Source organism: Bifidobacterium sp. A11, from assembly GCF_000499185.1.
Taxonomy (GTDB): domain Bacteria; phylum Actinomycetota; class Actinomycetes; order Actinomycetales; family Bifidobacteriaceae; genus Bombiscardovia; species Bombiscardovia mizhiensis.
The window spans coordinates 57,672-115,342 of record NZ_AWUO01000006.1; the positions used below are offsets into that span (position 1 = coordinate 57,672).

The window sequence follows — 57,671 nt, forward strand, 5'->3', positions numbered from 1 at the left end:
CGCCGTGCACAACGAGGACGAGATCAGCCAGAACCGGATCGATGCGGCAGCCATAGACACCAGAACGGCCGCCGGACTGGGCACCGTAGGCTCCACGCCTCGGCCGGAGGATTCCAAGGATTCCAAGGCTGCTTCTGTCTCTGCTTCCGCTTCTGCCGACGGCGTGGCCAAGGATTCGGATTCGAGCGCCGCCGGTTCTGCAGCCACCGGACCGTCTGCAACCAGCCAAGGCCGCGGCTCTGAGGCTGGGCGGCCTGCCTCCTCTGACAAGTCCGCGTCCCCGGAGCCGCAGGCAACGGGCGGCATCACGGTCCGGCAGGCGCACGAACGCCTGGACCTGATCGAGCGACGCAAACCCCTCTATTCGCCCCTCTTCTCGGGCTTCGCCTCGGCCGTGGCCTGCGCAGCCTTCGTCTTCCTGCTGGGCGGCGGCCCCTACGACATGGCCGGAGCCTTCGTCGGCGCTGGCATAGGCCAGTGGGTGCGCCGTCAGATGCTGGGCAGGCGGATCAACCAGTTCTTCGCCACCGGGGTGGCGGTCATCATCGCCGCCCTGGCCTGCGTCGGTACGCTGAGGCTGGTGGGCATCTTCGACCCGGTGGCCCTCAAGCACGACACGGCTTACATCGGCGCCATCCTCTTCGTCATTCCCGGCTTCCCCCTGGTCACCGGCGGCCTGGACATCGCCAAGCTGGACTTCCCGTCTGGGGTGCAGCGCATCACCTATGCCTTCTCGATCATCCTGGTGGCCACGCTGGGTGGCTGGGCCGTGGCGCGGATGGTCATGCTCAACCCCCAGGGCTTTGAACCCATGAACCTGAGTCCCTTGCTGATGGCCGGCCTGCGCTTGATTGCGGCCTTCTGCGGGGTCTGGGGCTTCTCAGTCCTCTTCAACTCACCCCAGCGCATGGCCCTGGTGGCCGCCGTCATCGGCGCTCTGACCGACACCATGCGTCTGGAGATGCAGGACCTGCTTCATGTCCCTCCGGAGATGGCCGCCTTTCTGGGCGCTTTCCTGGCCGGCATGCTGGCCACGGTCTGGCGCTCCTCGGTCCGTCACGGCCTGCTGCCGCCCCACCTGGGCTACCCACGAATCAGCCTGACCGTGCCCTCCATCGTCATCATGGTGCCCGGCCTGTATATGTACCGGGCCATGTTCTACCTGGGGCAGTTCAATACGCTCAACGCCCTGGACTGGGCCTTCCGGGCCTTCATGGTCATCATCTGCCTGCCCATCGGCCTGGTCACGGCCCGGGTGCTGACCGACCGCTCCTGGCGGTACGACGTCTAGTAGCGCATGCCCATGGCCGAGCGGACCTGATCAAGGGTCTCCTCGGCTATCTGGTTGGCGCGCTTGTTGCCCTCGACCAGGATGTCGCGCACGGCGTCCATGTCCTTGGCCAGCTCGGCCCGACGCTCGCGGTGGGGCGCCAGGAATTCGTTGACCGACTTGGTCACGTAGGCCTTGAGGGCGCCCGATCCGGCATCGCCGATCTCCTCAGCGATGTCCTCGGGCTTCCGGTCGGTCACCAGGCCGGCCGTGGTCAGCAGGGCGGAGACCTGGGGGCGGTTGACGGGGTCGAAGGTGATCCTGCGCTCGGAGTCGGTGGGCGACTTGCGGATCAGCTTGGCCGTCTCCTCGGCGGTGGCTCCCAGCATGATGGAGTTGCCGTAGGACTTGCTCATCTTGCGTCCGTCCAGACCCGGAATCTCAGGGGTGTCGGACAGGATGGCATCAGGCTCGGGGAAGACCGGGGCCTGGCCGGGGTAACGCTCGTCGAAGCGGCGGGCGATGGTCCGGGTCAGCTCCACGTGCGGCAGGTTGTCCTTGCCGATGGGCACGACGTTGGCCTTGCAGAAGAGTATGTCGCAGGCCTGGTGGACCGGGTAGGTCAGCAGCAGGCCGGTCAGGGCGTGGCCGCTGGCCTCCATCTCGGCTTTGACGGTGGGGTTGCGGTGAAGCTCGGCCTCGGTCACCAGGGAGAGGAAGGGCAGCAGCAGCTGGTTCTCCGCCGGGGTGGACGAATGGGTGAAGATCATGGTCTTCCTGGGGTCGATGCCCGCAGCCAGATAGTCCAGGACCAGGTTGAGCACGTTGTCGCGGATGTGCTCGGTGGTGTCCCGGTCGGTGATGACCTGGTAGTCGGCGATGACGATGTTGGTGTGCACGCCGCGATTCTGCATCTGGACGCGCTCGCGGATGGACCCGAAGTAATGGCCCAGGTGGAGCCTGCCGGTCGGGCGGTCGCCGGTCAGCATGGTGTAGCGGCTCGGATTCTTGTCCAGCTCGGCCAGCACCTGGTCGGACCGATGCTTGGCGGCTCTGAAGCTGTCGCTGATCTCGTTGCCTGCCGCTGTGACTTCTCCCTGCATGGTCCCACCCTTGCCGTCGTGCCGAATGTCGTTCTGGGAATTGCTTTTATGGTAAAAGTCCGAGCCGACAAGATGCTCAGGTGGTACTCTCATAAATGATGCAAATTCACATTCAAGTTGCCTAAGTGCACGTTACCTGGCGAAGGGGGTCGGATGGGCCGCGGACGTCAGAAGGCTAAGCAGACGAAAATAGCCCGGAAGCTCAAATATCTGACAACGGACACGGATTACGACGAGCTGGCCAAAGAGCTCAGCAGCAAGGAACCCGGAACCAGGGGCAAGGATCCCTTCAAAATGGTTGAAGAGGAGTACTCCAAGCCGGATTCGCGCAAATCGGGGGGCCAGGACCCCGAGGATTCCACGGACGATGATCTGGACGATTACGCCCGGTGGGCCGCTGAGGCTGCTGCCAAGGCCACCTCTGGGGAGATGCCAGCCACGCCCAAGCCCCACAAGCGCATACCCATTCCCGTGCCTAGCGCGCTCAAACACCACAAGGACAAGAAGACCGCAGCCAAGGGGTCCGCGAGCAAGTAGCCGGCCTCATACCAGCGGCAGCAGCTCGTGCAGATCGTCTCGCTCGCCCACGGCGCTGATATGCCCGGCTGCGGCTTCTTCGCTCCAGCTGGTGACGCCGGCGGCCAGCCGCAGCCAGACATCCGGGTCCAGTTCGATGACGTCGGGCGGGGTCAGGTTATGCGGGTCGGATGCCGGCCCGTCCAGAATCTTGACGGCCCCCCAAGGCGCCACTCTGACCTCTACGCCGGGGCCGGGGGCCTTGATCTCCAGCATGTGCAGGGAATAGCGGACAGCCATGGCCTTGCTGCGCCTGTCGGTTTGCGGGGCCACTGTCAGCCGGTCGCCCTCAGGGCCCAGATTGTTCGCGGCCTCCTTGGCTGCATCGCGCCAGCCCAGAAAATCCCGGCGGCCTTCTTCCATGTCTGCTTCCCGTATGGCACTCATGGCTCCATTGTGACGCGCCGCCCCAACAGGCGTGTCCCAGCAGGCTGCAGCCGGGCCGAATTCAGGCATGAAAAAAGGAACCCGTTGCCCTCACGTCTTTGACGCTGGGTCGGATTCCTTCCCGACCGGAACGGTCAGGCCTGTGCGCCCGCTTGCAGAGGGGTCTCGGGGTCCTCGGATCCCTTGTCCTCCTCATCCTTGGCCAGGCCCAGGTCGACTGGCGATGAGCTGTTCTCCCAGGGCTCCTCCCAGGGATCGTAATCCGGGTTCTGCTGCTTGTATACGAACAGAGCGACAACGCCGGCCAGCAGCGTGCCGAAGAGCAGTGCAAAGAACTTCCAGCCGTTTGAAGATGAATTCTCCATGTTTGGCTCCTTTCGACGACTTTCGTCGGTCCTGCCCACTTCGACCGACCTAGTCATCATCCTAGTAGAAAGCGGCGAACTGTGGGGCGCATCGGTGCCATTGCGGCACGGAAACCGCACACCCCGGGCCGGATGGTCAGGTAAGGTAAGGTTCATGGTTAATGGCATGGGCACCGGTTTCGCAGGCGGAGGGAACGGTCGGGGGCCGCTGGGCTGGATCCGGCGGCACTGGGGTGACCATGCTCCGGTGGTGACCATAGCCATCACCCTGATATGCATAGTGGCCTGGGTCATCCAGATGGCCCTGTACCTGCTGGCTCCGCTTCGCTACCAGCGGCTTTTGCTGGGCTACTGGGCCTTCGTGCCGATTACGGCCATTCATGAGCCCTGGATGTTCGTGACCAACATATTTCTGCACGCCACCAATGTCTCGCACATCCTCTTCAACATGATCACTCTCTGGGTTGTGGGGCCGGTGCTGGAAAATCTGATAGGGCATGGGCGTTTTCTGGCCCTCTATCTGATCAGCGGGCTGGGCGGAGACCTGGGGCTGATGGTCTATGCGGTCCTGGCGCCCAATGGATGGGGCACGTCGGCCATCGGAGCCTCGGGCGCGCTCTTCGGGCTCTTCGCCGCCATCCTGGTGGTCTACCGCCGTCTGGGGATCGACATCGTTTCCATGGTGGTCTGGATGGCCATCAACTTCTGCATGCCCCTGTTTGTGCCCGGCATCGCCTGGCAGGACCATGTGGGCGGATTCATAGTCGGCGGCCTCTTCATGCTGGCCCTGCTGCACATGGACCGGCCTGGCTCGCGGGTGCATGGCCTGCTCTCCTGGCTGCTGCCCACGCTGATCTTCCTGGCGGCCCTGGTCCTGTTGGCTCTGGGCTGCAACATGGCCAACCCCATGCGCTGAAAATCAGCATCTGGCTGCCGACTATCTCGTCTCCGCTTTGTGTCTCGTTATCGGTAAATGACATGGATGTCATCTATCCACATTTGTTGACAATCGTGTGGATAACCTGGGAATAAGTATCCAGAACTGGTGCATATATACCGGCAAAAAGTGGATAAGTGAAGGCAGAACCCAATCAGCAGTAGGGTTGTGGACGAGTGCATGAGACCGTCCACGATGAATTCGGGCGATTGTGGATAACTGTGGCTTGAGTCTGACAACAGTGGATGAAATAGGTGGAGCTGGAGGCTTGAATCCACACACGCATAACGTTCAGGTGTGGACGGTTATAGGCAGTATACAAAGAACCCCACAGCCGTGTCTGGACGGTTGCGGGGTTCCTGAAGAACACTGTGGCTGGATCAGTGCCACCACATGGTCATGAGGAAGCCGACCAGCAGAATGCCGAAGCCCACGGCCAGGTTCCAGTTGCCGATGCCGGGGATGGGGAAGACATTGCCCCGGGTGGAGGCGATGTAGTAGACCACGATCCAGATCAGGCCCACCACCATCAGCGTGACGAAGAGAGGCACGAACCAACGTGGATTGGCCTTGGTGCTCTTGATAGTGTCCTCCACGCGGCGGGTGTTCTCCTCCTGACGCTGCACGATGCGGCGCATCTGCGGGGTCATGTGCTTTTTGTCAACGTTCTGGTTGAGCACAGCCTCCACCTTGTCCATGGACAGGCCGTACTCCTCGTCCTCGGCGTCCTCGCCAGTGTCAGCGGTCTTGGCCTCGTCCACCGCCTGGTCCTCGTCATCATGGAGTTGATGCTCTGCCATGAGGTTATTCTCCTTCAGTAGATCTACTAAGCCATAGTAGCGGTTAGACTCGAACGTAATACTATCGCAGACGAGGATGAGGGTATGCCTATGACCAGACGGACGGGACGGCACGGTGCGCACAGGTCCCTGGTCGGCACAGTGTCCGTGGCTGTGGTGCTGGCCCTGGTCGGGTACATGCTGACCACCAACATCCGTGTCAACAGGACGGTCACGGTCACCTCGGACACGGCCGGGCTGGTGGAGGAGCGCCAGAACAAGGCTGCTGAGCTGCGCAAGGACATCAATGACATGAGCTCCCAGATCAACGCGCTGAAGACCCTTACCGACGACAAGGGCAGCTCGGACCAGTCCCGCGAGGACCCTGGCTCGGGCACGGTGCTCAAGGCCGTCCAGGGGCCGGGGCTGACGGTGACCCTCAACGATTCCCCGCTCTGGCAGCAGAAGGTGGGGTCCGACGGGTCGACGGCCAACATCAATGATTACGTCATCCACCAGCAGGATGTGGAGAGCGTGGTCAATGCGCTCTGGGCCGGGGGAGCTGAGTCCATGCGGATCCAGGATCAGCGGGTGCTGCCCACCACGGCCGTGCGATGCGTGGGCAATGTGCTGCTGCTGCACGGCCGAAAGTACTCGCCGCCATATAAGATTTCAGCCATAGGACCAGTCGACCGGATGACCAAGTCCCTGAATGCTTCGCCATCCATCCGCATTTACAAGGAGTACGTGAATACGGTAGGTCTGGGATGGAATGTCGAATCTTCGGACAATCTGAAATTCCCTGAGACGACGGCTGTCCTGCAGCCACTCCAGTACGCATCGCTAGATGAGAAGGCACGGTAAATGACGACAGAGGACGCGGAGAACGACAAGACGTCGGCCGATAAGCCGGCGGCCGATAAGCCGGCGGATAAGCGACGAGCCTGGCTGGTGGGCATTGCAGAAATCGTAGGGGAATTGCTGATTACCCTGGCCGTCATCTGCGCCCTCTACGTGGTCTGGCAGCTCTGGTGGACCGGCGTGCAGTCCGAGCATCAGCAGTTGCAGGCCCGGGCCTCGACCTCCTGGAGCAACCCGGGATCGGGCGACACCCGCAAGGTGGCCAAGCCTCAGAAGGGGGCGCCGCCGGTGCAGCCCAAGCAGGCCTCCGAGGGTGAACTGATGGCTCAGGCCTATATTCCTCGTTTCGGACAGCATTGGGAGCGCAATGTGGTTCAGGGCACGTCGCCCCGGGAGCTGGCCTACGCGGGACTGGGGCACTACCCCAATACGCAGATGCCGGGCGAGATGGGCAACGTGGCCATTGCCGGACACCGCGCTGGCTATGGTGAGCCGCTGGGCCATGTGGACGAGTTGCGGGTGGGCGACGCCATCGTCCTGCGCACCAAGGATTACTGGTACGTCTACCACTACACCCGCTACAAGATCGTCTCGCCCGAAGAGGTGAGCGTCATCGCCCCCAACCCTGATTCGCCCAGCGACGCTCCTGATCGGCGCATGATCACACTGACCACCTGCGAGCCCAAGTACACCACGGCCACCCATCGGTGGATCAGCTGGGGCGAATTCGGCTACTGGGCCAAGGTATCCGACGGCGTGCCCAAGGAACTGTTGGGCGACCGCGGCAGCAATGTGGCCTTTGCCGACGACAAGGGCTCGATCATGGCCAGGCTGGGCTCTCTGCAGCCGGTCTTCCTGGTTTTGGCAGCAGCCTATCTGATCATCTACCTGGCGGCACTGGCTGCCTGGCGTTACCCCCTGCTGCGGCAGATTCGCAAGGGCGAAAAGCCTCGGCCCATGATCAGCCTCTACGGCTGGCTGCTGCGGCACCAGTCCGGCATAGCCCCGATTCGATGGCTTCTGCTGATTCTGCTTCTGCTGGCGCTGGTCTGTGCCCTGATGGAATGGGGCTTCCCATGGCTGGCCAGCAACGTGCCCATGCTCAGACAGATGTCCAACTACTCCACCTTCTGACCTGGGCGTCATAGGAAGAGCGGCGGGGCCGCAGGATCCAAGGTGATCCTGCGGCCCCGCCGCTTATTGATGTCATATCTTGCCGACTGCCGGAAGTGATTGCCCTAGTTTATCTAAGACACCACGGTGGCCATGGTCTGAAAGGCGCCGCTACTTCACCCGTACTCATGCTGCCTGGCCTTGTATGACCCAACATATGGCCCCGGCGGCAGGACTGTGCCCGCCGGGGCCATATCAGGTCAGTTGGTGGAGCTGATGGTGGTCACCGTGATGGGTGTGTTGTCGTCCACCCTGCTTCCCGCCGATGGGTTTACAGCGGTCACCTTGTCCGTGTCCTTGCCGATGGAGGTGATCCTGTCGGCGCTGACACCGCTGTTGGTCAGCTTCTGCCGGTAGCTGCCCAAGGTCTCGCCCTGGGAGAAGGGCGGGATGCGGATGGCTGTGGTCAGGGTGATGGTGTCCTTGGACTTGTCGAAGGAGGCGCCTGCGGCAGGATCCTGGCCGGTGACCTCGGCGTTGTCGTTGCCAGGGCCGTTGACCGTGATCTTGACCCCCTGGCCCAGGGTGCGCTTGGCTTCGCCCAGGGTCATACCGATGTAGTTGCCCAACTGCATGCCGTTGCTGACGGTGACCGTGATCATGGCTCCCTGCTGCACGGAGGACCCGGCAGCCGGATCGGTGCTGATGACCATATCCTTGGCCACGGTGTTGGAGGCCTGCTCGCGGATGGTGATGTTGAAGTGCAGACTCTGCAGGGTCTTGGTTGCGTCGTCCTTGCTCTTGCCAGACAGATCAGGCACCTTGGTCATGCCCGAGGAGATGTAGATCAGGATGCTGGTTCCCTTGGCCACGCTCTGGCCTGCGGCGGGATCCGTGCGGGTCACATGGTCCTTGGGCACATCCTGGCTGTCCTCCACCGAGGCGGCGGGGGAGACCTTGAATCCGGTCTTCTCCAGGGTTTTGCGGGCCTCCTGCTGGTTCATGCCCTTGACGTCGGGAATGGCTGTGTCCTTAGGCCCGGAGGAGAACCAGACGGTCACTGTGGAGCCCCTGGGAGCCATGCTTCCGCCCTTGGGGCTCTGCTTGGTGAAGGTCCCCTTGGGCTCGGCCGAGTCGTGGTCCTCCTTCTCCTGATAGTGGAAGCCTGCGGCGGTGACCTTCTCGCGGGCGAGGATCCGTGACATCTGCGCGTTGATGGTGGGCACCTCGGCCATCTGATGATGGTTCCGGTTCACGACCGTCCAGAGACCCAGCCCGGCGGCCACCAGAAGCAGGGCTCCCAGGACGGCGCCGATGATGATCTTCTTGCGCCGTTTGGCCTTCTGCTGGGCCGTCTTGGCGGCTGTGCGCTCAGCTGTGGCTACGCCGGTGGCAGCAGCAGGGTTGAGCGAATCCTGAACGGGGTTGAAGGCCTGGGTGGCGGCCGTCTCCTCTTCGGTCAGCGGCATGGTGGCCGTTTCGGTGCCCTGCTCGGCATCCTTGCGGGCCTTGACGTTGGCCAGGTCGGTCAGCGGGTTGAAGGCGGCAGCCACCGGGGTTCCGCCGTTCATGAAGGCCAGGATGTCGCTCTTGAAGGCGGAGGCCGTGGCGTACCGGTTCTGCCGGTCCTTGGCCATGGCCTTGGCGCAGATGGAATCCCACATCTTCGGCAGGCCGGGCACGATGGTGCTGGGCGGGGTGGCCACCTCGGTGACGTGCTGGTAGGCGATGGCCACGGCCGAATCCCCGTTGAAGGGCGGCCGCCCGGTCAGCATCTCGTAGAGGACGCAGCCGGCCGAGTAGAGGTCGGAGCGCATGTCCACGCTCTCGCCGCGGGCCTGCTCAGGGCTCAGGTACTGGGCCGTGCCCACCACGCCCTGGGACTGGGTCATCGTGGCGGCCGAATCGTCCATGGCCCGGGCGATGCCGAAGTCCATGACCTTGACGATGCCCTGCTCCGAGATCATGATGTTGCCGGGCTTGATGTCCCGGTGGATGACCCCCATGTGGTGGGAGTAGTCCAGGGCGCTCAGCATGCCCAGCATGACCTGCTCGCTGTCGCGCTGGCTCAGGGCGCCGTTCTCCTTGAGGATGGACCGCAGGGTCTGGCCCTTGACGTACTCCATGACCAGGTAGGGCACCCGCTCATGGTTGCCCTGGTCGTCGGTCAGTATCTCCTCGCCCGAGTCGTAGATGGAGACGATGTTGGGGTTGTTGAGCAGGGCGACCGAGTGGGCTTCCCGCCGGAACCGCGATAGGAAGACCTCGTCGTTGGCCAGATCGGATCGCATGATCTTGACCGCGACAGTCCTTCCCAGACGCGTGTCCACAGCTTTGTGGACCTCGGCCATGCCACCGCGTCCGATCAGCTGTCCCAGACGGTATCGTCCGTCCGCTAGGGACGGCGGCAGTGTGATGCTCATAGGGTATCCCCTCCGTTCGTCGCTTCAAGGCCGCGCTGTGCGCTTCCTTCTCCATAGTGCCCCCAGAAGGGCCTGAAGATGTCTTTTACCGCGTGCGGCCTGCTCATAATGCGTCGAGGCATGGGTGCGCGTGGATTGATGACCTCCGTCTCGCCCACCTGCTGATCCAGCAGCCGCTGCTCGATCCTGGCCAGTGTGTGCGAGACCACCAGTGCATTCGCCGGGCGGTCCCGCGGGTCCTTGGCCAGCATGGACATGACGAAGTTCATGAGTTGGTTATCCACCGAGTCGGGCAGCGGCGGCACAGGGTCGTTGACATGTGCCGCCGCGATGTCCACCGGGGTGGCGCCGGTGAAGGGCCGGTGCCCGCAGAGCCCCTCGTAGGCCACCACGCCCAGGGAGTAGATGTCTGACTGGGGGGTGGCCTGAAGGCCCTGGGCCTGCTCGGGCGAGATGTACTGGGCCGTGCCCACCACCATGCCGTCCTGGGTGATCTGCCCCTGGTTGGTTGAGTAGGAGACCCCGAAGTCGGTGATCTTGACCTCGCCGGTGTCGGAGACCATGATGTTGGCCGGCTTGACGTCCCGGTGGATGACACCGTGGGAGTGGGCCACGTAGAGCCCCCGGGCCGTCTGGATCAGGATGGGCAGCAGCTCGATGGGGTCCAGGGCGCCCCGGTCCCGGTAGATGTCTGCCAGGGATTGGCTGGGCACGTATTCCATGATCAGGAATCCGATGCCGTCATGCTCGTAGTACTCGAAGAGGGCAGCGATGTTGGGGTGGGCCAGGTTGGCGGAATTGTGCGCCTCGGCCCGCAGCCGCAGCAGCTTGGACTCCTCGTTGGTCAGGTCCTCGCGCAGGGCCTTGATGGCCACCACACGGCCCAGTTCGATGTCGTAGCCCTTCCAGACCTCGCCCATGCCCCCTTGGGCCAGACGGCGGTCCAGACGGTACCGTCGATGGATGAGCTGTCCCTGTACCAGTTTCACTTGGCAGCCTCCTGCATGACGCGTTTCATGATCGGCCCGGCGATCTCCATGCCATAGGAGGAGATGCCATGCACCACGACGGCAACAGCCACCTTGGGGTTATCGGCCGGGGCGAATCCTACCATCCACCCGTCATTTGCCGCATTGCCCGCGCCGATCTGGGCCGTGCCGGACTTGGCCGCCACCTGCATGCCGGGGATGGCCAGCTCCGGGTAGCTCTTGGTGGTCACCGCATCCATCATGGTGGTCAGGGCCTTGGCGGTGTCCGTGGAGAAGGCCTGCGAGTAGACCGAGGGCGTGGTTTCGCTGATGACGCTCAGATCGCTGGAGCGCACCCGGTCAACCAGGGTCGGCTGCATGAGCTTGCCCCCGTTGGCCACGGCGGCGACCGTCATGGCCGCCTGCATGGGGGTGGACAGGGTGTCCCCCTGGCCGATGGAGGCCAGGGCGAGCCGGTCCTGGGACTGGTCCTCGGGGAACTTGGAGGCCACAGCCTTCATGGGCCGGCCTGTGGAGTTGGTTCCGTCCAGGGTGATGGTGGAGCCGTAGCCGAATTTGCGGGCCTGCTCGGCCAAGGCCTTGCCGCCCAGGCTGACCCCCAGCTGGGCGAAGGCGGTGTTGGAGGAGTAGGCCAGGGCGTTCTCCATGCTGATCCTGCCGTTGACCCCGTTGCCCGTGGCTGTGGCGTTGGTCAGGTTGTAGTTGGTGCCGGGCAGGGTGTATGAGGCTCCTGCCGGCAGCTGGCTGTCGGGGTGGTACTGGCCGGACTCCAGGGCGGCGGCGGCCACGACCACCTTGAAGGTGGACCCGGGCGGATACAGCTGCGAGGTGGCCCGGTTGAGCATGGGGTTGTCGGAGCGGGAGGCCAGCTTCTGGTAGGCCTGGGAGGCATCGCCGCTGTCGTGGGCGGTCAGGTCGCCGGGGTTGTAGCTCGGCGTGCTGACCATGGCCAGGATGCGGCCGGTGGAGGGCTCGATGGCCACCACCGATCCGGACAGGTTGCCTAGCATGTCATAGGCCGCTTCCTGCATGCCGGGATTGATGGAGGTCTCGATGGATGCGCCCTTGTTCTGGGTGCCGGTGAAGAGGGACTTGAGCCGGTCCATCCACAGGCTGTCCGACTGGCCGCTCAGCAGGCGGTCGCGCGAGGCCTCGATTCCCCGGTCGGCCGGGCTGGTGATGGAGTAGTAGCCGGTGATGGGCGAGTAAACGCCCCCCTTGTTGTAGTGCCGCTGGTACTGGAAGGAGTCGTTGATGGGGTCGGACTGGGCAATGACGGCGCCGTCCGAGGTCAGGATGGCCCCCCTGGGTGCCGCATACTCGTGGTAGAGGGCGCGCAGATTTCGCGGATCCGAGTTCAGGCTCCCGGCCCGGATCACCATGATGATGGAGCTTGAAAGCCCTAGGATGACGAAGAGGACGATGACGGCGTTGAAGAGTTGACGCAGGGCCTTGTTCACTGTCCACCTCCTCGCACCTGGCGGGCGGGGATGCGTCCGGTGGCTGGCAGGTCGGTCTCCTCGTCTTGGTCCGAATTGTTATGGTCCGAGTCGTCCTGTCCGCTGCGCTTGCTGGTCTCCTGCTGGCGCAGGACGGCCAGGGCCTCGTACTTGAAGGTGTCTGAGCTGACTTCGGGCACCGGCTTGTTGGCCGCATTGGAGATGATGATCAGCAGGACGGCCAGGATGCAGTTGGCCACCAGGCTGGAACCGCCCGCCGCCATGTAGGGCATGGTCAGGCCGGTCAGGGGGATGACCAGGGTGATGCCGCCCACCACGGTGAAGACCTGGAAGGCCATGGTGAAGACCAGGCCGGAGGCCAGGAGCTTGCCGAAGCCGTCCTTGATCTTCATGGCCGTGATCATGCCCGAGGCCACGATGACCAGGTAGAGGGCCAGGACCACCAGCAGGCCGCTCAGCCCCAGCTCCTCGCCCACCGAGGTGTAGATGAAGTCGGAGTTGGCCAGGGGGGTGATCCAGGGGCGTCCCTGGCCCAGGCCGGTGCCGGTCAGCCCACCGGCGGCCAGGCCGAAGATACCGCGCACCAGCTGTCCGGACCCGCCGAAGGCCTTGCTGAACTCAGCATCGCTGAAGGGGTGCAGCCAGGCGTCCACACGGGCACCTACATGGGCGAAGATCATGGATGCGGCCACGGCCCCGATGACGAAGAAGACCGAGCCGATGGCGATCCAGCTGGTGCGGCCGGTGGCCACATAGAGCATGGAGACGAACATGGCGAAGTACATCAGCGAGGTGCCCAGGTCATGCTGGATGACCAGGACGGCCAGCGAAATAAGCCAGACGATGATGATGGGGCCCAGATCCTTGATTCGGGGCATCCGCATGCCAAGCACCTTCTTGCCGCCCACGGCCAGCTGGTCTCGGTGGTCGAACAGGTAGGCGGCGAAGAAGAAGGCCAGGAAGAGCTTGGCGAATTCGCCGGGCTGCAGGGTGTGCGACCCTATGCCGATCCAGATGCGGGCGCCGCCGATCTCGCGGCCGATGCCGGGAAGCATGGGCGACAAGAGCAGGACCAGACCCACCACCATGCTCACATAGGAGAAGCGACGCAGCAGCCTGTAGTCCCGGAGCAGCACCACCAGCAGTCCGCACAGGACCAGGGCCAGACACAGCCAGATCAGCTGGGTGAAGCCCACTCGTGTGGGTTGGCCGATCCGGGCGTTGCGCAGATCTATGCGGGTGATCAGGGTGATGCCCAGGGAACTCAGGATGACGATGCTGGGCAGGATGGCTTGGCTGCCATAAGGCTGGAAAATCTCCAAGAGGACCCAGAGGGCGATGAAGAGGGCGGCGGTGACTGCCAGCAGGGCAGCGTAGTCTCCGGGGAAGCGGCCCGCCGAACGGGCGAACATCTGGAAGAAGCCGATGAACCCCACCAGCAGGGAGAAGAGCAGAAGGCCTATGCGGCGCAGACGGATGGCGATCATGACGAGTGCCGCCCGTCCTGGCTGGTTTTCGACGGCGATGATGAAGCGGAGGGGGAAGCGGCAGTTTTGGCGCGCTCACGCTTGAGGTCGCCGGCCTCCTTGCGGATCAGGCTGGCGTGCTCCTGGGCGTCTTCCATGCTGGAGACGGTGATGCCCTCTTCCAACTGGTCGCGCCAGGACTGGGGCAGCCCCTTGACGGCGATGTCCGTGGTCTGCACCGGGTGGGACAGCGAGAGGGCGAAGGCCTTGGTGGGCACACCCTGGTAGATGACCACACGGCCCTGATCCGTGCCCAGGTAGTACTGTTCCTGGCTCCAGCGATAGGCGGCACCTGTGCCTCCGGCCAGAGCGAGGATTACCAAGGTGATGATGCCGGCCAGGATCAGCCGAATTCTTCGATGCCGGGAGCGCTGGCGCTTGCGCTGCTCCAGATGCTCCTTGTGGATGGCGTCAGCCACGTCGGGGTCGTAGGGGTCGGCTGAAGCTGAACCGTCCTTCTTGCGGACGACGGGGATTTCGCTGGTGTCGGGCACATGCCGTTCGCCACTCTCCTCGCGGGCCGCCGAAGGCTGGGCGGTGCGGCCATCTTCGTCCTCGTCCTCCTGCTTGGCGGTATCCCGGTCCTGGGCCAGATCGGCGGCACGCTTGGCAGGGGACTCCCGGGACTGGTCGCGCAGGCGCGGTGCAGCCGCTACGGGCTCATCCAGGATGTCAGCCAGGGCCTCCAGGTTGGAGCTGGCTGCGCCGCCGACCAGAGGGGTCTGATGGGGCAGGTCAAAGGCATCGGCGTCCAAGGCCAGCGTGGCATCGGCGATGACCACAGTCACGTTGTCGGTGCTGCCAGCCTTCAGGGCGAAGGTGACCAGCTGCTGGGCGCACTCCGCCTGGTCCGAGACCGTGGACAGCACCTCGGCGATGGTCGAGTCCTCCAGAACACCGCAGAGGCCGTCCGAGCAGATCATCCAGCGGTCTGCGGGCATGGCCTTGGTGATGGAGATATCCGGACGGGGGTCGATGTCGAAGTCACCCAGGACCCGCATGACCACGTTGCGCTGAGGGTGGTTGCGGGCTTCGGCCGGGGAGATGCGGCCGGTGTCGATCAGGTGCTGCACGTAGGAGTGGTCCTGGGTCATCCGGATCAGCTTGCCATCGCGCAGGAGGTAGCCCCGGGAGTCCCCGATATGGGCCAGCACCCAGGAGTCGTCGGCCAGAGCCAGGGCCGTGACCGTGGTGCCCATGCCTGACAGCCGGTGTTCGCGCTTGGCCTTGCCCACGATGGCGTCATGGGCCGCGATGACCGAGGTCTCCATCATCCGGGCCAGGGATTGCACGTCCTGCTCACGGTCGTCGCGTTCGATGTGGGCCAGGGATCGGATGGCTATGGTCGAGGCCGTATCCCCGCCTGCGTGGCCGCCCATGCCGTCGCACATGGCCACCAGGCGCTCGCCGGCGAAGGCAGAATCCTGGTTGTTGCTGCGCACGTACCCCACGTCTGAAACCGCCGTGGAGTAGAGGAACAGCTTTTGGCTCGCATCGTTCCTGGTCATGGGCGGCTACCTCAACTCGAAGGTGGTGGCACCGATGCGTACGGGAACCTCCGCCGGTAGGATTGTCGGCGCCGTGATTTTCTGCCCCGAGACGACGGTGCCGTTGGTGGACCCCAGATCCTCGATGGCCCATCGGCCTGATGCAGGATCCTGGTAGACCCGCGCATGATGGCCTGAGACGAACTCGTCGTCCAGCACCAGTGTGTTCGAGGAGGAGCGCCCTAGGGTGATGGGCCGTCCGGACAGCGGTGTGGATGAGCCTGCCAGGGGCCCGTCAATGACTACCAACAAAGAGGGGTCGTCACTTGCAGGCTCTGTCTTGCTGGCCGGGGCGATAGGTACGGATCTGGCTGCCGCCGGCAGCTTGCCCTGGGCTGCGCGTTCGCTGCGTCGACGGGTATGAGAGGTCTTGGGGCTGAAAGTTTCGATATCTTTGCGGAGTGAACGGATGGCCAGCCAGACGAATACCCATAACAGAGCCAGGAATCCGTATTTGAGGATGGCGAATGTCAGTTCAGTCAGCATAATGATTCGACCTTACTTCAAGGTCTGGGCGACTTACGAATCCTGTTCCTGTGACGATGCCCAGTAGAGGATGCGGGTACGGCCGATGGTGATGGTGTTGCCGTCCAGCAGGGTGGCTGCGGGAACCTGATGTCCCTCTACATAGGTGCCGTTGGTGGATCCCAGATCGCGGGCTACCACGCCCTTGTCGGTGATCTCGATCTGCAGGTGTCGGCGGGAGATGCCTGCGTCGTCGATGACGATGTCGCAGGAGGATCCACGGCCGATGGTGGTGATGGGGGCGGTCAGCAGGTACTGGCGGCCGTTGATCTCCAGCACCGGGCAGTCCTTGGACTCCTCGGGGGTGGTGACGGGTGCCGCGTTGCCCTGGACCGACTCGGCAGACAGGTGGAAGTCGCCCTTGTTCAGGTTGAGGTCCTCCTCGAAAATGACCACGACCGGGCCGACGAAGGCATAGTGCTGGCTTTCGGCGTACTTGGTCAGGTTGTCTGCCAGCTCGTTGGCCAGAGCCTCCGAACCCCACTGCTCGATGCGGTCGAAGTCTGGGGTGGATAGTCTGAACCGATACTCGTTGGGCGCCACGGTGCGGTCGCGACCGACGGGCATGGCCTGTGAGTCTATCTCACGCTCGAGGGCGCTCGACAGGTCGACGGGCTGTAGGTCCTTGGAGCCGAACTTCGAGAAGACACCGTTAACGGCGCCTTCCACGCTCTTCTCGAAACGATCGAGAACGCTCATAGTCATCCCTTTCCATATAACCCTTTCATAGTACGTGACCCTGCCGGAAGGGGGTAATGGGCGGTCGGATGCTTGCAATTTCTCCAATGAACAGGTTCGAACGACCGCGACTGCCGGGCATGGATAAGGCCCCGTGGCCACAATTGACCAGGGGGCCTTTGAACTTCAATCATCATGGGTCAGGCCGAAGCCTGCAGGCTCACAGAGCCAGCTTGCGACGCAGACCCAGGGTGATGCCGGCGGCCAGGCAGAGGCCAGCGGCAATGGCCAGAGGAGCCACGGCGTCGGCGCCAGTCTGAGCCAGAGTGTTGTTGTTCTTGGCGTCCTTCTTAGCCGGATCCTTGGCGGGAGCCTTGTTGTCCTTGGCAGGCTGCTTGGTGTTGTTGTCAGCCGGAGCGGTCTGACCAGGCTTGTTAGGCTCGTTGGGAGTGGTCACCTTGGTGTACCTGGCCCTGAAAACAGTGTCTGCGGTGTAGGTGCCACCGGGGACGTAACGGGATCCGCCATTATCGCTAAACCAACCGTCGAAGGTGTAACCATCGAAGTTATGAACCTCGGGTTGTGTGTTTTCGTCTATATCCAGCTTGCCTTCACTATTAGTTTGGAACGGGTCCATATATGTATCTTGGATATTTTCCGGATTCACACTGATGAAAGTGACCGTGTAAGTGGGGATGGCGGCGGGGTCTAACACCACGAAGTGAGGATAGAGCACGGCATTGTCGGTGAAAACATGATTGGCGAAGTCGATCGGATGTTGATCTGGGTTTGTTGGATCCTCAACCCAGCCGTCAGGTTTCACATTCTGCTCGGTCAACTCAGTGGACAGTGTAGGCGTTGGGACATCTTCGAGTTTCAGCTTGCCGTCTGTGCCGGTAGTACGAGTAATCACGGTTCCAGCACCAGTGTCGTTAAACGTGATTGTGTAAGTAGCGGCCTTGGTCTGGACATTCTTGCTCTCCACAGCCTGGGCCACGGTAGGCAGCAACGCTAGGCCGCCTGCCAGGGTGGCGCCGGCAGCGAGTACTGCGCATGCGCGTTTGATACGAACCATGATATTCATTGGTTACCTCTATTTTCTCTATTGTCGGTTGCTCCCCAGATACATTCATGGGGGTGTCCTGCCTTGACACCCCTACCCCTGGGAAACAGGCATCATCAACCAGTCTTTGGCGATAACACGCTACTATTCTACCGCAGGGAATGGTCATCGGCCGGCCGAAGGCCGGGAATAGGCCATATTTGGCAATAAGAATTTCTCATGTAGAACGATTGACGTCTGCTGCGGGCTGGGTGGCGCGTCGCAGTTGAGCTATTCGAATTCCCCTTTGGCACCTGGGCGCTTATCATCGTGGCAGATGCATGGTCATGGGGATCATGTCAGAGATAGTCGAGGAGCGAGCATGGCCGAAGAGGTGGATCGGGCGATGGAGGCATATCCGCGGGCCAAGGCCCGGACCCTGCGGTTTACGTTGGGTGCGCCACGGTCGGCCCTGGCGGTGGGGGACGGCTCACGGACTGTCTTTCTACGCTCCGACGGACCTGAAGACCTGGTGACCGGGCTCTGGTTGTCCGTCTTTGACCAGGATGGCCGCCACCATGAGGTGCTCCTGGCCGACCCTAGGGCCCTGCTGGATGATGCGGACCAGGAACAGGTGCCCGCCGCCGAGCAAGCTCGCAGGGAGCGCTCGCGAGAGGGCGGCGAAGGCATTGTCGATTACAGTGTGGATGCTGCCGGGGATCGGGTGGTTTTTGCCTTGGGTGGTCGGCTCTGGCTCTCGCTGATAGCCCCCGATGGTCTCACCGCCTCCACGCGGGTCCTGAGTTTGGAAGACAGCGATTCGGCTGTGCTCAATCCCGCCATCAGCCCCGACGGCACCATGGTGGCCTATACGACTGGCGACCGGCTGATGGTGGTCACCATCGGGCAGGGTGCCGAGCAGGATCGTGAAAGGGCTGTCCTGGCCCTGCGCCCCGGCACCGATGACCGGATGCGGCTGGGGCTGGCCGAGTTCGTGGCCGGCGAGGAGATGGACCGCTACCAGGGGTTCTGGTGGTCGCCGGATTCCCGGGCCCTGTTGGTCGAGCACACGGATTCCTCCGATGAGCCGATCTGGTACATCAGCGATCCGGCCAATCCCCAGGTCGGGCCGCGCGCCCGGCGGTATCCCCAGGCCCTGACCGCCAACGCCCGCGTCGGGCTGAGTCTGGTCCTCCTGGGCCAGGATGACGCCGACCCCTGGGTGGGCGAGGTGGATTGGGACCATCAGGCCTTCGAGTACCTGGCCGTGGTTCGCTGGCAGGACGGGCATCGGCCCCTGCTGCTGGTTCAGAACCGTCGACAGACTGAGGACAGGATCCTGGATGTGCAGGTGCCGGATGCCCGCCAGGGCTTGGAGCCGGGGCAGAATATGACCCTGCTTGATCCCGAGGCGGCGCCCAAGGTGGCCACCAGGGTGCTGCAGGAGCATGGCAACGACCAGTGGATCGACCTGGTGCCCGGGTTGCCGGCCTACCAGCCCCAGGGCGGGCTGGTGGATGCCTTCATCGATACAGAAGCCGATACCACGCGGCTGCGCCTGGACGGAAAGGTATTCTCTCCTGCTGGCTGCCAGATTCGGCAGGTGCTGTCCGTGGAGGACCGCGATGTGCTGGCGGTGGTCTCTACTGACCCCCGCAGCTTCGACCTGATGCGCCTGGGCTATGACGGCTCCATTCATGTGCTCAACCGTCTGCCCGGAGTGTGGTCCGCCTCGCGAGCCGGCCATGGCATCGTGGTCAGCGGCCGGACCATGGCTTCGGCGCAGGGACAAGTGCGCCATTGCTACCTGGGGGCTGATGGGGATCTGGACCGCCTGGGTGCTGAAGGGCTGGGCCTGGTGGGTGAAGCCCGCCCCGACACCAGCGCTAAGCAGACTGGCGAACCTGTTCGACATGAGCATCAGGATCGTCCTGATCGGCGGGCCGTGGATGCCGGTCATATCAATAGCCAGGGAGCCATGAGCGCCGTCTTGGCCGACACCAGCAGCGATCCAGGGTTCACTCCCAACGTGGACTTCGTGCGCATGGGCCAGCACGAGCTGTTCGCTGCCATCGTCAGACCGTCCGAATCCAGCCCCTACGCCAGCGCCGACAGCCTGCCCGTCCTGCTCAAGCCTTACGGCGGGCCGGGCGCCCAGCAGGTGGTCTTCAACCAGTCCTACTACTGGGAGTCCCAGTGGTGGGCGGATCAGGGCTTCCTGGTCCTGACCGCCGACGGTCGGGGTACGCCGGGTCGTGGGCCTGCCTGGGATCGGGCCATCTTCGAGGACATGGCCCAGGTGACTCTGGATGATCAACTTGAGGCTCTGGAGGCCCTGCCGGACTTTGCTCCCGAGGCCGACCTGGGGCATGTGGCCATGATCGGATGGTCCTATGGCGGCTTCCTGTCGGCCCTCTCGGTCCTGCGGGCTCCCGACCGTATCCATGCGGCCTGCGCGGGCGCCCCGCCCACGGACTGGACTCTTTACGACACTCATTACACCGAGCGCTATCTGGGTCTGGACCCGGCCGTCTACCGCCGCAATGGGATCATTGATGACGCCCCCTCGCTGCGCCGCCCGCTGATGCTGATCCACGGGTTTGCGGACGATAACGTCTCCGTGGCCAACACCCTGAGGCTCTCCGGCGCTCTGATGGCGGCTGGCCGTCCCCATACGGTCCTGCCGCTGACCGGCATCACCCACATGACCAATGACGAGACTGTTGCCGAGAACCTGCTTATTCTGCAGCGGGACTTCCTGCGGGAGGCCCTCAAGAACAAGACGGACTGACGGAAAGGCTGTTTGGGCTGACGCTCTGCTGGCGGTTGCTTCCGCTAGATTGGGGTTGTGCATACCCAACGAAAGCCTGACCAGTCACCAGGGCCCGAACGCGGATTCCAGCTTCCTCGCAGCTGGGGCCTGGCGGTCTCGGTGCTCTGCCTGGGCCTGCTGGTCGGACTTTCCTCGGGCCTGTTGGCAAGGTTCTTCGAGCTGACCCAGGTCGGCCTGCTGGGTTTCGCTGAGACTCCAGAGGCTCCCACGGCTGAGGCGGTGCCGCCGATCAGGAGGCTGGCCTCGGTGACCGTTGCCGGGCTGGCGGCCGGTCTGATCTGGGCCTGGCTGCGGACGAGGACCAGGTTGGTTCCCTCGGTCGGCCAAGCCGTCAAGGGCGCGCCCATGCCCCCGGGGCGGACCGTGGTTCATGTGCTCACCCAGATTTTCTTTGTAGCTGCCGGGGGCTCCATCGGCAGGGAGGTGGCTCCGCGCGAGGCCGGGGCCCTTCTGGGCGGTCTTTGGTCCAGGATGGGCCGACGGCTGGGGCTGCGTGATCAGGACGGTCCGCTGCTGGTGGCCTCCGCAGCAGGAGCCGGATTCGCCGGCATTTATATCGCGCCGCTGACCGGCGCCTTCTTCGGCATCGAGGTGCTGCTGCGGCGGGTGGATGGCGAAGTGGTGACGGTCAATCTGGCCATGTCGGCCCTGGCTACCCTGGTCGGCGGCTCCATCAAGGGGTTTGCTCCTTACTATAAGGTCGGCTCCGAGCCCTTCCGGCCCTGGCTCATGGCAGTGGTCCTCCTGATCGGGCCGGTCATGGGACTGTTGGGGGCCGGATTCCGGCGGATGACCTCCTGGGCTGAGGCCCATAGGACCACTGGTCCTGCAGCCATCTGGCAGCTGACGGGGGTGGCTCTGCTGACCGGCCTGGTCGCCTTGGCCGTTCCGCAGGTCTTGGGCAACGGTCGGGCCCTGGCTCAGGTGGGCATGGACCAGCGCCTGTCTGCAGGGTTTTCGGGACTCCAGCTGGCTCAGTCGCTGGCCTTGCTGGCCCTCTTCGCACTGGCCAAGGCCCTGCTGACCACAGCCACCATCCGTGCCGGGGCCTTCGGCGGCACCCTGACGCCGTCCATAGCCCTGGGGTCCGCCATGGGCGCTGTTCTGGGCCTGCTGCTGGCTTGCCTTGTGCCCGGCCTGCCGGTCTGGCAGTGTGCCGTGATTGGCGCCGCCTCCCTGCTGGCCGCCTCCCAGCAGGCCCCGCTCATGGCCATGGCCATGCTGATGGAGGTCTGCCATCTGCCGGTCATGGCCTTCATGCCCATGGGCCTGGCTGTGGCCCTGTCGATGGCGGTCTCGCGTCTGTTCGTGGCCAAGGCATAAACCGTCGTCGGTAGCCCGTGTCGCCCAAGGGATCCGTCCTTACTCATATACGATGAAACCACCATTGGTCGCATGCCTGCCCTTCCGCCTCCAGCATTGAGCGGGCATCGAGCGGGCATTCACGATCAGCTGACCGGCCTGGGCCAGTAAGGAAGGGTGGCTATACTCGGGCCGGACGTAGGTCCCGGGAGGATGCAGCCGATCCGAGTGGAGTAGGCCAGTGCCGTGATACCCCGGACAGACAAGAAGGAGGTGCCTGGCGGTGAAGACCGTGTTGGCCATCTTCAGGCGAGATCTCTGGCGGATACTGCGCAACCCCGTGGCCCTGGTCGTGACCATCGGCGTGGCCGTGCTGCCCTCCCTCTATGCCTGGTTCAACATCATGGCCCTCTGGGACCCCTACAGCAACGTCAAGAACCTGCCCGTGGCCGTCGTCAGCATGGATCGAGGGGCCCAATCCGCGCAAACCGGCAGGATCAATGCCGGCAGATCGGTCATCCAGGAGCTGCGCGGCAACAACAGCCTGGGTTGGAAGTTCATGGACGACGACCAGAGAGCCATCGACGAGGTCCACTCAGGCAAGTGCTACGCGGCCATCATCATCCCGGAACGGTTCAGCGCCGATCTGGTCGGCATCGTCGAGGGGACCGGGAGCAGGCCCGCGCTGAACTATTACGTCAACGAGAAGAAGAACGCCATCGCCCCCAAGGTGACCGACACCGGCGCCTCCACCATCGACCAGGAGATCAACACGGTTTTCGTCTCGACCGTCAGCGATGCCCTGGCCGGGAAGGTCCTGCAGACTGCCGGCGACGCCCAGGGCGCGGCTGAGCAAAGCCGTAGCCAGGTGGTGGGCGACCTGGGGGACATCATCGACCAGCTGGATCGGACGGATGGCCAGCTTGACCGGATTGGTTCCACCATGGGCCAGGCCAGGCAGACCGTGGCCGGCTCCAGAAGCGACATCAAGGATCTACAGGGTCAGATATCGGCCACTCAGGTCACCCTGAACAAGGCCCAGGACCACATGACCAGGACCCGCGACGACAGTCTTCGTTTTTCATCTGCACTGAATCAGGCCCTGGCGGACGGGTCAGTTCGGCTGTCCAGCGCGGTCACTGATGTGAATACGGTGTCAGGTGGGATCACCGCCGACCTGAATGCCACCCAGGACAAGGTGGACCGGGTCAATTCCAGCCTGGGTCAGCTGGTCGACGCCAACGGGAAGGCCGTGGACCGGCTCCAGACAGGTCTGGACCAGTCCGGGCTGCATCCCGGGGATCCAGCCTACGAGAGCATCCAGCGGCAGATCGACGATCTGAAAAAGACCAACCAACAGCAGAAGGCCTCCCTGGATGCCTTCAAGAAGAACTCCTCGACGGCCCTGAACTCGGGCAAGCAGGCCGCATCGGACCTGAGCTCGGCCATGACCGACACCGGCGACACAGGCATCAAGGCCCTGACTGCGGCCAGCCAAAGCCTGACGGGGACCACCATGCCCAGCCTTCTTACCGGATTGGACAACCTCAATGCCTCCAACGGCTCGCTTCAGGGCGCCCTGAGCAGCCTGGCCACCACGGCCGCCCAGACCGATGCCCTGCTGGGCCAGCTGGATTCCACCATTGGTCAGGCCCAGTCGACCCTGTCCACCACCAGGGCCTCCCTGGCCTCGGTCAGATCCGACCTGGAGGGGGTTCGCACCGATGTGGCAGCCCTGGGGTCTTCGGCCGCCTGGAACCGGATGTCTCAGACCCTGGGATTGAGCCCGGAATCCTTCGGAAAGGCCATGGCCTCGCCGGTGGAGCTGGCCTCGCACACGGTCTACCCAGTCAGCAACTACGGGTCATCCGTGGCGCCCTTCTACACCAATCTGGCCCTCTGGGTGGGCGGGTTCATCCTGATAGCCATCTACAAGCTGGAGGTCGACAAGGAAGGCATCCGCAAGTGCACCGCCACCCAGGCCTACCTGGGCCGCTGGCTTCTGCTGGTCTTCGTCGGCCTCTTCCAGGCTTTGATCGCTACAGTGGGCGACCTGATGCTGGGCATCCAGTGTCATCAGCCGGTCCTGTTCGTCCTGGCCGGGGTTTTTGCCTCCTTCGTCTACATCAACATCATCTATGCCCTGGCCGCCTCCTTCAGGCACATCGGTAAGGCCCTGGCCGTGGTCCTGGTCATTCTGCAGATACCGGGCTCCTCGGGCATGTATCCCATTGAGATGATGCCCGACTTCTTCCGCAATCTGAACCCCTGGCTGCCCTTCACCTACGGGATCAACGCCATGCGCGAGACCATCGGCGGCATGTACGGCAACCATTACTGGCAGGACATGCTCCACATCTTCTGGTACCTGCCGGCGGCCCTGTTGATCGGACTGGTGGTGCGGCGGTACCTGCTCAACCTGAATGCCCTCTTCGACCGGCGGCTCGGCGCCACCGACCTGATGCTGACCGAACAGAACCATTCGGCCGACCGTCGTCTGAGCCTGGGCAGCCTGGCCCGCTCCATCCTGGGCGAGGGCGACTACCGTGCCGTCATCAGGCGGCGGGCGCATCGCTTCCTGGCCCTCTATCCAACGCTGATCCGGGCTGGTCTGGCCCTGGTGCTGCTGCCGGTCCTCTTCCTTATCCTGCTGTTCAGCACCGAGGCCAAGATCGTCATGCTGATCGCCTGCATCGCCTCCATCGTCCTGATCGACGCCTACCTGATCATCGTCGAGTACATCTGCGACAGCTATGTGCAGCAGCTGGGCCTGACCGAGCGCCCCGGCATGGATTTCCACACCCTGATCCGCCCGCGTCGGCAGGGGCCTTCGGCCATGACCAGATTGACCACGGCCGTGCGCGAATCAGTCCTGAACCGCGATGAGGAAGACGCTCACGAGGACGGTGGCCGCTGATGAGGAATATCTGGAGGATCCTGCGCAAGGACCTGGCCGACGCCACCAGCAACGTCATCGCCATCATCGTCCTGATGGGCCTGATCATCGTCCCGGCCCTCTACGCCTGGTTCAACATTGCCGCCAGCTGGGACCCCTATAAGAACACCAAGGCCATCAAGGTGGCCGTGGCCAACACCGACAAGGGGTACAAGTCCGACCTGATTCCGGTCAAGATCAACGTGGGGGAGACGGTCACCAGCACCCTGCGGGCCAACGACCAGCTGGACTGGAGGTTCGTCAACCGCGACCAGGCCCTGGAGGGGGTGCGCTCAGGCGAGTACTACGCCGCCATCGTCATTCCCAAGGATTTCAGCGCGGACATGATGACCCTCTTCTCAAAGGATGTGAAGCACGCCAACCTTGAGTACTATCTGAACGAGAAGAAGAACGCCATCGCCCCCCATGTCACCGAGCAGGGGGCCGACACCGTGGCCACCACCATCGACAAGACCTTCGTCAAGACCGTGGGGCAGGTGGGGATCGACCTGGCCAGCCAGGTTTTCACCTACTCGCAGAGCCCCGAAGTCCAGGATTATCTGACCAGGACGACCGGCCACATCGATCAGATGTCACAGCGGCTGACCACCGCCTCCAGCCAGGTGAATGCCTATGCGGGCCTTCTGGACTCCTCCGGCCAGATGATCGACTCTACCGGCAGGATCCTGGGCCGATCCGACTCCGCCATGGCCGATGCCAGAAAGGCCCTGAACCAAGGGACCAAGGGATCCAAGGATCTGGGCAGGTCCCTCTCCGGGTCGGCCCAGGCGGTCGACGCTGCCCTTGACCAGGCATCGGGCGCCTATGACACCATCGGCTCCAAGATCGACGATGCCTTTGACAAGGTAGGCCAGCAGAGCGATGCCGTCAGCAGCCAGCTGAACGATCTAAGCGAACGGATCAGAGACTCGGCGGCCGACTATGACCGTATGATCGCCAGCCTGGAGGATCTGCGTGCCACGGTGGAATCCGACTCCAATCTGACAGCAGACCAGCGCCAGGCCCTGCTGACCGCCATTGATCAGGCCCAGGCCGGAATGCGCGCGGCTCAGGCGGCTCAGCGCGACCTGGCCGACCGGATCGCCCAGGCCTCCCGGACAGCCAAGGAGGGCAAGGACAAGCTGGGCGGTCAGCGGCAGGATCTGAAGAACAGGATCGCCCAGGCCCGTGCCTCGGTGGATCAGGTCCGCGCCCAGTACCGCGATGATTTGAAGCCCCGCCTGGATGACCTGGCTTCCTCCATGGACACTGTGGTCACTTCGACCGACCGGCTGCTGACGGGCTTGGACGGAACCGTCAAAGGCGCCTCTGGGCTGACGGGCCCTATGACCAAGGACATCAGCCAGGCCAAGGACCAGCTGGGTGAGATCTCCCAGCGCCTGGACCAGGCCTCCAAGCGGCTGACCGACCTGGGGGGACACCTGACCCAGGCTTCGCAGGGCAAGGATGCGCAGGAGGTCAAAACCCTGCTGAGCGGGGATTCCGAAACCCTGGCCGCGCTTCTGTCCTCGCCGGTAGGCATCCATCGGCATGCGGTCTTCCCGGTCATGAACTACGGGTCGGCCATGACCCCCTTCTACACCATTCTTTCCATCTGGGTGGGCGCCACCATTCTGGCAGCCATGATGAAGGTGGCCCTGTCCGACAAGAAGAAGGCCTTCGTCCTGCACCTGGACTCCCTGCAGGATGCCTGGAAGAGGGCCGATGACCTGGATGAGGATTCCGAGGGCAGCCGCTCCTGGGGAGTCTTCCGCCCGGAGTCGCCAGGCAACGCCCGCCGCTTCGGCCTTCAGCTCTACCAGGAGTACTTCGGCAGATTCGCGGTCTTCGCGCTGATGGCCATCCTCCAGGGCTGCCTGATCGCCCTGGGTGACCTCTTCTACCTGAAGGTCCAGTGCGTGCATCCGCTGATGTTCGTGCTGGTGGCGGTCTTCGCCTCCTTCGTCTTCATGAATCTGATCTATACCCTGGTCGTCTCTTTCGGGGACATCGGCAAGGCCATCGCTGTCATCCTCCTGGTCATGCAGGTGGCTGGCTCGGGCGGCACCTTCCCCATGGAGACCCTGCCCGGCTTCTTCCAAGGGGTCTATCCCTTCCTGCCCTTCGTCCACGCCATCGGGGCCATGCAGTCGGCCGTTGCCGGAGCCTATGGCATGGAGTTCTGGCGGGAGATGGCCACCCTGGCCCTCTTCCTGGTGCCCTCGCTGCTGCTGGGGCTGGTTCTGCGCAAGCCCGTCATCCGCTTCAATGATTGGATCGTCAGAAACCTGGAGAGCACCCGGCTCATGTAGGGCCGAGTCCAACAGAAGGTGGTATAGGGTGAGAGCATGAGCGTCCAACTGGTTGAGGAGCGCCGCTACGACCAGATCATGAAGGATCGCGTCCTTCCTGATCTGGCCTCCTGTCGCAGTGACGGATGGATGATCTCGCATGACGGCGGCGAGGACGGGGGAACCTTGCTGGACAAGGCCCATCTCGGCGGCGTCAACCCCTCCCGGCTTCTGCATTACGTCTGCTATGACAGGGCGCTTTTCCGCCAGGGCGCGGTGGAGTCAGGGTCGGCTCGCGTGCGCGGGGCCGTAATCATCTCCTTCGGTTTTTCGGAATTCGCCGACAAGTATCAGGAGATGGCCTGGTACTTCCTGATGCAGGGGTACTCTGTCTGCATTCCCGAGCACTGGGGACACGGTTTCTCCGGCCGAGGAGTAAACGATCCCAGTCTGGTATGGGTGGATCATTGGCAGCGGTATGTGGCGGATTTGGCCGCTTTCTGCTCCCAGGTGGGCCAGCAGTACGCCCAGGACAAGCCCATGGTGCTCTATGCCCACTCCATGGGCGGCGGTGTGGCTGCAAGGATGCTGGAAACTTTTCCTTCACTTATTGACAAGGCGGTCCTGTCATCGCCCATGATTGCGCCGCGGACCGGGTTCATGCCTTCGGTGGCATGGACGGCGACAAACGCCGCCTGCATGATGGGCCGCTCGCGCAGCATGGCTCCGGGGTTCGGCTCCTTCCGTCCCGAACTGGACATGGGCAAGTACCCCAATGGCAGCCAGGCTCGGGTGTCCTGGACCCATAAGTTACGGGCCAAGGAGGTGCATTACCAGACCAGCGCCGCCACCTTCGGCTGGGTCAGGGAGAGCCTGGAGATGAGCCGGGCCATACTGCGGCCCGACCGATGCAGCCGGGTGGAGACCCCTCTGCTGCTTTTCCAGGCGCAGCCCGACCGCTTTGTGCTGCCGATGCCCCAGAACCGTTTTGTCGACCAGGTCCAGCAGGGCGGCTGCCAGGCCACGCTGGAGCGCATCCCGGGTAGCATGCACGAGCTCTACCAGATGCCCGACAAGGTCCTGGGGCCCTACTTGGAGCGCATCTTCGACTTCTTCGACCAGCCCTGGCAGCTCGCTGACGACCGCTGATCAGACGCCGAACACGCGATCCTACTTGTTGAGCACCTTCTGAGGATCGGCATCGAAGGTATCGACGCAGTTCTGCGAGCAGAAGTAGTAGGTCTTGCCCTGGTAGTCGCGCTTGGCTGCGGCTGTGTTGGGGTCGATGGTCATGCCGCAGACCGGGTCGGTGACCTTGTCCGTCGCTGCCTGATCCTGCTGCATGTCGTCGTGATGATGGAAGAGTCCCATCTCGTTTCCTTTCTCTTGGTTGTGTTCTTGGTGGGTGGAAATACTGAGGTCCCTGGTCAGGGCATCCATGTCGATTGGCTTGGCCTCCTTGACCGGCCTGGCCTTCAGGGGCGTATGCCGCAGCCGGTTGGCGTTGAGCACCACTGACAGGGAGGAGAAGGCCATGGCTGCTCCGGCGATCATGGGGTTGAGCAGGAGGCCGATGAAGGGGTAGAGCACGCCGGCGGCGATGGGTATGCCCAGGCCGTTGTACCCGAAGGCGAACCAGAGGTTCTGATGGATGTTGCGCATGGTCGCCGCCGAAAGGTCGATGGCCTTGACCGCCGCGTTCAGGTCGCCCGAGACCAGGGTCACGTCGGCGGACTCGATGGCCACGTCCGTTCCGGTGCCGATGGCCATGCCCAGGTCGGCCTGGGCCAGGGCCGGGGCGTCGTTGATGCCGTCGCCGATCATGGCCACCTTGTGCCCCTGGGCCTGGAGGGCCTTGACGATGCTCGCCTTGTCCTCGGGATGGATCTGCGCCACCACCCGGGTGACTCCCACCTGGCCCCCGACCTGCTCGGCGGTGCCTTGGTTGTCGCCGGTCAGCATGATGGTCTGGATCCCGCGCTCGTTCATGTCATGGATGGCCTGCTTGGAGCCGGCCTTGACCTGGTCGGTCACGGCCAGGACCCCGGCAAGCCTGCCGTCGATGGCCACGAAGATGGTTGTGCGGCCCTGATCCTCCCAGCTGCGGGCGGTGTCCAAGAGGGATTGTGCGCCTGCCTGGTCCGCCTTTTCGTTCCTTAGATCGATTCCCTTGCCCTCGAGCAGCCTGCGGTTGCCGACAAGGACATGGAGGGTATTCTCTTCATTCCGGCTGTTTTCTGTCATGCTCTTGAAGGAGCCGGAGGGTAAGGTTGCATCGATGCCGGCGCCGGTGACCGAGTCGAAGTCCTTGATCGGGACCAGCTCCAGATTGCGGTCCTTGGCGGCCTGGACGATGGCCTGGGCCAAGGGGTGCTCGGAATTGCTCTCGGCACTCGCGGCTGCCCTGATCAGCAGGTCCTCATCCAGGCCCTGCACGCTCAGGGCATCAGCCAGTTCGGGTCGGCCCTGGGTGATGGTGCCAGTCTTGTCAAGGACGATGGTATCGACGTCATGCGCTCCCTGCAGGGCCTCCGCTGACCGGTAGAGCACGCCGGCACGGGCGCCGCGTCCAGTGCCGATCGTCACGGACAGGGGGGTGGCCAGGCCCAAGGCGCAGGGGCAGGCGATGACCAGGACGGATACCGCCGCCACGATTCCGTATACTCCGCGGGGCATGGGGCCGAACGCCCACCAGGCCACGAAGGTCCAGAGCGCTACCAGGATGACCCCGGGGATGAAGATTGACGATATCCGGTCGGCCAGCTTCTGGATGGGTGCCTTTGAGGTCTGAGCCGTCTTGACCAGCCGAATGATCTGCGCCAGAACGGTGTCCTGCCCTACCTGGGTGGCCTTGTAGCGCAGGGAGCCTGTGCCGTTGACGGTGGCTCCGACCAGGGAATCGCCCTCCTGCTTGAGGACGGGCATGGGTTCGCCGGTCACCATGGATTCGTCCACTGAGGATGATCCGGAAATGACCTGGCCGTCCACTGGCAGCTTCTCGCCCGGATGGACCTGAATCACGTCTCCGACGGCCACATCGTCGACGGCGATCTCCTGGGTGGTCTCCCTGCCGTCCTGGTCGGTCCTCACCACGGTGGCGGTCTTGGGTCTCAATCCGACAAGGGCGCGGATGGCATCGCCAGTGCCGCGCCGGGCCCTTGCCTCCAGGATCTGGCCGAGGATCATCAGGGTGATGATGGTCCCCACAGCCTCGTAGTAGGGTTCGCGGCTTCCCTCAGGCAGGAGCTGCGGGGCCACGGTGACCACCAGTGAGTAGAGGAAGGCCGTGGCAGTGCCTAGGGCGACCAGGGAGTTCATCTCCGGGGCCCGGTGCGCCAGGGCCAGCCATCCGGTGCGGTGGATGGGCCAGCCGGAGTAGAACATCACCGGCAGGATCAGGACCAGCTGGACCCAGGGGTTCATCAGCATGTGGGGCATGGGCAGGAACATGCCGAACATGGCCGGGATGAAGACCGGGAGTGTGAAGACCAGGGCTACGATGAACCGCCTGGTCAGGTCACGGATTTCTGCCGTGCGCTCCTGATCCGCCTCGTCCTGGTCGCTGCCGCCTTTGGTCTGGGCGGGCTTGGCGGATTCGGTGGGTTCGGCTTGTGGGCGCTCGCCTTGTGACTGGCTGCCCTGTGCTTGTTTGGATTGTGCCTCGGCGCTGCCGGTTGTCGGTCCATCGGTGGCCCGGAGCATCCCGTGGAGCATGTTCATCCCGCAGGCGAAGGGATAGTCGCCGGCCTTGGGCGGGGTCAGCAGGACGGTCGAGGTCTGGAAGGCGGGCAGGGTCTTGTCGATGTTGAAATCGTTGAAGACCACGTGCGAGGAGCACTCTCCGCTCTCCTGGCGGTCGAAGACCAGCTTGACCGGCCGCCCGGCCTGAACTTGGATCAGCTGGGGGCTGTATCCGCCCTTGACTGTGATGTGGACTGTCTGGACGCCGCCCTCATCCTTGGCCTGGGTGGCCTTTCTGGGCGCGAAGAAGTACCAGATGATGCCCGCCGTTATGGCCAGGGCTGCGATAAGGACCAGGATGCTGCTCATGTGGCTCACTATACCCCCCAGGGGTATACTGATAGTGAATTTCGAGATGGGTTTCATGAATTCGAGTCAGTCTTGGCTGCGTCATGAAGGCCATGGGATGAATGCGAATGGAGTGAATCGTGCCCGGATATGCCAACGATAAAAAGCGGACCATCACCAGACTGCGGCGTGTCGAGGGCCAGGTCAGGGCCATCGAGCAGATGGTTGAGTCGGACACTTACTGCATCGATATCCTCACCCAGATCGCCGCCTCGACCAGCGCCCTGAAGTCGGTGGCCCTGACCCTGCTGGACGACCACATGAACCACTGCGTCCGCGAAGCCGCCGAAAAGGGGGGTGAAGAGGCCGACGAGAAGATGCAGGAGGCCTCCGAGGCCATCGCCCGGCTGGTTCGCTCCTAGCAGCCCTTGTCAGGCAGGTCCAATCGGACTGGGGATTCTGGTGGGCGTGCCTGGAATATCGAATAGGCTGAACGGCCTCGGCTGCCATCGGACCAATAAAAAATGTCTTCGACCGACATCAGCCAGCCAAAGACATTTCCATTGCTTCGTGCGAACGGAGGGAGTTGAACCCTCACGAGCATCAGCTCACTGCCACCTGAAGACAGCGCGTCTACCATTCCGCCACGTTCGCAGACAACTGGAAAGGTTAGCACGGTTGTCTGCGCGGCGCAATAATGGCGTGTTGGCTCAGCCCTTGGATCCGTGGGCGTAGAACCTGGCCAGCGTCTCATTCTTGTAGTCGTCGAAGTAGCCGCCATCGATGGACTGGCGGATCTCGTCCAGCAGCCTTACGAAGAAGCGCTCGTTGTGGATGGTGGCCAGCGTGTAGCCGTTGAGCTCATGGGCGCGCAGCAGATGGTCGATGTAGGCCCGGGAGTAGTGGGTGCAGGTGTAGCAGTCGCAGTCCTCTTCGATGGGTTTGAAATCGGTCTTGAACTGGGCACGCTTGATGTTCCAGCGGCCGTCACGGGTGAAGACGGCCCCGTTGCGTCCACAGCGGGCCGGGGATACGCAGTCGAAGGTGTCCCCGCCGTTCTCCACGCCTGCAAAGATGTCGTCCACAGCGGCGATGCCCAGGACGTGCCTGGGCCGGGATTCGGGCATTTCGTCGCAGATCCAGGCGCAGGTCTGCCCCAGCAGCCGTTTCTCTATGGCGCCCCCGATTCCTACGCCGTCGAAGTCCAGGGAGGCGATCTGGCGGGCGGCGCGTCGGCGCAGATCCTCATAATTGGCCCCCTGCACCACGCCGAACAGGGCCTGGTAGGGCTTGCCGGTCCGCGCTTGGGTCAGCCTGTGGTGCTCGTCCACGCAGCGTTTGGCCCAACGGAAGGTGCGCTCCACTGACTGTTCCTGGTAGGTGCGGGTGTTCATCAGGGTGGTCAGCTCGTCAAAGGAGAACATGATGTCGGCTCCGATGCGATGCTGGATGCCCATGGAGATTTCGGCCGAGAAGCGGTGCCGGTCGCCGTTGAGCGGGGACTTGAAGGTGACCCCGTCCTCATCCACGAAGGCCAGGCGCTCCTTGCCTTCGGCGATCACCTGGTCCGACTTCATGCCGGTCACGTCCATGGCCAGGGTCTTCTTGAATCCCGCCCCCAGCGAGAGCACCTGGAAGCCGCCCGAGTCGGTGTAGGTGGGGCCGTCCCAGTTCATGAACCGGGCCAGGCCGCCTGCTTGGTCCAGAATGTCGGGGCCGGGGCGTTCGAACAGGTGGAAGGCGTTGGCCAGCAGGACCTGGGCGCCCAGCTGCCGCATCTGCTCGGGCAGGACAGCCTTCATGGCCGCCTGGGTGGCCACGGGGATGAATGCGGGGGTGTGGATGTCTCCGTGGGGAGTGTGGATGATGCCGGTGCGGCCGTAGCGGCGGCCATTGCGTCCCAGGCCTTCGGGGCTGTCAGGCAGACGGTTCAGGGTCTCGAATGAGAATGCGGCGCGGTCGCCGGGTCGGCCCGGCGTGGCTCCCAGCGGGTTGGTGATCAGGCTCATGGCTCCACTGTATCCAAGACATCCAACCGTCCCGCAGCTGCCCTGTGTACAGTCGATATGACTTTCATGCAATGTCCAGACAACATTCAGCATTTCGGCCCTAGACTTGGAAGCAATGCATGCGAGGACCCGCTTCGCCTGTCAGCCGGAAACAGCAAAAAGCGCGGGCGACGGGGTAGATTGACAAGCGTGACCGAATAGCAGGCAGCGGCATCGATCCGAAGGAGCAGAAATGGCTGAAGAGCACAAGGCCGACCCTTGGAGGGGCGGCGATGACGATCAGTCCTGGCAGCCAAGCCACATCGAGCGCGGGGCCGCCAATCAAGAGCAGGAGACGGGATCCTCCGCGGATCAGACCGACTCTGCTCAGGTTCCCGGGCCAGAAGCAGGGGACCAGCAGACTCAGGCCTGGGATCAGAGGCCCACGACCCCTATTGCCATGCCTGGTGGCGATGCACGGTCCACGACTGCGGCAACCGCGTCGAATGACGGCAGTGGCACCGGGGCTTCAACCTCCGCTTCCAGCGACTCGGCCACAGGGCAGGATGCGCAGACGCAGCAGCAGTCTTACTACCGGCCTGCGCCCGAGTATGGCGCCTACGCACCCGCAGGCTCGCGCCCGCCTGCCAACGACCAGGGTCAGCAGCAGCCCAGCCAGGGGTATGGCTCCAGTCCTCAGCAGGGCTTCTTCGGACAGTACGGACAGCCAGGCCAGTTCGGCCAGAGCGGCCAGCCCCGTCAGAATGCCGGCCAGCCCTCCGGCCAGGGTCCCTTCCCGCCTTTCGGATCCGGCGGCCCCACCAACGGTCGACCTGGTCCAGCCAGCAACGCCGGCAGCAATATGAGCGGCACGGGCAAGTACGTCTTTACCGCCGTGGTGGCCGCCCTGGTGGCCGCAGCCCTCATGCTGGGCTTGGGCTGGGCGGCACTGTCCAACGGATGGATCACCCTGCCCTCGTCCTCCTCGCTGAACGGGGTCTCCTCCAATTCCTCGGGCCAGGGCACGGCCAAGGTCCAGGGCGGGCAGGCTCCCGACTGGCAGGCCATCAGCAAGCAGGTCTCTGAGTCCGTGGTCTCTATTCAGGTGCAGACCAAGAGCGGCGTGGGGGCCGGATCGGGTGCGGTCTTCGACACCCAGGGCCATGTGGTCACCAACAACCACGTGGTCGATGGCGCCCAGGAGATCCATGTCACCCTCTCCAACGGGCAGATGTACACGGCCAAGGTGGTCGGTACCGACACCACAGCCGATCTGGCCATCCTCAGCCTGGATCAGGCGCCTTCCGACCTGAAGCCTGTGAAGTTCGCCGACTCCGAAAAGCTGGCTGTGGGCGAGAATGTCATGGCCATCGGCAACCCACTGGGTTACGAGAACACGGCCACCACCGGCATCGTCTCGGCGCTGAACCGCCCGGTCTCGGTCATGGACGAGAGCAACAACAACCCGATCGTCACCAACGCTGTCCAGCTGGATGCGGCCATCAACCCCGGCAACTCGGGCGGCCCCACCTTCAACGCGGCCGGCGAGGTCATCGGGATCAACTCCTCCATCGCCTCCATGGCCTCCTCCAAGTCCGAGGCGGGATCCATCGGCATCGGGTTCGCCATCCCGTCCAACCTGGTCAAGCGGATCGCCGATGAGATCATCAAGGACGGCAAGGCCAAACACGTCTCCCTGGGCGTGACCATCCAGAGCAGTACGGCCCAGGCCGATGGGGTCACCCGAGGCGGGGCCAAGGTCACCAAGGTGGTCTCCGGCTCCCCGGCCGACAAGGCGGGTATCAAGACTGGCGACACCATCGTGGCCTTTAACGGCCATGCGGTCAACAACAACTTCTCCCTGCTGGGCTTTGTCCGGGCTGCCGCCTTCGGTGACTCGGTCAAGATTACCGTGGTCAGGGACGGCAAGACCTCCGAAGTGAACGCCACTCTGGACCGCGAGGAACAGACCGTTCAGGGCAAGCCCAGAACCAACAGGAGGAACTCGGACGGCAGTGGCCAGGACGGCGACTCCGACCAGGGCGGTTCGGGCGACGACGACTCCATGGATCCCTTCCGCTTCTTCTTCGGGCAGTGATCCGGGACTGAACCCTGGGGGCCGCATCCGTCAGATGACGGGCGCGGCCCCTTGCCATATCCGCCGTCCATCGCTGGCCCCGGCGCGGTATAGGCTTGATATGTCAGGTGCAGAAGAGAGCCGTGATCCGGCTGCGGCTGTCAGGTAGACAAGTCCGGAGCGGGGAAGTGGTCATGTCAAAAATCCTGGGTTTCGCCAAGAAGGTCCCCATGCTTTGGGTGGTTCTGGTCTGCGGACTGGTCATGGGCCTGCTCTGGCACCCCTATCGCCAGGCTGTCCAATGGCTGGTCGCCGTCCTGGTGGCCGTATCGCTGGTGGACACCCTCAAGGGGATGATCGATGACGTGCGACATGGCCACGTGGGCGTGGATATCCTGGCTGTGGTCGCCATTCTCTCCACCCTGGCTGTCAAGCAGTATTGGGCCAGCTGGGCCGTGGTCCTTATGCTCTACTCCGGCGATGCCATCGAGCAGTATGCAGGGAACAGGGCACAGAACAACCTGACGGTACTGGTTCAGGCCGCTCCTCAGGTGGCCCATGTAGTCCAGGTAGACCTGCCGGAGGGAAAGCATGGCCTTCCCAAGGAGAGCGACTGGAGCACGGTGGCGGTCGATCAGGTCCGACTGGGAGACCTCCTGGTGGTCAAGCCCGGTGAGACCGTGCCCGTTGACGGCGAGCTGATCAGCCGCACCGCCACCCTGGATATGTCCACCATCAACGGTGAGCCCATGCCCCGCAGGCTCTACCAGGATGCCCAGGTCATGTCCGGGGCGGTCAATGGCTCGGGCACCTTCCTGATGCGGGCCCGCCAGCTGGCCCGTGACTCCCAGTATCAGCGCATCCTCAACCTGGTGCGCTCCGCCCAGAACTCCCGGGCTGCAGTCGTCAGAACAGCCGACCTGATGGCGGTTCCCTTCACCGTGGTGGCTTTCATCATCGCCTGCGTAGCCTGGATCATCTCCGGCGTGCCGACCCGGTTCGCCCAGGTTCTGGTCCTGGCCACCCCCTGCCCTTTGCTGATCGCCGCTCCTGTGGCCTACATGGCCGGGACCGGGAGGCTGGCCAAGGCGGGTCTGCTGATCAAAACCCAGGACGTGATCGAGAATCTGGGCCGGGTCTCGCACATCTTCTTCGATAAAACCGGCACGCTGACCGTCAAACGTCCCCAAGTGGCCAAGATCGACCTGCCTGACGATAGCGAGCAAGAGGTGGATACAGACCGGATTCTGGCTATGGCGGGCGCTGTGGAGGCCTACTCGGTCCACATCCTGGCCAACGGGATCGCTGAGGCTGGGGCTGCCGCCCAGGAGCGGTTGCGGGCGCAGAGCAATGATGAGATCCATCTGCATGCGCAGGAGGTTCAGGAGGACTCCGGCAACGGGGTCCAGGGTATGGTCGACGGCCATCAGGTCAAGGTGGGCAGGGCCCAGTTCGTGGCCGACGGGAATTCAAGTGATTCCTTTGGCCCCCTGGCGCCTGACGAGATGGCCTCCTACATTTCTATCGATGGGGTCCTGGCTGCCAGAATCGTCATGAAGGATGTGCCCAGGTCGGATGCCGCCCAGACCATCGCCCAGCTTCGGGAGCTGGGGATCACCCGTCTCTCCATGGTTACCGGTGACAAGGAGGCCTCGGCCCGGATCATCGCCGACCAGGTGGGCATCACCGACGTGCATGCCGGACTATTCCCTGAGGACAAGGCCGATTTGATCGCCAAGGCCTCCAGGGAGGAGCCCAACCGACAGCCCCTCTGGGACATCTGGCTGTCCAAATTCCTGGGGGAGTCAGTGACCAAATCCATCACCGTGATGGTGGGGGACGGGGTCAACGATGCTCCGGTCCTGGCTGCCGCCGACGTGGGTATGGCCATCACTGACGGCACTACCACGGCTGCCTCTGAGTCCGCTCAGGCCGTAATCATGAATGACGACATCGCCTGCCTGCCCAGGTCGATCACCATCGCCCGCAGGACCAAGCGGGTCATGCTCCAGGCGGTCATGTTGGGACTGACCCTGGCCACGGTGGGCATGCTCTGCGCCGCCTTCGACCTGATCCCGGTGGTTGTCGGCGCCTTTACCCAGGAGGCCATCGACGTGGTCTCCATCCTCTGGGCCCTGACTGCGCTGATAGACCGGGACTGAGGCCATTTCGCGACGCTTGGTGAAAGTCCCGGGGATGGAGCCCGACTAGCTCTGTTCCCGACCGACGCTTTGCGTTAGGCTGACAAGCATGAGCGATATTACTGTCAACGATTCCACCATGCCCGCACCGGCCCGCGGCGAGGAAGCCGGCTCACCCCTGCGCGTGGCCGTCATAGGCGCGGGACCTGCAGGGGTCTATGCCTCTGACATTCTGCTGCGGCAGCTTCGGGAGAAGGGTGCCGACCTGGGTCTGGGCGATCGGGCCCGCATCGATCTGTTCGAGAAACTGCCCGTTCCCTTCGGCCTGGTCCGCTACGGCGTGGCCCCGGACCATCCCAGCATCAAGTACATCGCCGGTGCTTTGGAGAAGACCCTGGATAACCCCGAGATCCATCTCTATGCGGATGTGGAGTTCGGCAAGGACGTCAACCTGGATGATCTGCTTCAACGCTACGATGTGGTCCTCTTCGCCACCGGTGCGGTGGACGACCGCCCCCTGGAGATTGCCGGGCACGAGCTTGATGGCGTTCACGGGGCCGCCCACTTTGTCGAATGGTATGACGGCTATCCCGACGCTGACCAGAACTGGCCCCTGGACGCCAAGCAGGTGGCCGTCATCGGAGGCGGGAACGTGGCCATGGATGTCTCCAGGATCCTGATGCGCCGGGCCGACGACCTGCTGGGTACGGACATTCCCGACAATGTTTACCAGGGGGTCCAGGGTAACAAGGCACGCGAGCTGCACATGTTCATCCGTCGCGGTCCGGCCCAGGCCAAGTTCTCGGTCCAGGAGCTGCGTGAGCTGGAGAAGCTGCCCGGAGTGCAAATCGTCATCGACGAGGAGGACTTCGACCTGGATCAGGAGACCATCGATCGGGCCGGTGCTGACAAGCTGACCCGGCAGATGTTGGAGGAGCTCTTCACCATCAGGGAGATGGCCGAGGACATGGCTGAGGACGGCGGTGTCGACTTCGAGGGCAATCCCGCCGATCGCCGTTTCTATATGCACTTCTACCGGATGCCTGCCGCAATCATCGGCCAGGACGGCAAGGTGACCGGCATTCGCGTGGAGAAGACCAAGGTCACGCCCGAGGGCACTATGGAGGAGACCAGCCGGTACGAAGAGTATCCCGTCCAGGCCGTCTATCACGCCATCGGCTACAAGCCAGCCGAGGTTCCCGGCATTCCTTACGACTTCTCTGGCTATACCCTTTCCAACGTTCACGGTCGCGTGACTACTGCTCCCGAGGGGCAGGACGGCCGACCCATCGACCGTCTCTACGCCACGGGCTGGGCCAAGAGGGGGCCCGTGGGCCTGATCGGGTCCACCAAGTCCGATGCCCTGGAGACCATCGGTAACATGCTGGATGACCTGGCCGCCAGCCCGTCTCGCGGTCGCTTCGCCCAGGACCGGGACGACGATTCGATTGATCGCTTTCTGGCTGACAAGGGCATCAGGCCCATCGACTTTGCCGGCTGGAAGCGGGTGGATGCCTATGAGCGGGCCGAAGGGGCTAAGGTCGGCCGCGAGCATATCAAGGTCATCGACCCCGAGCGGCTCCGCCAGCTTGCTCACGGCGAGTAGGCGATCGCTCTTAGGCCTGTGTTGACAGTGACAGGACCTGGATGAGGTTCACGAATCCTCACCCGGGTCCTATTTTCTTAGCATTCAGTACTGGGTGCTTACTGCAGACGGATGGGCCTCGCGTAGCTATCATTGTCATTAGAGCCCATCACGGAATCGAAGGAGCGTGACATGGCTAACCTGACTCTCTATCCGGCCACTCTCCAGTGGGCCGTTGAGGAGGGTGATGCCGATCCAGTGGCCCTGTCTCAGCGCCGAGGGCTTGGCCAGTTGCCGGATTGGCTGGAATCCAAGGAACCCGTGTCCGTATCCTTCAACAAGGTAGAGCAGCTCAGCAGGGCCCTGCATGTGCCCTTTGGTGCCCTGGTCCGGTCGGTTGTGCCCCAGCGTCGTTCTGAGCCTCTGGTTCGTTACCGGACCGTAGGCAACACGTCTGTGCAGCCCAGCAAAAACCTGCAGGACACCATCGATCAGATGCGGTTCAGGCAGGAGTGGGCCAGGGATGAATTGCTTGAGTCTGGTTTGGATGCCAACCCGCTAGTCGGCTCGGTACGAGATGCCGAGCATGACGATGCCCTGGCTGACGCGCTTCGCTCCACCCTTGGGTTGGATGGGCGCTCTGCCTGGGAGGGCGGCAATTCCAGCGACCGTTTCCGTCAGCTCAAGGAACGTGCCTCTAATGCGGGCATCATGATCATGCTCAACTCCCAGGTGGGCTCCGTGAGTTCTCGAAAGCTGGATCTTCAGGAGTTCCGGGGATTCGTGCTGATCGACGACATGGCCCCGCTGGTGTTCATCAACAGAAACGATTCCTTTGACGGCATGATCTTCACCTTGATTCACGAGGTGGGGCACGTGCTGCTGGGCACCCAGGAGCTCTTCGACGGCATTGGCGGCCAAGGGGACCGCAAGGCCACGGAGCGCGCGATAAACCGCGCAGTGGTAAAGGCCGTGATTGACGATGAGCGCTTCCGGCGGCTCTGGCAGGAGAAGCTGGACGGGGGCAAAGAGCCGGCGGATGCCGCGAAGTCCATAGCTGACGACTTCCATCTGAGTGCCTTGGCCATGGGGATACAAGCCCATCAGTTTGGCTTGACTGGCGAGGATACGCTTGAGGAGCTGCGGGCGCGAATGGATCGGCATCTTCAGGACAAGACTGCTCATCGTCAGGAGCGGGAGTCCCATGGTAATGGCAACAGGACCAATGCCTCCAGGGTCGATACCGGTTTCGTCCGCCTGGTCAATGCCGCCATGGACGGGGGCAGACTGGCTCCGACTGAGGGCTTCGACCTGGTGGGGGTGCGCTCCCCGCAGTCTTATCAGGGATTGATTCGCGAAAAGAAGCTGATATGACCGCTACCCTCTACCTGCCTGATTCCAACATCTTCATCGCCTCCTACCGGCTCAACCATCCTTTCGACTACAAGGAGTTTCACCCCTTCTGGCGATGGATGGAAAAGCTGGCTGAGGACAAGGCGATTGCCATGGTGGATGTTGTCTACGAAGAGCTGGTCAACGAGCAAGCCGCTGATCCCGATATGCTGGATCTTTGGGTGCGTGCAGTGTTCAAAGGCCGCCAAATAAGTCATAAGGATGACAGGTATGCGCAGGTCTATGCGCAAATCCAGGATTATCTGGTCACCTGCGGGCATTACGCAGAAGAGTCACGCCAATGTTGGGAGCCAGAGAGCAAGGCGGATCCCTGGCTGATCGCCGTGGCCAAGGTCGAGGGAGCAGTCATCGTGACGGATGAGGCCCGGGTCCCGCTGCAACAGGGGCAGCACATGAAGAAAGAGCCCAAGATCCCTAACATCGCAGACCATTTTGGGGTGGAGACCATGAGCCTGCGTCAGTTCTTCGATGTCAACGGGAGGTTGAGGAAGGCCCGGTATGTTCCTAAGTCTCGTGACAAGAAGAGCGGAGATCCAATCGTATTGTTCTGAGATGAAGAGGGGACATCGGCAGTTTCATCTTTTCAGCGGTCGTTCAGCAAAAATTCAGCGGCATTGTCTACCATGGAACCCATGAATGGCAAGCTGAAGGTTCACGGACATTTCAACGGCCTTAAAACGACGCTTTTGTTCGCCCTTATGTGGGCCGTTATTATGCTCATCTGGTGGCTGACTGGCGGTCGCCAGGGGACGTTGGGCATCTATATCCTCATAGGCCTGGCCACCACTTTCGGGTCCTACTGGTTCTCCGACAAGGTGGCGATCGCCTCCATGCATGCCCGGCCGGTCAGCGAGCAGGAGGCTCCCGACCTTTATCGGATTGTCCGAGAGCTGTCGGGGAGGGCCGGCAAGCCCATGCCCCGCATCTACATCGCCCCCACCGACTCGCCCAATGCTTTCGCCACAGGCCGTAACGAGCGCCATGCTGCCGTCTGCTGCACCCAGGGGATTCTGCGCATCCTCAACGAGCGTGAGATCCGCGGAGTGCTGGGCCACGAGCTCATGCATGTCTACAACCATGACATTCTGACCTCTGCGGTGGCTTCGGCCATGGCCACAGTCATCACCTACCTGGGTTACTCCCTCATGTATTTCGGCGGCGACAGCCGGGACAGGGATAATGATTCCGGCGTCTTCGGCCTCCTGGGCGTGCTGATCAGCTCGATTCTGGCCCCCCTGGGCGCCTCCCTGATCCAGATGGCCATTTCACGCACCCGAGAGTATGACGCCGACGAGGACGGCAGTCGGCTGACTGGGGACCCGGCGGCTCTGGCATCGGCGCTGAACAAAATTTCCTACGGGTCTCAGGCCACGCCTATGCCGCAGACCGCCGGCACCCAGAGTGCAGCCGCCATGATGATCGAGAATCCCTTCTCTGTTCGAGGATTCAGCAGGCTCTTCTCCACCCATCCGCCCACCGATGAGCGCATAGCCCGCCTGATGCAGATGAGCCAGGAGATGGGGCAAACCCAGGTGAATTCCGGACGTGGAGCCCAGGTAGGGTACTGAGAGAACAGCGGTCTGAGGCGTCCGCCTGCCCATAGCGGTGGTTCCTCCCCGCTGCTCCTTGGCTATCCGTGCTTTAGATCTGAATTCTGCGCCCGTTGCAGGCCACGGTTTTGACGGACCAGTCGGTCGGGTTCAGGAGGAGAAGGTCGGCAGCATAGCCAGGTGCCAGAAGACCCAGCGGAGCATCGGTGATCGGGTTGGGACGGTCAAGTCCCAGGGCCCGGGCAGGTGTCAGAGTGGCGGCTTCAACGGCCTGGGGGGCTGGGAGGCCGATGGCCTGGACGGCTCGGCCGACTGCCACATCCAGGGTCAGGGTTGAACCAGCGATGGCTCCGTTGGAGGTCAGGCGGGCGTGGCCGCCCTTCACGGTTACATCCAGGGAACCCAGCTTGTAGGCACCGTCCTCGCAGCCGGTAGCCTCCATGGCATCGGTGACCAGGGCTATCCGATGGGGGAAGAGCCTGAAGGCCATATCGACGCAGGGGTCCTGCACATGGAAACCGTCGTTGATCAGCTCGGCCGTGACCCGAGGGTCCTCCACGGCGGCCGGAATGGGTCCTGGCTGACGGTGGCGGATGCCGTTCATGGCGTTGAAGACATGAGTGAGTATGCGGGCGCCGGCGTCGAAGGCGCGGCGGGTCTGGTCATAGTCGGCATCGCAATGGCCGACCGCGGGCACCACACCGGACCCGGCCAGGCGGGATATGGCCTCGAAGCCATGGTCGCGCTCGGGGGCCAGCGTCACCTGACGTATGCAACCGTCGGCAGCCTCCAGGAGACCGTCAAGAACAGCGGGTTCAGGGTCGCGCAGGCACTTGGGATCGTGCGCCCCCTTACGGGAGAGGGCGATGAAGGGCCCCTCCAAGTGGGCGCCCAGCACGTCGGGTCTGGAGTCCATGACCCGCCTGACCGAGCGCAGATTGGTACACATCGTGTCGACCGGATTGGTGATCAGGCTGAGCACCTGCCTGGTGGTTCCATGGACCATATGGCAGGCCCTGGCTGTGCGAATGGCCTCGTCACCGTCATCGAAGGAGTGAACCCAGCCGCCGTGGGAGTGGATGTCGATGAATCCAGGGGTGAGGATGAAGCCGGTCGCATCGATGAACTCTACGCCGTCCTCATTCACGTCATGGTTATCGGATCCAGCTCGGACAGAGGGGGACAGGCTGGGCAGGCCGGCAGCTCGCAGTGCGGATTCCAGGCTTTCTCTGCCTTGTCCGACCTGTTCAATCCTGCCTTCCAGGGCCAAAATCCAGCTATCTTCCCTGATTCCTCGAGCGTCTATCAGTCTTGCGCCGGTCAGGACAAGGGGATGGGCCGGTCCTTTCAGTGATGACTCGACCGCCAGCCCAGCCGACTCGTATGCTTCCTTGGACATGTTTGGTTTGCCTTCTAGATGGACTGCCAGTCAGGCTTGTTCGCATAGGCCCACTTGTAGTAGTCACGGTTGCGCAGGCGGGAGGCGGCGGCCTCGTCCACGATCACGGTGGCGTGTGGGTGCATCTGGAGGGCGGAGGCTGGGCAGAAGGATGATATGCCGCCCTCCACGCTCTCCGCCACGGCTTCCGCCTTGCCGGCGCCAAAGGCCAGGAGGACCAGCTGGCGAGCCTTGAGGATGGTCCCGATCCCCTGGGTGATGCAGTGGGTGGGCACCTGGTCTATGTCGTTGCCGAAGAAGCGGGCGTTGTCGATGCGTGTCTGCTCGGTCAGGGTCTTGATGCGGGTGCCCGAGGCCAGGGAGGATCCGGGTTCGTTGAAGCCGATATGTCCGTCGGTGCCGATGCCCAGGATCTGCAGGTCGACGCCGCCAGCATCCTCGATGGCCTGGTCATATACCCGGCCAGCGTCCTTAATGGTGTCCAGGTTCCCATTGGGCACTCTCACCTTTGCGGGGTCCAGGCCCAGAGGCTCGACCACGGTCCGGTCAATGGTGGACCGGTAGGACTGGGGGTGGGCCGGATCCAGCCCCGCGTACTCATCCAGGGCGAAGCCACGCACCTGGGATACGTCGATCCCCTCCTTGTGGACCAGATCGGCCAGCGCTTGGTATGCCGCCAGGGGGCTGGACCCCGTGGCCAGACCCAGCACGCAATCAGGCTTGCGCCGGATCAGGTCGGCCGTGCAGCGGGCGTAGATTTCGCCGGCTTCCTCCTGGGACTTGACGATGATGATTTCGGTCATGATGCGATTTCCTTTCCAATAAAGTCAGATGGGCGACTATCAACGGCCATGCGGCCTGCCAGGGCGGCTCCGATGGCTGCAATGGGCAGGTCAGCCGGGGCTAGACGCAGCCGGTCGGGCAGACTCAGCGAGGCGATGAAGTGGCTGCAGGCTGCGCTCTTATTCAGATGCTCGGTGACCAGATCCAGCAGGGGCTGACCGGTTCTGCTCATGCCGCCGCCCAGGATGATGACTGCGGGATCGATGGTCAGGGCCACAATCTGCACAGCCAGGGCAATGCCATGGCCGATGATGTCCTCTACTTCCTGGGCACGCTGATTCCCCTGGTTTGCCTGGGCAATCAGGTCAGGCAGGGGGTGGGCGATTCCCGGCCAGAGGGCTTCCACGGCCGAACCTGAGGCCACGGTCTCCAGACAGCCACGCTGGCCGCACTTGCAGGGGAACTGGTGGGCATCCACTGAGATGTGGCCGATTTCGCCGATTGCCCCGCTGGCTCCGTGTTCGATCCTGCCCCCGCGGATGATGCCCGCTGCCAGACCGGTGCCTAGGTTGATGAAGGCCACTACGTGGTCGTCCTGGTCGGGCAGGGCCCTGGGTTCGTCACGTCCGGGCTCTGATGCGGGGTGTCGGGCCTGGTCCTTGGCAGCCTGGGAGTGGGGTGTGGTTCCAGGGGCCATCAGAGTGTCGCCAGTCTGCGAGGCAGCTCCGAGGGCAGCGATGTTGACATCGTTCTCGACGCAGACGGGCAGACCGGTCGTCTTGGCCACGGCAGGGCCCAGAGCCATGTGGCGGATGCCTAGGTTGACCGCGTCATCCACCATCCCCCGATTGGCATCCACTCGCCCCGGGATGCCTAATCCTACGGTGACCGGACCCTGGTTTGGGCCCACCTGATCCAGCAGGTGGCGGACAAGTGTCACCGTGTCGTCATGAACCGCTTGGTTGCCCTGGCGCGTGGGGGTTCGATGGCGGGCCAGCAGGTGTTCGTCACCATCTATGGCCACGCCCTCGATCTTGGTGCCGCCGATGTCAATTCCCAGGCTGATCGGGCCGGCCTGGACGCTATCTGTGTCCGCCCTGGGATGCGGGGTCGATGTTGCCATGAGGTTTCAGCGGGCCTGGCCCTGGTCCGTCCGTCCCTGCCCGCAGGCCTGCTTGATGGCCGTAGCGATGGAGACCGCCGGGTCGTTGTAGGGGATCAGGGTGGACTGGAAGGCGTGATAGAGGTCGGACTTGCCGGGCCAGACCGTGCCGATCACGTGGTTGTCGGCATCCAGCTGATGCCACCAGGATCCGCCCTGGTGGTCGATCAGATAGTGGTCTACGTAGCTGCAGAAGGTGGCGTACCAGTCGGCGTAGGTGGCCTTGCCGGTGGCTGCGTAGAGGGTGGACGAGGTATTCAGGGCCTCGGCCAGGGTCCAGTGCATGCGGTCGTGGACCACCGGGCGGCCCTGCCAGTCCGTGGTGTAGACCAGGCCCTCGGCTCCGTCGGCGGCCCAGCCATCCTCAACAGCCCTGGCGAACAGGTGCTCGGCAGCTTCGATGTAGCGGCGGCGGTCGGTCTCCTGATCGAACCTGCTTAATGCGTACTGGGTGATCAGCCTGGCCCATTCGATCCCGTGGCCCGGCGTGGCACCGTAAGGCTTGAACTGGTCGGCCTTGTTGTCCTGGTTGTAGTCCAGGTCGGCCTGCCAGTCGCTGTTGAAATGCTCGGGAATGCGCCACTGGTTGTTCTCGGCCCAGTTGATGACCTGGTCGATGATGCGGCCGGCGCGCTCGCGGTAATCCTCTTTGCCGGTGGCATCAGCCACGGCCAGGAAGGCCTCGGTGCTGTGCATGTTGGCGTTGAGCCCCCGGTAGGGGTCCAGGCGTGCGAAGCCGCTGTCCCAGGTGTCGACGGCCAGGCCCTTCTCGTCATCCCAGAAGTAGCGGTTGAAAATCTCCAGTGCCTGATCCAGCAAGGCCTGCCCGTCGGGGTCGCCAGCCAGCATGGCCGAGGAGGCAGCCAGGACTACGAAGGCGTGGGTGTAGCAGGTCTTGCCGCTCTCGGGCTGGCCCTGCCAGGAGACCGAGGGGTACCAGCCGCCATGTTCGTCGTCGTGCAGGTTGCCCTGAAGGGCCTGAACACCACGGTGAACCAGTTCCGCCGCTCCCGGGTAGCCCAGGAGGCTGCCGATGGCGTAGACGTGGGTCATCCGGCAGGTGATCCAGGTCTGGATTCCCTGGTCGGGGTCGATGCTGCCGTCGTCATTGAGCCAGCCGGCGCCGCCCTGCTCGGTGGGGAACCCGCGTCCAAAGTCCAGGAAACCGTAGGTCTGCGAGGCCATGAAGATGCGGTTGGCCTCGTTGCCTAGCAGGTATCGGGGGTTGATAGCGGACGATGAGTCTCCCGAATGGTTCGATGTCGTGGTCATGGCGATCGCTCCTTTGCTCAGCGAGGGGATGCAGCTGTTTCTGGTATCTGTTCACAGCCTAACACGTAATTGTTAGGAAACTGAACTTTTTACTGACTGCCCCCGTGGTCTTGTCTACGATGCTATTGCGCGGTCTTGAAAACGAACCGTTTTGATGTTGCTGTGGCGAGATCTGGGTCTGCCAGGGCAAGGAAGTTTACAATATAAGGAGCAAGCATGGATGGGCATGGTCACGGGGTTCAAGGCCCAATCCCCATGGCGGGTCCCCGTTCCCGCATTATCTATCGTCAGGCGAATTATGACCAGCAATACCGGCAACCTGTCCAAGGCGCTGCCCAAGTCGGTGCGACACCACAATCGAGCCATCCTGCTCAGGCTGCTCTACCCCGATGTCAGTATGACCAGGGCTGATCTGGCCCGCGCTTCAGGGTTGACCAGGGTCGCCATATCGGACATCGTGGCCGAGCTGCTGGGCGAGCATCTGCTCATGGAGGTGGGTTATAGCAAATCCACCGGGCCGGGCAAGCGGGGACGGCTGCTGCGCATCAATCCTGACGGGCGCAGCATCCTGGCCCTGGATCTTTCCACGCCCTATGTCTTCAGGGGAGCGGTGCTCAACCTGACCGGGCAGGTGGTGGCGCGTGAGGAGATCCCGCTCACGGCTGACGGCAAGGTCCCCCTGGATTTGGTCGGGGAGCTGACCAATTCATTGATGCAACGTGCAACCCATCCCATCATGGGCATCGGCGTATCCAGTCCCGGCATTGTCAGTGCTGAAGGCGTGGTCGATGATGCCACCAACCTGGGCTGGGTTCAGACCGACCTGCGTGGCTATCTGCATGAGAAGACAGGCCTGGAGGTGACGGTCAACAACGATGCTAACAACGAGGTCCTGGCCGAGCAGCAGTTCGGCTCAGGCCAGTCCGACCTGCTGCTGGTCCATCTGGGCGACGGAGTTGGAGCAGGTTTGCTGGTCTCCGGCGAGCTGGTGACTGGTTGCAACCGCGCGGCCGGCGAGATCGGCCATGTGGTGGTGGACCCCACCGGTCCTCAGTGTCGCTGCGGCAAGCGCGGCTGTTTGGAATCGCTGATCAGTGTTCCCAAGCTGACTGCTGCAATGGACAGGGATCCTGACAATCTGGCTAGCATTCTGCGCCGGGCCGGTGAACTGCTGGGCCGTGTTCTGACCATGCCTGCCGGCCTTATGGACATTCCTCGCGTAGCTGTCCTTGGCGACTCCAGGGTGGTCAACCGCATCTTTCTGAGCGCCATGGAGAAGACTATGAACGATGCCCTGGCCACTGATTTCCGGCGGCCCCTTGTAGTTGACCGCTCGGCCTTGGGTGAGGATGCCGCCTTGCTCGGAGCCTGCTCCACGGTGGTGGCTGACCTGATCGAGCCTGACGGCACCGTCTGAAAGTGGATTGAAGACCTGTCTCGCAATCGTGCCCGGAGTTGGTGATTCGCGCACATCGCTGAGACCTGCTACCATGGTGACTCGCATGCGGTTGGCCGAGGCCTGACCCCGGTAGCCGGATTTGCGGGCGTAGTTCATTGGTAGAATGGAAGCTTCCCAAGCTTCAGAGGCGGGTCCGATTCCCGTCGCCCGCTCCAGTCGGATTTACAGGTGTGTCAATAAAGATTAGAATTTTAAACCTGTCATATTTGCACTTAGTTTGAGCTTTTATTGATGTAATTTTTTGAGATCACGTCTTGTTTCACAGATCTAACATATGGAATATAGTGTATTTTCATGGTTGTTTGTTGACCATAGTCTTGTCGAGTCTGTATATCTCTATGAAGCGCCTTATTCCTAAACTGCTTTCGTTGGTTCTTGGTAAGAAGACTCTTGAAAATCATTTCTCAGTAATAGACGCTGAAGAATAAATGCCGAAGTCAAGCTTTTGATTATCATTCACGTACTGTCTGCCTAATGTATCTTTCCACTCAACGCGGAGTATCTGGCGAGAATGGTTTGATTCCACTAGAATCTGAACCGCGGCAAAGTGCTGTGCCTCGATAATTATGGTTTCTTCGTCTGGTTTCAGCTTTGGAAGATTTTGAGCCAGATATTCTATGCCTGGACAGTTTTTTAGCCTTAGTCCTGGCGAAAGCGAAAATTTAATATCGATGGCAATGGAACCGCCTACGTTGGTGAGAAATACCGTATTGCTGCCATTCACCTTTACAACCCGAACTATGATGAGCGGTTCGGTTGCGCTGATACGGGCGCTGTACTCTTTATAAGCGATAATGGCTGCGATAAGGGCGATGAGGAAGGTGCCAAAAGCCCACCAAGCTTGCCAGTCAGAGTTGTTGCCAGTAAGCCATTGGTATAGGTATGGAATAACACAAAAGAGGACTGAGCCGACTATCAGAGCAGGTATGGTCCATTTCCTTTGTCTCATAGCATCAGTGTAAGAGATATATTATTTCGTATTTCTTCTTCAGGTAGCTTTTGTCGTTTAGAACTGGAATTCATCTGTTTCCTTGGTTTATGAGGTTATCCTTTAATTCCAGTCCGTTCTCAAGATCGTTGACTCCTACGGAATCAAAGATGCCGATGTCATCGAAAAATCCGTCGTGAAAAATCCCAATGATATCGAGGATGTGATTATAGAAAAAGCGTTCGGGCTTGGTGATGTTCACTGCTACGTCAATCAATGTTATGAACTCACTTGCATGTGCAGAGTCGGATGGTTCTTTGTAATCGGTTGTTAGTGTTAATTTGATACGGTGATCCGTGCTTTTCTTGTAACCAGGTTCTGACGTATGAGAAGTTCGGACTGTTCTGCATGAGCAGGATTATTCGACAATAGCCTATTTGTATTTATTAGAAGTAGTTCGTGACAGGTCTTATTCGTACTTCGACGTTGCCGGACCCATACGTGTACTTTTTGGTATTTGCAGGATCATGTCGAGTTGTTGCCGGACTCCGCTCTAATCACAGAGCCACTTCGTATTTGAGATAGGAGTTGCTACACAGGGCCGGGTCTTTGATGAGCAATTTTCCTGAAAATTCTGGAGTGTCGAAGCACGGTGGCTCAGGTCGGGCAGTGGAAGATGAGGGGGTACAGGGAAGTATGGAAAGGACGGCCATCATGGCTGATTATCACGTGCAATACGACGGGGATCGCAATCTCTGGACAGTCAAGCGGGCCGGGGCTTCACGCGTTTCCCGCACCTTCGCTACCAAGGCGGAGGCCACCAAGCAGGCCAAGGTCTTTGCAGACCGGTCCGGCGGCGGCGAGGTCAACATTCATAACAAGGGTGGCAACAAAATCCGCGACAAGCGCACCATAGGCAAGAAGGATCCCCGAGACATCAAGGGCTGAACTCCAACCGGGCTCCAGGTTCTTTCGCCGTCATCGGACCTGTGCTGGTGCCGAACGTCGCGGCGATAAGTAACTAGGTGCTTCTAATATACCCATCTATCAGCCCAGCAGGATGTTGGGATGGTGAAGCATTGGCCGCCGTCGCTGGTCTGCATGTGTCCGCCCCCATAGACTGAAACCAACCGTGAAAGGTGGCGAGGTCGATGGCCGATGGATTCAACCAGCTGGATCAGCGGCTGGCGGACAGCGGGTATGACGAGGGTCTGCCAGCCTCCTATCCTCCTCGCCCTGATATTGATGAGCGCCCTATTCAGATAGCCCATGCCAACATCTGGAGTCGATTTGCGGCAGTTACGGGTCTAGTCTCGGCTCTGGCGGGCGCTGCCCTACTAGCCCATGCCATAGCCCCCTCCAGGCTGGGGGTCATAGGCCAAGTGGGCATCTCGGCTTGGGTGGGCGTCTCCGTGGCCTTTGCCCTTTTGACCATAATCCTGGTCGTCATAGCCCGTCACTCCGGAACAATCCCGAACCGGCCATCCGTGGGCTCGGCGGGCATTATTCTTCTGATCTGTGGAATGCTCTTGACCGTGGCAGGCCTGCTCATCGCCAACTCTTTTCCCAAGGGCATCATCAAGGCTCCTGCGCGTGACGAAGCGCCCATCAGTTCGGCCCAGGCTATGACCGGCGGTATCGACAAGGCTGTCGGTCAGTGTGCTTCGGGTTGGCATGACATCGGCCTAGACGGGTATGTGGGCATCTCCCAGGCCCGGTATTGCACGGATACGACCATGGCCTACGTGGTTTTCGACAACGATTCAGCAGCTTCCCTGGCCAAAGGGCCTATCCGCGCCCGCGTGCCTGACCTGCTCTCCCGCTACGGAGGCGGGCTGCAGCCTCAGGATCTATGGATGCTGACCGGCAAGCGTTGGATGGTGGTGGGCAGCAAGGCCCAGGTGACCGGACTGCAGGGCCAGTGGGGTGGCCAGGCTGAGCCGCTCATGAGCCAGCATTGAATGACCGGACCAGTCGACTATCGTGGCAGATATGGATCAAGCACAAAAGGATGATGGCGGATTGGTGGGCCGGCCCTCCACGGTGGTGCCCGGACGTTTTGGGCAGGAGCTTAAGGTCGAGCAGGTCCGCTGGTCCCGCAAGCAGGGCACAGGCAACCCCTCGCGGCCCATTTTTGTACTGATGCACGGCTGGGGCTCCAACGAGGAGGACATGGCTGACCTGATGCGCTACGTGGCCCCCTACAACGACTATGCATCCCTGCGGGCGCCCATGGTGGTGCCGGGCAGCGAACGCGGCATGTTCGGCCCTGGCTACACCTGGTTTCACGATATGCGCCCCGAACAGGAGGACCTGGATCGGGATGGCTACGCAGCGGCTCGGGCTGTGGACGCCTGGGTTTCAGCCAACATCCCCGAGGACCGACCTGTGGTGGCCATGGGCTTCTCCCAGGGAGCCATGCTGGCGGTTCATCTGCTTCGGGTCAACCCTGAGCGCTACCGGGCATCCATATGCCTGTCCGGATTCCTTGCCCCAGGCCTGGTGCCCGGCACTGCTCCGGCGGATGAGCGCCTGGCTGGCTTGAACAAGCCGGTCTTCCTGGGATTCGGTTCGGATGACACGACAGTGCCCAAGTACGAATTCCGGGCCTTGGCCGCCTGGCTGGACGAGCACGTATGGCTGCACACCACCGAGTACGATCACTTGGACCATGCCGTCGACATGCGCGAGATGAACGACCTTCGCCAGTGGCTGGGCGAGATCGACGTGACCTCGGGCCTTATGTAGAACGGCTCACAGGGCCGAGTCGGCATCGACCTGCATGACGTAGACGTTGCGGCGCATCTTCCTGGCTGTCGTACGCGAGATCTCTCCGGATTCGACCATGTCCTGGATCTGGCTCAGCTCGATGGCATACCCTTCGCGCTTGGCCTCCTCCACCTGATCTCTGACGGCAGGCATGCCCGCGTATTCGGTCTTTCCCTCCGCCGAAGATTCGATCATCTGGTGGTTGATGATGGTGTTCAGCAGGTCCTCGGTCTTGAAGCGGCCCTTGCCCAGCTCGGAGTAGAGCTTTTCAATCAGGAAGTGGTTCATTTCCGCCTGCAGATGGCGTCCGGCCACGAAGACGCGGTCCTTGTCGATCGGCTGGGTCAGGTGCTTCAGGCGGTGGAATTGGCTGTGCAGCAGGCCCCTGAGTCGCCTGCGAGCCGTGTAGGCCCTCCAGCGGAGCTCTCCGCCCCTGTCCAAGTGGAAGAGGGATCCGGATATGGTGGACAGAATCCTGCGGGCGGCTTGTTCCTGGCTGCGCAGATTCAGCAGTTCATCCTGGTCGTCGCCACGCTCGCTGCGCTGGTCGATCAGCTGGGCGTCGGCATCCCTGTCGGCCACAGTCTCGGCCTCGGTGCTGGGTTCGGCCTCGGTCGCAGGCTGTGCTGATGCAGGTGCCTGCTCAATACTGGCGTCTTTGCTCTTGAGCCGTTCCTCCAGCTGATCCTGGGCCTCTTCGATCCGGCTCAGCCGTTCCTCCATGTAATCCTGCTCCCACTCCATGGTCTGCACCTGCAGGTCCTGGAAGTCCTTGGGGGAATACTGGCCGATCCGCGACTTGAGCTTGGCGATGCGGTGGTTGTACTGCTTGATCACGTGCTGGATGGCCAGTCGGTTCTCGTCAGTGATCCTGCTGGAGAGCTCCCGGACTGTGCCTCTGAGCACCTTGATGGATTTTTCGACCTGTTGGGCCGGAACTTCACTGCTCTGTGAAGGGGCCAGCAGCGGCAGGGCGAAGTTGGCCAGCACCAGGGTGACGATAATGACTCCGGCGGCCACGAAGATCAGCTCGCTGCGCATGGGGAAGGCAGACCCGTCGTCGGTCATATAGGGGATGGTCAGGGCCAGGGATAAGGTGATGGTCCCCTTGGGCCCGCCGAAGGTCATGACGGCCGCCGACCTCAGGAGCTTGGATGTTATCCTTCGTCTGCTGCCGGTCTCATGGTCCTTGGTGAAGATCAGGACGCTGGCGGTCCAGAGGAAGCGTAGCACGATCACGGTCAGGCAGACCAGGGTGATGGTGGCCACCAACATCCAATTACTGACCCGCCGATCTCGCCAGCTGGTGCCCATGGCCGCCGGCAGCAGCATGCCCAGGAGGACGAAGACCGCGCCGTTGAGACTGAAGGAGAGCACTTTCCAGACGCTGGATGAGACGATGTTGGCCTTGGACGTGTTGGGGCCTACTCCGGTGTGGTCGAAGCGAACCAGCAGCCCGGTGGAGACCACGGCCAGGACCCCGGACACATGCAGGATGTTCTGCCCTACCATGTAGATCAGGAAAGGAAGGAAGAGCTCCAGCAGGATTCTGGTGGTAGTGGTCTCCCAGCCCAGGCGGCGGGCGGACTCAAAGAGCCAGTTGACCACGAAGCCCATGATCAGGCCGAAACCGATGCCGCCCACGAACTCGAGGAGGAACTCGCCCAGGGCTTGAGGCAGGGAGAAGGAGCCGGTCACGGTGGCCAGGATGGCGAACTGGAAGCCGATGACGCCAGTGGCGTCGTTGAAGAGCGATTCACCGGCAAGAATGGAATGTTCGTCCGGTGTAAGGTCGGCGCTCTCGCCCAAGGAGGAAACAGCCACGGCATCGGTGGGCCCCAGTGCGGCGCCTAGGGCCATGGCTGCAGCCAGGGGAAACATGGGCCAGGCGGCATGCAGGATGACGCCCACCATGATCATGGTCAGGGCAGCCAGGCCAATGGCCAGGGAAAGGGATGATCGCAAGCCCTTGAGCAGCTCCACCTTGTTGATGGTGTGGGCCTCGTAGTAGAGCAGGGGCGCGATGAAGAGGACCATGAACAGTTCAGGATCCAGCCGCATCCGCGGGAAAATGGGCAACAGGGCCATTACTGCGCCCAGGACGATCTGGACCAGGGGGGTGGAGATCCGGGGAATGAATCTGGAGATGAAGGAAGAGACGAGGACGGCAGCAAGTATGCACAGAATGAGGATGAATGTTTCCACGGGCTTCCTTTCCGCCACGCAATCCCGGGCGGGCTGCCGCAGGCCCGACTAGCAGGGTTCGTTCGACCAATGAAGGAATCTCCGAGTGCAGGGTCGCATGAGGATCGACGTCGCATCGTCCATTATACGGAATCGCGATATCCAGGAACAGTATTAATGGACAATGTGCGCTAAGTTGACACCTCAAGGCGAAATGGTGGATAGACTGTGCTCGCGATAGGCGAACATTTGTGAAAATCCGGCCCGGGGACCCCCGTAAGTGTATGAAGAGCCGGCTCAATCGGTATACTCATGAAGACCGGGAAGGCTCCGAACCTCCCAGCGGGCACTGCTTGCGGCGGCTGACCATGGAGCCCCATCTCTTGACCCCGGGGACTTGCGCGCACGCTATCGTTTCCCCGATGCTTTTGGACATCCCCCGGTCCAGAAGGAAGATTGCAAGAAAGACTGCAGAGGGTCGCATGCGGGGACAAATGACCGATCCGGTTTGGAAAGGCCAGGTTGACCGATGACATCATCCATGACATCTACAAGCATTAAGAATCAGAACGCAGCGGCAGCAGGGACTGACATGCGTTTCGACGACACCGATTGGCACAGCCTAGAGACCTCGGCTGTGCTGGAGACCCTGCGCACCGGGGACCAAGGTTTGGATACGCAGGAGAGCGCACGCCGACTGGAAATCTTCGGGCCCAACAGCCTGGCCGAGGCCCAGGCCAAACCCCGTTGGAAGCTCTTCCTGGAGCAGTTCGCCGGCCCCCTGATCGCCGTTCTGATGGTCTGCGGCATCATCACCATTTTTCTGCAGCACTATGTGGACGCTGCGGCCATATTCCTGGTCCTTTTTCTCAATGCCATCATTGGCTATGTGCAGGAATCCAAGGCGGACAAGGCCGTGGAGGCCCTGACCACCCTGTCCACCCCCACCACACGGGTGGTGCGCCAGGGCAGGATGGAGCAGATTGACGCCGACCAGCTGGTCCCGGGCGACCTGGTCCTCCTGGAGAGCGGCGACCGCATCCCCGCCGATCTGCGATTGATCGAGGCCCTTCACCTGCGCATCGACGAGGCCATGCTGACGGGTGAGAGTGAGGATGCCAAGAAGAATACGGACCCCGTGGACCGCGATGCAGCCCTGGGCGACAGGCGATGCATGGCCTTCTCGGGCACCATGGTCACCAGCGGCCGTGGACGCGGGCTGGTGGTGGCCACTGGTTCTGACACCGAGCTGGGCGAAATCAACGATCTGGTCCATGTGGCCAAGGGCCGCACGCCCCTGCAGCGGATCATTCACCGCACTGAGGTGGGCATCGCCGTCGCCGTCATCCTGGTGGCCATCTTCGTCTTCATCGGCGGAGCCATCCTCAATGGCGATGCTACTGGGGCCTTCCTGTCTGCGGTCTCCTTGGTGGTGGCCTCCATGCCCGAGGCCCTGCCCATCGTGCTGACCGTGGCTATGGCCTTGGGTGTCTCAAGGATGGCTGAATACCATGCCATCGTCCGCTCACTGCCGGCCGTTGAAACCCTGGGTTCCATCACCGTCATCGGCTCGGACAAGACCGGTACGCTGACACAGAACCGCATGACCGTGGAACAGTTCACCCTGGGCGGTGGCCAGCCGGTCCCCGTCGAGGGCCTGGACCTGGGCGCAGCAGCCGTATCCGACGACGCTCGTATGCGCGGTCTGGCCGCCCTTGCTCGGGCCGGGGCTCTGACCAATGAGGCCCACAGACAGCCAAATGAACAAGGCGGCATCGAGTACAGCGGTGACGCGGTCGACATGGCCATGGCCCGCCTGGCCGACCAGACCGGGGCCGTGACCGTTGAAGACCTGGATGCTCCTATCGTCATGGAGACCCCCTACGAGCCAGAGCTGCTCCACTCCATGACCATCCGCCGCAGCCCGGACGGCACTCTGACCCAATACGTCAAGGGCGCTCCGGACGCGGTCATGGCCATGAGTCGAACCATGCTGGACCCGGATGGCCAGGTCGTTCCCTTGGATACCCAGGCCGTACACAAGTCTTATGAAGCCATGGGCTCCCAGGGGCTGCGCGTCATAGGCGTGGCCAGCAGGGTCCTTTCCTCTGACCAGGATCCCGCCTCCCGCCGTCGACCTGACGACCTGACCTTCCTAGGGCTCGAGGGCATGCTCGACCCGCCTCGACCCGGCGTGCGCGAGGCCATCGCCGAATGCGCCGGGGCCGGCATCCGCGTGGTCATGATTACCGGTGACCACCCGGTGACCGCAGCCGCCATAGGCCGCCGCCTGGGTCTGGAGCACACCGATCAGGCGCTGACCGGCAGCGAAATGCTGGAGATGAGCGACGAGGTCCTCCGGGCCCGTCTGCGTGAGACCTCCATCGCCGCCCGCGTCTCCCCCCAGGACAAGCTGCGCATTGTGGAGGCCCTGCAGGACGAGGGTCATGTGGTGGCTGTGACCGGCGACGGCGTCAATGACGCCCCGGCACTGAAGGCTGCCTCGGTGGGTATCGCCATGGGCCGTTCCGGCACTGACGTGGCCCGGGAGGCCAGCGATGTGGTTCTGACCGACGACAACTTCGTCACCATCACCCAGGCCGTGCGTCAGGGGAGGGTCATCTTCAAGGCCATCCGTGGGTCCGCCTACTTCCTTCTTTCTACAGCTGCAGCCGCCATGATCGCCGTGGGGGTCAATGTGATTGCCGAGGAGCCCCTGCTCTTCCTGCCCCTGCAGATGCTCTGGATCAACTTCGTCACCAACGGCGTCCAGGACATCGCCCTGGGATTCGAACCAGGCAACGGCGATGAGCTGGAGTCGCCCCCGCGTTCGTCTGGAGAGGGCCTGCTCTCGCGGGTGCTCTGGGCGCGACTTGCCGTCTGCGGGCTTTGGATGGCCACCTGCATCCTGGTCCTGTTCCGCCTCAACATCAATGCGGGAATGGATCTGGCCCACGCTCGGACCATGGCCCTGACCCTGCTGGTCCTCTTCAATTTCTTCGTCGCCATGTCGGCCAGGTCCGAGAACAGGTTGATCGTCCAGCTCAATCCCTTGGACAACACTTTCCTGCTGGTGGCTTCGTTCGTGGCTCTGGGCATCCATGCGGGGGCCATGTATCTGGCTCCGGTTGCAGGCGTTCTGGGCATGGCCCCCTTGAGCGCAAGCCAGTGGCTCATCTGCCTGGGGATTGGACTGACGGTTCTGATCTTCAGCGAAGGCGACAAGATGGTTCGTGCCTTCCTGGCCAAGCGGGGCATCGACACATCTGGACGGCCCAAGGGCCACCTGCACCATGTGCGCCGCCGCATCGCCGGCATGATTAACTGAACCGACCTGTCGGGCTGGACTGCCAGACTGAACCCGTGCAAGAACGGTGGAAGGCGCCCATGGAGGAGGCCCTGCGGCTGGCCGGCATAGCCGGAGACCGTGGGGACGTTCCCGTGGGTGCCTTGGTCTTGGATGCCTCGGATCGGGTCATTGGCCGGGGCTTCAACCAGCGGCAGGCCCTGGGCCGTCCCCTGGCTCACGCCGAGATAGAGGCCATCCGGAGGTCCAATGCGGGCTGGGATCTGGCAGGGTGCACCATGGTCGTCACCCTGGAGCCCTGCCCCATGTGTGCTGGAGCCCTGATGGCTTGTCACTTCAGCAGGGTGGTCTTCGGAGCCTGGGATCCCAAGATGGGAGCCTGCGGATCGGTCTGGGATCTGCCTCGTGACCCGCATACCGGATCAAAGGTCGAGGTATTGGGCGGCGTGTGTGAACAGGCATGCGCCGGGATTCTTGCCGACTTCTTCGCCCGACACCGCCAGGGCTGAGTCCTGTTTTTTTTTCAGTGATGGTTGTGATTGGCCCTGTACCGCTGGAAGGCCGGGGTGACCTGAAGGGCCGCCCAGATGCAGCGCAGGACAATCAGGCAGAGGTAGGCGGCGAACAGATTGGCGCCCACTCGTGCGCTGACTCCCGAGGCCGCCCAGGTGCCCACCGGTGTG

Annotated in this window: 44 protein-coding genes and 2 tRNA genes (2 of these 46 cut by a window edge); 24 read left to right on the plus strand and 22 right to left on the minus strand. The window is 62.6% G+C overall.

Annotated elements, in window-relative coordinates; all coding sequences use genetic code 11:
• Nucleotides 1-1,291 carry the 3' portion of a threonine/serine exporter ThrE family protein gene (locus P273_RS0105835; RefSeq protein WP_253269586.1) on the plus strand. The gene continues 476 nt to the left of window position 1, outside the view, so the window shows 1,291 of its 1,767 coding nt (coding positions 477-1,767); its start codon lies off the left edge, out of view; it ends in the stop codon at nt 1,289-1,291.
• Here the strand turns inward: P273_RS0105835 and trpS are convergent.
• On the minus strand, nt 1,288-2,373 hold the full coding sequence (gene trpS / locus P273_RS0105840; protein WP_024627534.1) for a tryptophan--tRNA ligase: 1,086 nt from the start codon (nt 2,371-2,373) through the stop codon (nt 1,288-1,290). The two genes, P273_RS0105835 and trpS, sit on opposite strands and share 4 nt — an antisense overlap.
• 153 nt (nt 2,374-2,526) lie before the next feature.
• On the opposite strand from trpS, the gene P273_RS0105845 reads away from it, so the two are divergent.
• Nucleotides 2,527-2,910 (plus strand): DUF3073 domain-containing protein, encoded by a 384-nt coding sequence (locus P273_RS0105845; RefSeq protein ID WP_024627535.1) that lies wholly within the window; start codon nt 2,527-2,529, stop codon nt 2,908-2,910.
• Nucleotides 2,911-2,916: 6 nt separating this feature from the next.
• Here P273_RS0105845 and P273_RS0105850 read toward each other — a convergent pair whose 3' ends face one another.
• Both P273_RS0105850 and P273_RS0105855 read right to left on the minus strand, forming a co-directional pair.
• Nucleotides 2,917-3,336: a sterol carrier family protein gene (locus P273_RS0105850; RefSeq protein WP_024627536.1), complete on the minus strand. Its 420-nt coding sequence runs from the start codon at nt 3,334-3,336 to the stop codon at nt 2,917-2,919.
• Nucleotides 3,337-3,470: 134 nt separating this feature from the next.
• On the minus strand, nt 3,471-3,701 hold the full coding sequence (locus P273_RS0105855) for a hypothetical protein (RefSeq protein WP_015021110.1): 231 nt from the start codon (nt 3,699-3,701) through the stop codon (nt 3,471-3,473).
• A gap of 154 nt (nt 3,702-3,855) precedes the next feature.
• On the opposite strand from P273_RS0105855, the gene P273_RS0105860 reads away from it, so the two are divergent.
• The gene (locus P273_RS0105860) at nt 3,856-4,617 is read left to right on the plus strand and encodes a rhomboid family intramembrane serine protease (protein WP_024627537.1); all 762 of its coding nucleotides are present in this window, start codon (nt 3,856-3,858) and stop codon (nt 4,615-4,617) included.
• A gap of 401 nt (nt 4,618-5,018) precedes the next feature.
• On the opposite strand, the gene crgA is transcribed toward P273_RS0105860, so the two are convergent.
• The gene (crgA, locus tag P273_RS0105865) at nt 5,019-5,438 is read right to left on the minus strand and encodes a cell division protein CrgA (RefSeq protein ID WP_024627538.1); all 420 of its coding nucleotides are present in this window, start codon (nt 5,436-5,438) and stop codon (nt 5,019-5,021) included.
• Between the two features lie 90 nt (nt 5,439-5,528).
• Here crgA and P273_RS0105870 point away from each other — a divergent pair, with 90 nt between their 5' ends.
• Together P273_RS0105870 and P273_RS0105875 are read left to right on the plus strand one after the other, a co-directional pair.
• Complete coding sequence (locus P273_RS0105870; protein ID WP_024627539.1) at nt 5,529-6,281, plus strand: DUF881 domain-containing protein; 753 nt, start codon at nt 5,529-5,531, stop codon at nt 6,279-6,281.
• A complete protein-coding gene (locus P273_RS0105875; RefSeq protein WP_024627540.1) occupies nt 6,282-7,412 on the plus strand; it encodes a class E sortase in 1,131 nt (376 codons plus the stop codon). It abuts the gene before it with no gap.
• A 239-nt stretch (nt 7,413-7,651) separates the two neighbouring features.
• Here P273_RS0105875 and pknB read toward each other — a convergent pair whose 3' ends face one another.
• The 8 genes from pknB to P273_RS0105915 form a co-directional block, all read right to left on the minus strand.
• Nucleotides 7,652-9,814, minus strand: a complete 2,163-nt coding sequence (gene pknB / locus P273_RS0105880) for a Stk1 family PASTA domain-containing Ser/Thr kinase (RefSeq protein WP_024627541.1) — start codon at nt 9,812-9,814, stop codon at nt 7,652-7,654.
• Nucleotides 9,811-10,803, minus strand: a complete 993-nt coding sequence (locus P273_RS0105885; RefSeq protein ID WP_024627542.1) for a serine/threonine-protein kinase — start codon at nt 10,801-10,803, stop codon at nt 9,811-9,813. The genes pknB and P273_RS0105885 overlap by 4 nt, the downstream gene beginning before the upstream one ends.
• Nucleotides 10,800-12,263 carry a penicillin-binding protein 2 gene (locus P273_RS0105890; protein WP_024627543.1) on the minus strand — a complete coding sequence of 488 codons (1,464 nt, stop codon included), beginning with the start codon at nt 12,261-12,263 and terminating at the stop codon, nt 10,800-10,802. Before P273_RS0105890 ends, P273_RS0105885 begins: the two co-directional genes overlap by 4 nt.
• Entirely contained in the window at nt 12,260-13,750 is a 1,491-nt protein-coding gene (locus tag P273_RS0105895; RefSeq protein ID WP_024627544.1) for an FtsW/RodA/SpoVE family cell cycle protein, read from the minus strand. Before P273_RS0105895 ends, P273_RS0105890 begins: the two co-directional genes overlap by 4 nt.
• Nucleotides 13,747-15,297 (minus strand): BofC C-terminal domain-containing protein, encoded by a 1,551-nt coding sequence (locus P273_RS0105900; protein WP_024627545.1) that lies wholly within the window; start codon nt 15,295-15,297, stop codon nt 13,747-13,749. The genes P273_RS0105895 and P273_RS0105900 overlap by 4 nt, the downstream gene beginning before the upstream one ends.
• A 6-nt stretch (nt 15,298-15,303) precedes the next feature.
• Nucleotides 15,304-15,822, minus strand: a complete 519-nt coding sequence (locus P273_RS0105905) for an FHA domain-containing protein (RefSeq protein WP_029676224.1) — start codon at nt 15,820-15,822, stop codon at nt 15,304-15,306.
• Between the two features lie 33 nt (nt 15,823-15,855).
• Nucleotides 15,856-16,560: a DUF3662 and FHA domain-containing protein gene (locus tag P273_RS0105910; protein ID WP_015021121.1), complete on the minus strand. Its 705-nt coding sequence runs from the start codon at nt 16,558-16,560 to the stop codon at nt 15,856-15,858.
• Between the two features lie 199 nt (nt 16,561-16,759).
• Nucleotides 16,760-17,614, minus strand: a complete 855-nt coding sequence (locus P273_RS0105915; RefSeq protein ID WP_024627547.1) for an InlB B-repeat-containing protein — start codon at nt 17,612-17,614, stop codon at nt 16,760-16,762.
• 349 nt (nt 17,615-17,963) lie between these two features.
• Here P273_RS0105915 and P273_RS0105920 point away from each other — a divergent pair, with 349 nt between their 5' ends.
• From P273_RS0105920 to P273_RS0105940, 5 genes are all read left to right on the plus strand, one after another.
• Entirely contained in the window at nt 17,964-20,372 is a 2,409-nt protein-coding gene (locus P273_RS0105920) for a prolyl oligopeptidase family serine peptidase (protein ID WP_024627548.1), read from the plus strand.
• 57 nt (nt 20,373-20,429) lie between these two features.
• A complete protein-coding gene (locus P273_RS0105925) occupies nt 20,430-21,737 on the plus strand; it encodes a chloride channel protein (protein ID WP_024627549.1) in 1,308 nt (435 codons plus the stop codon).
• 262 nt (nt 21,738-21,999) lie between these two features.
• Nucleotides 22,000-24,633 (plus strand): YhgE/Pip domain-containing protein, encoded by a 2,634-nt coding sequence (locus P273_RS0105930; protein ID WP_024627550.1) that lies wholly within the window; start codon nt 22,000-22,002, stop codon nt 24,631-24,633.
• Nucleotides 24,633-26,963: a YhgE/Pip domain-containing protein gene (locus P273_RS0105935; RefSeq protein WP_024627551.1), complete on the plus strand. Its 2,331-nt coding sequence runs from the start codon at nt 24,633-24,635 to the stop codon at nt 26,961-26,963. The genes P273_RS0105930 and P273_RS0105935 overlap by 1 nt, the downstream gene beginning before the upstream one ends.
• A gap of 36 nt (nt 26,964-26,999) precedes the next feature.
• A complete protein-coding gene (locus tag P273_RS0105940; protein ID WP_024627552.1) occupies nt 27,000-28,091 on the plus strand; it encodes an alpha/beta fold hydrolase in 1,092 nt (363 codons plus the stop codon).
• A gap of 21 nt (nt 28,092-28,112) precedes the next feature.
• On the opposite strand, the gene P273_RS0105945 is transcribed toward P273_RS0105940, so the two are convergent.
• A complete protein-coding gene (locus tag P273_RS0105945) occupies nt 28,113-30,992 on the minus strand; it encodes a heavy metal translocating P-type ATPase (protein ID WP_024627553.1) in 2,880 nt (959 codons plus the stop codon).
• Between the two features lie 119 nt (nt 30,993-31,111).
• Here P273_RS0105945 and P273_RS0105950 point away from each other — a divergent pair, with 119 nt between their 5' ends.
• Nucleotides 31,112-31,393, plus strand: coding sequence for a metal-sensitive transcriptional regulator (locus P273_RS0105950; RefSeq protein ID WP_024627554.1), 282 nt, complete (start codon nt 31,112-31,114; stop codon nt 31,391-31,393).
• A 149-nt stretch (nt 31,394-31,542) separates the two neighbouring features.
• Here the strand turns inward: P273_RS0105950 and P273_RS0105955 are convergent.
• Nucleotides 31,543-31,625 (minus strand) — tRNA-Leu (locus tag P273_RS0105955).
• 56 nt (nt 31,626-31,681) lie between these two features.
• Nucleotides 31,682-32,980, minus strand: coding sequence for a tRNA guanosine(34) transglycosylase Tgt (gene tgt / locus P273_RS0105960; RefSeq protein ID WP_024627555.1), 1,299 nt, complete (start codon nt 32,978-32,980; stop codon nt 31,682-31,684).
• Nucleotides 32,981-33,212: 232 nt separating this feature from the next.
• On the opposite strand from tgt, the gene P273_RS0105965 reads away from it, so the two are divergent.
• From P273_RS0105965 to htpX, 6 genes are all read left to right on the plus strand, one after another.
• Nucleotides 33,213-35,057 carry a trypsin-like peptidase domain-containing protein gene (locus P273_RS0105965; protein ID WP_024627556.1) on the plus strand — a complete coding sequence of 615 codons (1,845 nt, stop codon included), beginning with the start codon at nt 33,213-33,215 and terminating at the stop codon, nt 35,055-35,057.
• A gap of 173 nt (nt 35,058-35,230) precedes the next feature.
• On the plus strand, nt 35,231-37,198 hold the full coding sequence (locus P273_RS0105970) for a heavy metal translocating P-type ATPase (RefSeq protein WP_024627557.1): 1,968 nt from the start codon (nt 35,231-35,233) through the stop codon (nt 37,196-37,198).
• A 118-nt stretch (nt 37,199-37,316) separates the two neighbouring features.
• A complete protein-coding gene (locus P273_RS0105975) occupies nt 37,317-38,783 on the plus strand; it encodes an FAD-dependent oxidoreductase (protein ID WP_029676225.1) in 1,467 nt (488 codons plus the stop codon).
• A 171-nt stretch (nt 38,784-38,954) separates the two neighbouring features.
• Nucleotides 38,955-40,136, plus strand: a complete 1,182-nt coding sequence (locus tag P273_RS0105980; RefSeq protein ID WP_024627559.1) for an ImmA/IrrE family metallo-endopeptidase — start codon at nt 38,955-38,957, stop codon at nt 40,134-40,136.
• The gene (locus P273_RS09560) at nt 40,133-40,726 is read left to right on the plus strand and encodes a DUF4411 family protein (RefSeq protein ID WP_024627560.1); all 594 of its coding nucleotides are present in this window, start codon (nt 40,133-40,135) and stop codon (nt 40,724-40,726) included. The genes P273_RS0105980 and P273_RS09560 overlap by 4 nt, the downstream gene beginning before the upstream one ends.
• 81 nt (nt 40,727-40,807) lie before the next feature.
• A complete protein-coding gene (gene htpX, locus P273_RS0105990; RefSeq protein WP_024627561.1) occupies nt 40,808-41,743 on the plus strand; it encodes a zinc metalloprotease HtpX in 936 nt (311 codons plus the stop codon).
• Between the two features lie 73 nt (nt 41,744-41,816).
• Here the strand turns inward: htpX and nagA are convergent, their stop codons facing one another.
• Genes nagA through P273_RS0106010 form a run of 4 tightly spaced genes read right to left on the minus strand, consistent with a single transcriptional unit; the run spans nt 41,817 to nt 46,341 of the window.
• Nucleotides 41,817-43,124 (minus strand): N-acetylglucosamine-6-phosphate deacetylase, encoded by a 1,308-nt coding sequence (gene nagA, locus P273_RS0105995; protein ID WP_024627562.1) that lies wholly within the window; start codon nt 43,122-43,124, stop codon nt 41,817-41,819.
• 14 nt (nt 43,125-43,138) lie between these two features.
• Entirely contained in the window at nt 43,139-43,927 is a 789-nt protein-coding gene (nagB, locus tag P273_RS0106000) for a glucosamine-6-phosphate deaminase (RefSeq protein WP_024627563.1), read from the minus strand.
• Nucleotides 43,924-45,030, minus strand: coding sequence for an ROK family protein (locus tag P273_RS0106005; protein ID WP_024627564.1), 1,107 nt, complete (start codon nt 45,028-45,030; stop codon nt 43,924-43,926). Before P273_RS0106005 ends, nagB begins: the two co-directional genes overlap by 4 nt.
• 6 nt (nt 45,031-45,036) lie before the next feature.
• Nucleotides 45,037-46,341, minus strand: coding sequence for an AGE family epimerase/isomerase (locus tag P273_RS0106010; protein ID WP_024627565.1), 1,305 nt, complete (start codon nt 46,339-46,341; stop codon nt 45,037-45,039).
• A gap of 298 nt (nt 46,342-46,639) precedes the next feature.
• On the opposite strand from P273_RS0106010, the gene P273_RS0106015 reads away from it, so the two are divergent.
• Nucleotides 46,640-47,758 (plus strand): ROK family transcriptional regulator, encoded by a 1,119-nt coding sequence (locus tag P273_RS0106015; RefSeq protein WP_172637250.1) that lies wholly within the window; start codon nt 46,640-46,642, stop codon nt 47,756-47,758.
• Between the two features lie 123 nt (nt 47,759-47,881).
• Nucleotides 47,882-47,955: transfer RNA gene (locus P273_RS0106020), tRNA-Gly, on the plus strand.
• 242 nt (nt 47,956-48,197) lie between these two features.
• Here P273_RS0106020 and P273_RS0106025 read toward each other — a convergent pair.
• Nucleotides 48,198-48,749: a hypothetical protein gene (locus tag P273_RS0106025; RefSeq protein WP_024627566.1), complete on the minus strand. Its 552-nt coding sequence runs from the start codon at nt 48,747-48,749 to the stop codon at nt 48,198-48,200.
• Between the two features lie 693 nt (nt 48,750-49,442).
• Between P273_RS0106025 and P273_RS0106035 the strand changes: the two genes are divergently transcribed.
• From P273_RS0106035 to P273_RS0106045, 3 genes are all read left to right on the plus strand, one after another.
• Nucleotides 49,443-49,676 (plus strand): DUF2188 domain-containing protein, encoded by a 234-nt coding sequence (locus tag P273_RS0106035; protein ID WP_024627567.1) that lies wholly within the window; start codon nt 49,443-49,445, stop codon nt 49,674-49,676.
• Nucleotides 49,677-49,879: 203 nt separating this feature from the next.
• Complete coding sequence (locus P273_RS0106040) at nt 49,880-50,689, plus strand: hypothetical protein (RefSeq protein WP_024627568.1); 810 nt, start codon at nt 49,880-49,882, stop codon at nt 50,687-50,689.
• Nucleotides 50,690-50,720: 31 nt separating this feature from the next.
• Entirely contained in the window at nt 50,721-51,476 is a 756-nt protein-coding gene (locus tag P273_RS0106045; protein ID WP_024627569.1) for an alpha/beta hydrolase, read from the plus strand.
• Between the two features lie 6 nt (nt 51,477-51,482).
• Here the strand turns inward: P273_RS0106045 and P273_RS0106050 are convergent, their stop codons facing one another.
• Nucleotides 51,483-53,702 (minus strand): sodium:proton antiporter, encoded by a 2,220-nt coding sequence (locus P273_RS0106050; RefSeq protein WP_024627570.1) that lies wholly within the window; start codon nt 53,700-53,702, stop codon nt 51,483-51,485.
• Nucleotides 53,703-54,273: 571 nt separating this feature from the next.
• Here P273_RS0106050 and P273_RS0106055 point away from each other — a divergent pair.
• On the plus strand, nt 54,274-57,009 hold the full coding sequence (locus tag P273_RS0106055; RefSeq protein ID WP_253269585.1) for an HAD-IC family P-type ATPase: 2,736 nt from the start codon (nt 54,274-54,276) through the stop codon (nt 57,007-57,009).
• Between the two features lie 59 nt (nt 57,010-57,068).
• A complete protein-coding gene (locus tag P273_RS0106060; protein ID WP_024627572.1) occupies nt 57,069-57,497 on the plus strand; it encodes a nucleoside deaminase in 429 nt (142 codons plus the stop codon).
• A gap of 14 nt (nt 57,498-57,511) precedes the next feature.
• On the opposite strand, the gene P273_RS0106065 is transcribed toward P273_RS0106060, so the two are convergent.
• Nucleotides 57,512-57,671: the end of a sulfite exporter TauE/SafE family protein gene (locus P273_RS0106065; RefSeq protein ID WP_034524924.1), read on the minus strand. 668 nt of this gene lie beyond the right edge of the window; only the last 160 of its 828 coding nucleotides appear in the window; its start codon lies beyond the right edge, outside the window — the gene reads right to left on this strand; it ends in the stop codon at nt 57,512-57,514.

Coding starts and splice junctions, on each gene's coding strand:
- trpS (WP_024627534.1), bottom strand. CDS start 2,373: ATGCAGGGAGAAGTCACAGCGGCAGGCAACGAGATCAGCGACAGCTTC.
- P273_RS0105845 (WP_024627535.1), top strand. CDS start 2,527: ATGGGCCGCGGACGTCAGAAGGCTAAGCAGACGAAAATAGCCCGGAAG.
- P273_RS0105850 (WP_024627536.1), bottom strand. CDS start 3,336: ATGAGTGCCATACGGGAAGCAGACATGGAAGAAGGCCGCCGGGATTTT.
- P273_RS0105855 (WP_015021110.1), bottom strand. CDS start 3,701: ATGGAGAATTCATCTTCAAACGGCTGGAAGTTCTTTGCACTGCTCTTC.
- P273_RS0105860 (WP_024627537.1), top strand. CDS start 3,856: ATGGTTAATGGCATGGGCACCGGTTTCGCAGGCGGAGGGAACGGTCGG.
- crgA (WP_024627538.1), bottom strand. CDS start 5,438: ATGGCAGAGCATCAACTCCATGATGACGAGGACCAGGCGGTGGACGAG.
- P273_RS0105870 (WP_024627539.1), top strand. CDS start 5,529: ATGACCAGACGGACGGGACGGCACGGTGCGCACAGGTCCCTGGTCGGC.
- P273_RS0105875 (WP_024627540.1), top strand. CDS start 6,282: ATGACGACAGAGGACGCGGAGAACGACAAGACGTCGGCCGATAAGCCG.
- pknB (WP_024627541.1), bottom strand. CDS start 9,814: ATGAGCATCACACTGCCGCCGTCCCTAGCGGACGGACGATACCGTCTG.
- P273_RS0105895 (WP_024627544.1), bottom strand. CDS start 13,750: ATGATCGCCATCCGTCTGCGCCGCATAGGCCTTCTGCTCTTCTCCCTG.
- P273_RS0105900 (WP_024627545.1), bottom strand. CDS start 15,297: ATGACCAGGAACGATGCGAGCCAAAAGCTGTTCCTCTACTCCACGGCG.
- P273_RS0105905 (WP_029676224.1), bottom strand. CDS start 15,822: ATGCTGACTGAACTGACATTCGCCATCCTCAAATACGGATTCCTGGCT.
- P273_RS0105910 (WP_015021121.1), bottom strand. CDS start 16,560: ATGAGCGTTCTCGATCGTTTCGAGAAGAGCGTGGAAGGCGCCGTTAAC.
- P273_RS0105915 (WP_024627547.1), bottom strand. CDS start 17,614: ATGGTTCGTATCAAACGCGCATGCGCAGTACTCGCTGCCGGCGCCACC.
- P273_RS0105920 (WP_024627548.1), top strand. CDS start 17,964: ATGGCCGAAGAGGTGGATCGGGCGATGGAGGCATATCCGCGGGCCAAG.
- P273_RS0105935 (WP_024627551.1), top strand. CDS start 24,633: ATGAGGAATATCTGGAGGATCCTGCGCAAGGACCTGGCCGACGCCACC.
- P273_RS0105940 (WP_024627552.1), top strand. CDS start 27,000: ATGAGCGTCCAACTGGTTGAGGAGCGCCGCTACGACCAGATCATGAAG.
- P273_RS0105945 (WP_024627553.1), bottom strand. CDS start 30,992: ATGAGCAGCATCCTGGTCCTTATCGCAGCCCTGGCCATAACGGCGGGC.
- tgt (WP_024627555.1), bottom strand. CDS start 32,980: ATGAGCCTGATCACCAACCCGCTGGGAGCCACGCCGGGCCGACCCGGC.
- P273_RS0105965 (WP_024627556.1), top strand. CDS start 33,213: ATGGCTGAAGAGCACAAGGCCGACCCTTGGAGGGGCGGCGATGACGAT.
- P273_RS0105970 (WP_024627557.1), top strand. CDS start 35,231: ATGTCAAAAATCCTGGGTTTCGCCAAGAAGGTCCCCATGCTTTGGGTG.
- P273_RS0105975 (WP_029676225.1), top strand. CDS start 37,317: ATGCCCGCACCGGCCCGCGGCGAGGAAGCCGGCTCACCCCTGCGCGTG.
- P273_RS0105980 (WP_024627559.1), top strand. CDS start 38,955: ATGGCTAACCTGACTCTCTATCCGGCCACTCTCCAGTGGGCCGTTGAG.
- P273_RS09560 (WP_024627560.1), top strand. CDS start 40,133: ATGACCGCTACCCTCTACCTGCCTGATTCCAACATCTTCATCGCCTCC.
- htpX (WP_024627561.1), top strand. CDS start 40,808: ATGAATGGCAAGCTGAAGGTTCACGGACATTTCAACGGCCTTAAAACG.
- nagA (WP_024627562.1), bottom strand. CDS start 43,124: ATGTCCAAGGAAGCATACGAGTCGGCTGGGCTGGCGGTCGAGTCATCA.
- nagB (WP_024627563.1), bottom strand. CDS start 43,927: ATGACCGAAATCATCATCGTCAAGTCCCAGGAGGAAGCCGGCGAAATC.
- P273_RS0106005 (WP_024627564.1), bottom strand. CDS start 45,030: ATGGCAACATCGACCCCGCATCCCAGGGCGGACACAGATAGCGTCCAG.
- P273_RS0106010 (WP_024627565.1), bottom strand. CDS start 46,341: ATGACCACGACATCGAACCATTCGGGAGACTCATCGTCCGCTATCAAC.
- P273_RS0106015 (WP_172637250.1), top strand. CDS start 46,640: ATGACCAGCAATACCGGCAACCTGTCCAAGGCGCTGCCCAAGTCGGTG.
- P273_RS0106025 (WP_024627566.1), bottom strand. CDS start 48,749: ATGAGACAAAGGAAATGGACCATACCTGCTCTGATAGTCGGCTCAGTC.
- P273_RS0106035 (WP_024627567.1), top strand. CDS start 49,443: ATGGCTGATTATCACGTGCAATACGACGGGGATCGCAATCTCTGGACA.
- P273_RS0106040 (WP_024627568.1), top strand. CDS start 49,880: ATGGCCGATGGATTCAACCAGCTGGATCAGCGGCTGGCGGACAGCGGG.
- P273_RS0106045 (WP_024627569.1), top strand. CDS start 50,721: ATGGATCAAGCACAAAAGGATGATGGCGGATTGGTGGGCCGGCCCTCC.
- P273_RS0106055 (WP_253269585.1), top strand. CDS start 54,274: ATGCGTTTCGACGACACCGATTGGCACAGCCTAGAGACCTCGGCTGTG.
- P273_RS0106060 (WP_024627572.1), top strand. CDS start 57,069: ATGGAGGAGGCCCTGCGGCTGGCCGGCATAGCCGGAGACCGTGGGGAC.